Consider the following 57671-nt stretch of genomic DNA (forward strand, 5'->3'; position numbering starts at 1 on the left):
CGGGCCAACATTAAGAATTTCACCCTTCCGCAGCGTTAAACCACCTTCGAAAAGTATGATCCCGATCGCCAGCGAAACAAAGTAGAAAAGGCTTTCCCCCGGAAATAATCCGGATTCACCATTCCAGATTGGTTCTATAATCTTGGAACCATCTTCAGTAAAAAAAGTAGAAATTGGACCTACTGCAAGGCCAACCAGGATCAATGGTAAAATGGCGGGGATCTTAAATCGCCATGCTGCCCACTGTGCCAATATCCCAAGGATCACTATTCCTGCCAATTCAACCATAGATTCTGTATTTGCTTACGATTGCTAAAAATATTAAAAATGTTTTACTATGAAAGCTTATTATTAAAAGCCTAACATTATTGAGCGCCTGTTAAATCATTTAGAAAATAATTCGAATTAGCTATGAGATTTTCTATTTTGCGGAGAAATCTTCAAATTTATTCTGAATGACCCTTTATCCTATACAAGCCGGAAATTTTAAATTAGATGGTGGAGCTATGTTTGGAGTGGTCCCGAAAAGTCTCTGGACCCGCACCAATCCTGCCGACTCGAATAATATGATAGATATCGCTGCCCGTTGTTTGCTCATTGAGGATGGTGATAAACTTATTCTAATTGATACCGGAATGGGTGATAAGCAAAGTGAGAAATTCTTTAGCTATTACTATCCATGGGGAGATCATAGTATAGACAGCTCACTCAAGGAACATGGTTTTCATCGTGATGACATCACAGATATTTTTATGACTCACCTGCATTTTGACCACTGTGGAGGTTGTATACAGTGGAATAAAGAGCGTACGGGATATGAACCGGCTTTCAAAAATGCCAGGTTCTGGAGCAATGAAGATCACTGGGAATGGGCTACGAATCCAAATGCTCGTGAAAAAGCATCTTTTCTGAAAGAAAATATACTTCCTATGGAACAAAGCGGAAAACTTCATTTTGTGGAGCGGGAGGGAAGCAGTGAATTTTGCAAAGCAAATCACATTGGCTTCGAATCACTTCTGGTAGATGGACATACAGATAAGCAAATGATCCCGCATATTGACTATAAGGGTAAGAAACTGGTTTTTATGGCAGATCTTCTTCCTACCGTGGGACATATTCCCTTGCCATATGTTATGGGCTTCGACACCAGACCACTTTTAACTCTTGCTGAAAAAGAGAAATTTCTACAAACCGCAGCAAACGAAAATTATTACCTGTTCATGGAGCATGATGCTCACAATGAAATAATAACTCTAAAAAATACCGAAAAAGGGGTAAGACACGATCAGACTTATACCTTCAAAGAATTATTCAATTAAAATAACTATGAGAATACCTGTTTATAAGCCGTTCCTGACCATACTGGCAGCCGGTGCCTTAACTGCATGTAGCAGTACTGCTCCAAGAGTAGTTTCCACCCCCGTAAGCAATATTGATTCTATTCCTTTAAAGGTAAAGGACCTTACAGATGCCCAGTTAAAAGACTGGACTAATTCAGATCTTTCCAGGGATACTATTCCGGGAATGAGCGTGGACAGAGCTTATGCTGAAATTATCAAAAACAACAAACCTTCTACAGTGATTGTAGGAGTTGTGGACAGCGGTATAGATATTACACATGAAGATCTGCAAGGGGTGATCTGGACTAATGAGGATGAGATCGCTGGTAATGGAAAAGATGATGATAATAACGGTTTTATAGATGATGTGCATGGCTGGAACTTTCTGGGTGATGCCGTGGAAGAAAACATGGAGTTTACTCGTATCATCAAGCGTTTAAAACCCAAATATGAAGGGAAAACCCAGAGTAGCATAAGCACAGCAGACAGGGAAGAATACAATTTGTACCTGGAAGCTAAAAAAGAATACGACAAAGAATACCAGGAAGCTCAGCAAACTCAGCAGCAGTATACCCAGATCCTACAGCAGGTCAAAAATGCACATGCAGCTATGACAAAAGCCCTGGGAACTGAAGATTATACTAAAAAGCAGGTGTTGGATTTCAAACCTGAAACCCAGGAACTACAACAGGCAAAAATGATCGTTGGGCAAATGCAAAGCAACGTGAACGAGAGTATACCTGAAGTAATCAAGGAGATCAATGAAGGTGTAGAATATTTCAGTGGCCGTCTTGATACCCATTTCAACCTTGACCTGGATGGTAGAGCTGTTGTGGGTGACGATCCTTACGATATCACCGATACCAACTATGGAAACAATAAAGTTTCAGGACCAGATCCAAAAAAAGAAGATGCCAAACATGGAACACATGTTGCCGGGATCATTGCAGCTAACAGAAATAATTCCGTAGGACTTAAAGGAGTTGCCAGCAATGCAAAAATTATGGCGGTAAGAGCTGTGCCAGATGGTGATGAATATGATAAAGATATTGCACTGGGAATTCGTTATGCCGTAGATAATGGTGCGAAAGTGATTAATACCAGTTTTGGAAAATACTTTTCTCAAAATCCGGAATGGGTGATCGATGCTATAAAATATGCAGCAGATAATGATGTTCTAATCGTAAATGCAGCTGGAAATGAAGGAATAGATCTTGACAAAAAAAGAGTTTATCCTAACGATCAAAATCCGCAGGAAACTACAGAGATCAGTGATAACTTTTTAACGGTTGGTGCTTTGAATTATGAATACGGAGCGAATCTTATCGCAACATTTTCTAACTATGGAGCTACCAACGTAGATGTTTTCGCACCTGGAACCAAGATCTGGTCTACAACTCCAAACGATACATACGAGTATCTTCAGGGAACTTCCATGGCGTCACCAGCAGTTGCAGGGATCGCGGCGATCATAAGAGGTTATTACCCAAAATTATCTGCGGGACAGGTAAAACAAATAATCATGGATAGTGGTATCTCTACAAAAGCAACTGTAGTGCTGGGAGGAGATACCAGCAATACTAAAAAATTCCAGACTATTTCAACTTCAGGAAAAATGGCCAACCTATATAACGCCTTAATTTTAGCAGATCAAATTTCAAAAAATAACTAGAATGAAGAATATTTTTTTCAGCTTAATACTACTTACCGCCGGAGTAATTCAGGCACAGAACAACACTTCCTACTGGCAGCAGCATGTAGATTACAAAATGGATGTGGATGTAAATGTGGAAAATTTTAAATTCACCGGAACCCAGGAATTGACCTATACCAACAATTCCCCAGACACTCTTAACCGAGTTTTCTATCACCTATATTTTAATGCCTTTCAACCAGGTTCAGAAATGAATGCAAGACTGGAAAGTATTGCAGATCCTGATGGTAGAATGGTTAGAAATGAAGGTACTGAGGAAGAACCAAAAAGGGTAAGCCGTATTAGTGATCTTTCTGAAGATCAAATTGGTTATTTGAGAGTAAACTCTCTAACTCAGGATGGAACTTCATTAGATTACGAAGAAGTTGGAACCGTTCTGGAGGTAGAACTTGCCCAGCCAATTCTTCCTGGTAAAAAAGTAAAGTTCAACATGGAATTTGAAGGGCAGGTACCGGAACAGATTAGAAGATCTGGTAGAAACAGTTCTGAAGGTGTAGCGCTTTCTATGAGTCAGTGGTATCCTAAACTGGCAGAATATGACTTCCAGGGATGGCATGCAGATCCTTATGTTGCCCGTGAATTTCATGGCGTATGGGGAGATTTTGATGTGAAGATCAGTATCGATAAGGATTATATACTTGGAAGTACAGGATATCTTCAAAATCCTCAGGAAATCGGGTACAACTACGAAGAAGAAGGAACTAAAGTGAAAAGAAAAAAAGGGGATAAGCTAACCTGGCATTTCAAAGCTCCTAAAGTTCATGATTTTACCTGGGCAGCAGATCCTGACTATATCCATGACAAGTTAGTTGCTGAAGATGGTACTGTACTGCATTTCCTTTATAAAGACAATGAAGATATCAAAGAGAACTGGAAGAATCTTCAGCCAAAAACAGCAGAATTACTTCTGTATTTCAACGAACATATTGGACCATATCCATGGGATCAATACTCTGTAGTTCAGGGTGGAGATGGTGGAATGGAGTATGCAATGCTTACTCTAATCACTGGTGAACGTTCTTTTGGAAGTCTTGTTGGCGTTACTGCTCACGAAATGGCGCATGCATGGTTTCAACATTTAATGGCTACTAATGAAAGTAAACACGAGTGGATGGATGAAGGTTTTACTTCCTACATTTCTTCGGAAGCTGAAAATGTAATCCTTGGAGAAAATAAGGAGAATCCGCACACTGGATCTTACAGAGGTTACCAGTACCTGGCGAATTCAGGAAGAGAGCAACCGCAATCTACGCATGCCGATAGGTATGAACTGAATGCCCTTTATGGAACTTCTGCATACTCTAAAGGAGCTGTATTCCTTGCACAGCTTGGATACATCATAGGTGAAGAGAATCTTTCAAAAACCTTGAATAGGTACTATGATGAATGGAAATTCAAGCATCCAACTCCAAACGATTTTATTAGAATTGCTGAAAAGGTTTCTGGAGCAGAGCTGGACTGGTACCTAATGGATTGGACACAAACCACCAATACGATCGATTACGCAATAGATGATGTTGAAATAAAGGATGGCAAGGCAACTGTATCTTTGAAAAGAAACGGATTGATGCCAATGCCTATAGATATTGATGTAACCTATGCCGATGGTTCTAAGAAAACCTACTATATCCCATTGGAAATGATGCGTTGGGAGAAAGAAGCACGTGAAGGTGAAGAGAGAACTATAGCTGAAGACTGGGCATGGGGATTCCCTACCTACGAATTGGAGATCGATGCCACCAAAGACATTGCTACTATAGAAATTGATAGTTCGAAAATGATGGCAGACGTAAATCCTTCAGATAACGTTTGGAACAAAGACGGAGAATCTTCCGAAGAAGAAGGTGAAGAATAAACTCTTTCAGTAAATATTATAAAACCCTTTCTCTACGGAAGGGTTTTTTTATTTGAAAGTATTGGTACTTTTGAAACATGGATCAGAGGTTCGGAAAATTGGAAAAATTAAAAAGCAAAAAGCATATAGATCTGCTCTTTGCTGAAGGTAGAAATCTGAAAAGTTATCCGCTAAAACTTATCTATGCACCAATCCAGACTTCAGATAAACCAGAATTAAAAACAGGAGTTTCGGTGCCTAAAAAACTGGTGAAAACAGCAGTAAAACGTAACCGGATCAAACGATTGATGCGCGAAGCTTTCAGAAAAAATAAGTACCTTGTTACCAGCGATCTTGCAATTTCTCATGCTTTTATGTTCATATATATTTCCAGGGATGAGATCGATCATTCTAAAATGGAAAAGAATATGATCAAATTGTTGAAGAACTTTTCAGAAAAACAGCCGACTCATGAAAAAGAACTTTAAGAAACTTATCCTTTTACCTGTTCTTCTTGCAGGAATTTTCATAGGAACTGTAAGTTTTAAATCAGATTTTTTCGAGATCGCTAAGCAGATAGAGATCTTCACAACGCTTTTCAAGGAGATCAACATGAATTATGTTGACGAAACAAATCCTGCACAATTGATGGATTCTGCGATAAAATCAATGCTTACAGATCTAGATCCATATACTAATTACTGGAATGAGCAGGATGTGGAGGCAGCGAGGATCAATAATTCTGGCGAATATACTGGGATTGGCGCTGCGGTTAAAAATGGAGCTACTGGAATTACTATTGTGGAAGCCTATAAGGATTATCCTGCAGATAAAGCGGGTTTAAAAGCCGGAGATCTCATTACTAAGATTGGTGATATACGAGTTTCAGATTTTAAGGAAGATGCAGGAGAGCTGCTTAATGGCGCTTCTGAAACTGCCGTGGAAATTACTTTTGTAAGACAGGGAAAGGAACAGAAAACTTCATTAAAACGGGAATCTGTAGACCTTAGCGCAGTGCCATTCTACAAATTACTCGAAGATAATACTGGTTATATCGTTCTATCCAGGTTTAATGCCAAAGCTTCAACCGAAGTATCCAGAGCTTTAAAAGAACTAAAAAATCAGGGCGCTGAAAAGATCATTCTTGATCTAAGAGGAAACCCGGGAGGATTACTCAGTGAAGCGATTAATGTGAGTAATATTTTTGTTCCTGCAAATGAATTGATCGTTACCACACGATCTGCAATTGAAAAGTATAATAAGGATTATTATACGCAGAGAGAACCTATAGATACTAAAATACCTTTGGTCGTGCTGGTAAACGGGCGTAGCGCCTCTGCTAGCGAGATAGTAGCCGGAGCAATGCAGGATCTGGATAGAGGAGTGATCGTTGGAGCAAGATCCTTTGGAAAAGGGTTGGTACAAAGACCACGGGAATTAGCCTATGGAACTCAGCTTAAAATTACCATTTCCAGGTATTACACTCCGAGTGGAAGATGTATACAGGCGCTGGATTATCGTCGCCGGGATGAAAATGGCAGAGCAGTTAGAACCAAAGTTGAAGACTATAATGAATTTAATACCCGTAATGGGCGTAAGGTGTATGATGGTGGAGGAATTTTACCAGATGTAAAATTAGAAACTTCCGAATTTAGTGATATCACGCAGGCATTATTACTACAGGATGCGATCTTTAATTATGCTACGGAATATTATTACTCACACAAGGTAGAAGATCTAAAGGATTTTGATTTCAACGATGCAGATTTTCAGGAATTCAAAGTATACCTGAGAGGATCTGATTTTGATTATGTAACTGCTACGGAAAAGGAACTGGAAGAATTAATTGCTACCTCTGAAGAAGAAAATCTGGAATTGAAATTTGAAGCTTCAGGAATAAGGTCACAACTGGAGCAACATGAAAAACAGGAACTGGAACTCAGAAAACCTGAGATAATCAGCCTTCTTAAAGATGAGATCATCAAGAGATATTTCTATAAAGAAGGCCTGTATGAATATTATACGGTAAACAATCCAGAGATCGCTAAGGCCAGAGAGATCCTGAATAGTGAAAATAAATATGCTGAGATCCTGAAGTAATACTAATCTTTGATCATAGCAATATGTGGGATACCATCTTCAAGGTAACCTTCGCCTATACTTTTATAACCATGAGATTCGTAAAATTTGATTAAATATTGCTGCGCAGAAAGTTTAATATTTGAAGTTTTGTAGTTTTCAAGAATAGCAGAGGCAGAAGCTTTCATAATCTGGTGTCCATAGCCATATTTTCTTTCAGATTCCTTTACGATCACACGACCAATAGCAGCTTGAGGAAAGTAATATCCAGGTGCAAAACATCGAGTATAAGCTACGATCTTCCCGTTTTTAAAACCCAGAACATGTAAAGCTTCAGCATCCTTACCATCAATATCCTGGTATACACAATCCTGTTCCACGACAAAAACTTCACAACGTAGTTGTAAAATAGCGTAAAGTTCAGCGAGACTCAGTTCGCTGAACTTTTTAATTTCAATATTCAATTCCATAATTATTTAGTTGCCGGAATCTTGTCTATTCTTCGTTGATGACGGCCACCTTCGAATTTCGTATTAAGGAATGCTTCCACCATCTCTGTTGCAAGCTCTTCAGAAACAAAACGGGAAGGAATACTAAGAATATTCGCATTGTTGTGTTCCCGCGCAAGCTTCGCTATCTCAACGGTCCAGCATAAAGCAGAGCGCACACCCTGATGTTTGTTTGCAGTCATGTTAGCACCATTTCCACTACCACATATTATGATACCAAGATCTGCATTTTCATTTTCCACATCATTTGCTACTGGATGAACAAAATCTGGGTAGTCTACACTATCCTCTTCATTTGTTCCATAATTGGTAAGCTTATGCCCTTTTTTTTCCAGGGCAGTTTGGATCATTTGTTTATAACCAGTACCTGCATGGTCGTTTCCTATCGATATTTTCATAGTTGAGTTGTTTGTGACAAAGTTAAAAAAACAAGCAGTTAAGAAGCTTAAAACCCGTTGTTAATTACTTTCAGGTTTTAACTCATTTTCAGCACTTTAAAATCTACATATAATTGTGTAAAACCTCTGATGATTTAATGATAAAGAAATTTGCTTTTTAAGATTTTTATAACAATAGTCAAACCACTATCAAATATCCAAATTATAAGTAGGTTTTTTCTTTTCAAGTTATGAGCACTTAAAATCCGGTTGTTGACAATTGTTGATAGTAAACTTTTCAATAAACAGACCTTAATAAAAATTAAGAACTTCTGTTAAGTAAATCTTAAAACCACTAGTGTATCAAAGAGTTAGCTATTAACAGTGTTGTTGATAAACTGTTATCAAATAATTACAACTGAAATACCAAGGAAGTTGAAGTAAAATTGTTCTACAAATTAACAAGCCATCATATACCATCATTTAATTTTTTTAAAAAAGAAGAAAAGATAATAATAGTATATACTGTTCATAACTATACGATGCGTAGAGAAGAAGATTTGTCATTGAAGGAGTCAAGGATCTCTTTTGCTTTTGAGACATCTTGTGGATGCACCATAAGTTTGATTCCTCCAAAAGCAGAAGAACTAAACGGAATTAAACCTACGAGTGTTTCATTTTGAAAATAATGCATGATATTTTCATCCTTAAATCTGGATCTTAGAATTAAAGTCTCGTGCGGATATGTAAAAGTTGCCAGGCAAACGTAGTCTTTCATCGGAAAAAATTAGTTCCCTAAGATACGTATTAATCGTTAGAAGCAGATACTAAAGTAGTTACAGTATTTTCTGTAGAAGTAGTATTCAGAAGATCACTTTTTTCGTTTAGGGATTTATTGATTATGGTCACAAAAATTATAAGTCCGATCAAAAAGATAAGAATGAAGACAACTGTATAAGATGAAGACCTATGTAGTTTCATGATGTTAGCAAATTTAGATGATGAACTGATTGCTAATGTTAAAATAAAATTAAGAAAAAATTAAGATTAAATCTTAATAAAACTAAAATTTATTTGAAATATATTATTGACTATTAGTTAGTTGGCTATTTACAAGCTCTTCCGACTTAACAAAACTTTAATCTCAACAGGGTGGAGACTGATTAATATGGTGTAATTTTATCGCATACTATTTGAGAATGAAGAAACAGAACAAGAATAAGCCCAAAGGACAGGGCAACCTTACCCGAAGCATTATAGATATCCTTAGAAAGAATTCGGGAAAAACATATAATTACAAACAAATTGCTTCTATACTAGGTGTTAGCGATGCCAGTAGCAGAAACCAGATCATTAAAAAACTAGCTCAACTCACTGCCAAAAAGGAAATTGAAGAAGTTGAACGAGGTAAATTTAAGATCGAAGGTTCAAAAAATTATCATACTGCCGTACTTGATCTAACCACCAAAGGTTATGGATATGCGATTGTTGATGGATTTGATGATGATATCTTTATTGCAAATAAAGATTTAAAGTCAGCTTTTGATGGTGATACAGTAGAGATCTACATTTACAATCGCCGTCGTAATAAGAAAAGTGAAGGTGAAGTTGTAAATATCACCAAGCGTAAGCGAACAGAATTTGTTGGAACACTTCAGAAAAGGAAAGATTTTGGATTTGTGGTAGTGGATGATAAATCCATGTACACAGATTTCTTTGTTTCGGCTAATAAAATGAATGGTGCTGAAGATGGAGACAAAGTAGTAATCCAGTTCGAAGAGTGGCCAGATAAGGCAGACTCACCTTTTGCTACGATCACTAGAGTACTTGGTACACCTGGAGAACATAATACAGAAATTCATTCCATACTTGCACAGTATGGTCTTCCTCATGATTTTCCTGAAGAGGTGGAGGAATACGCTAATAAGATAGATACTACTATCAACGAAGATGAGATCGCTAAAAGAAGGGATATGCGTGATATCCTAACTTTTACGATAGATCCTAAAGATGCAAAGGATTTTGATGATGCTCTAAGCTTCAGAAAACTTGAAAATGGTAATTACGAGATAGGAATTCATATTGCAGATGTATCGCACTACCTGCAACCTGGAACTATTCTAGACGATGAGGCTTACGAACGTGCAACATCAGTCTACCTGGTGGATCGCGTGGTGCCTATGCTTCCTGAAATTCTTTCGAACAATGCCTGTTCATTAAGACCAAATGAGGAAAAATTTACTTTCTCTGCAGTCTTTGAAATTAACGATAAGCTTGATGTAAAAGATCAGTGGTTTGGAAGAACTGTGACTTATTCAGACGAGCGTTTTGCTTATGAAGAGGCTCAGCATATTATTGAAACGAATGCTGGTAGTATTCCAAAAGATATTTCAATTCGCGAAGATGCTTATTCAGTTAGCGGTGAAGTAGTGGATGCTATTTCCACGCTGGACAGACTTGCTAAAAAGATGAGAAGTCGTCGTATGCGAAATGGTGCAATTTCTTTTGACAAGGTAGAAGTGAAATTCAACCTTAACGAAGAAAATGAACCGGTGGGAGTTTTCTTTAAAACTGCTAAAGATGCGAATAAACTTATCGAGGAATTCATGTTACTCGCTAACCGAAAAGTGGCTGAATTTATTGGTAAACAAAAGCCGAAAAAGACTTTTGTGTATAGATGTCATGATGAACCTAATGAAGAAAAACTTGCTTCTCTACAAAGCATCGTTGGTAGATTTGGACACAAACTGAATCTCACAGACCGTAATTCCACAACCAGTTCTTTAAATAAACTTCTGGAAGATGTGCAGGGTAAAAAAGAACAGAACATGGTGGATACATTGGCAATTCGTACCATGAGTAAGGCCTATTATGGCACAGATAATATTGGACATTATGGTTTAGCCTTTGATCACTATACTCATTTTACTTCTCCTATTCGAAGGTATCCGGATGTTATGGTGCATAGATTGCTTCAACATTACCTGGATGGTCATAAATCTGCCAGCGAAGAAGAGTACGAAGACAAATGTAACCATAGTAGTGATCGTGAGTATCTGGCTACCAGCGCTGAACGGGATTCTATTAAGTTCATGCAGGTGAAATTTATGATGGATCACCAGGATGAAGAATTTCTGGGAGTAATTTCCGGAGTTACAGACTGGGGAATCTTCGTGGAGATCGTCGAAAATAAGTGTGAAGGAATGATCAGGTTACGGGATATGAACGATGATCATTATGAGTATGATGCAGATGAGTTCGCCGTAACTGGTAAGCGTACCGGTAAAACTTTCACTTTAGGTGATGAGGTATACGTCACAGTTAAGAATGCAGATCTAGTGAAACGTCATTTAGATTTCACATTATTGGGTAGCAGAGCAGATGTAGAAGCAAATTAGTAGGAAAAGGTATGCTTTCAGGCATTAATTGATATATTTACTTTAAAAGCCACAAAAAGTTTACATTTGCAAAACAACTTAACTGTATGTTACAGGACGTTTTAGCTGCCTTACCCTTAGGTTTTTTTCTGGCATTTCTATTTGGACCGGTTTTTTTTGTATTACTGGAAACCGCTGCTATAAAAGGGTTTAGAGCTGCTATTGCATTGGATTTTGGGGTTATCTTCGCTGACTGTGTTTTTATAACCATCGCTTATTTTAGTACAACGAAGCTACTGGAAAGTCTTAAAGATGATCCCGCTCTATTCATTTTTGGGGGTATGATCCTCGCTACCTATGGCTTAATGACATTTGTGCAATCTAAGAAATCTCTGCAAACAGATGATAAGACCCCTGAAATTAGAAAGCTAGGTAAAAGTGCCTATTTTAGCTTGTTCGTTAAAGGATTTCTACTGAATTTCATCAATATTGGCGTGCTTGGTTTCTGGCTGGGAGTGATCATTGTTTTTGGTCCCAAACTGGATATGCAAGTGGATAGAATAGGAATATTCATTTCTACAGTTCTTATTACATACCTGATTGTAGATGTGGCCAAGATTTTACTGGCAAAAAAATTAAACCGAAAGTTGACACCTAACCGAATCTATATTATGAAAAAGTTCATTAGTTGCGTACTGGTGATCTTCGGGGTGGTACTGATTTTTCAGGGACTCTTTCCAGACCAGGTAGACGAGATCAAAGACCAGATAGAAGAAATTACACCAAGTGATTCTTTGATCGGTGATCTGGATTTTACGAAAACAAATGATTGAAAATAAAAAAGCTTCCTGAATCAGGAAGCTTTTTTTGAGGCATCGAGCGGATTCGAACCGCTGTACAAGGTTTTGCAGACCTCTGCCTAGCCACTCGGCCACGATGCCCTTTGCGGGATGGCAAATGTAATAAAAAATTTAAGTTTCAAAACTAAAATCTACCTTGATTTCTGCATGCTCACAGTAACCATGGCAACATTACCTCCAATGGGTGGGTTGATCTTGGAAACTTCGACTTCAGCCTGCTGAACCATAATAAGTTCGCTAAGAACACGGGTTAAGATTCTATCAGCAACCGTTTCCAATAATTTAGATCTGATGGCCATTTCCTGCTTAACTATGTGATTTAGATGCACATAATCTATGGTATCTTTAAGTTCATCTGTCTTTGCAGAATGAGATAGATCCCCGGAAACTTTAAGATCTACCTGGTATTCGCTTCCAATTTTACTTTCTTCATCAAGACATCCATGATAGGCGAAAGTTCTTATATTCTTAAGTGTGATTACTCCCAAAACTTTTTTTACAAAGATATGTTTCCTGAAGAATAGAGGAATTATTGAATTAATTTTTCTCCAATCATACCTATCAAAAAACCAAGATTAGCACCTAAAGCAGGTATCCATGCCCGTTTCAGCTTTACATTTGGGGCGATATCCTGAAATATGAGATATAATATTCCACCACCAGCAAATACCATCAGGAAGGCCGTGACTTCAGGTAGGTTCGTTAGAAATTCATAACCGAGCAGCGCACCTATAACTCCGCTAAAGCTCAATGCAAATAGTATTCCTAGTGCTTTTTTCGATTTCATTCCAGATCTAATTAGATCCTGGTAAGAATTGAAAGATTCAGGTAAGTTCTGTAAACCTATGAATGCGGCCAGTAGTGTACCAGTGTTAGGATCTGTCGCGAATATTGCACCTAATGCTATCGCTTCAGGAATAAAATCTAATAGCATCGCCAGTAATTGCGATAAAGTGCTTCCAGATCTTTCTAGTTTCCGGTCTATTAAAAACACAATCAGGGCACCGGCTATAAATCCTAAGAGTAAAACGGGGAGATCCAGATCTTCCATTCCTCTTGGTATCAATACCAATGCAACGGCACCCATAAGAATACCTCCTCCAAAAGCCGTAATGAAATGGGTTATTTCTTTCTTTCGATTGGACTTATCTGGATTGCTTCCGAAGTATTTGGAAAGCAAACCTCCTACTAATACCGTAATTCCCGAAAATGCTGAGTATAATATGATTTTATACAGGTCATCCATATTCTAATCCATGATTTTAATTCAAGTTATCAATTTTAAACATACTATTGTTCGCATGCTGTCTTTATCGATTTAAAATTTGATAAATTTGCAGCTCATTAAAACAGGTTATGGCAGAAGCTAAAAAGTCCCTCAATTTCATTGAGCAGATCATAGAAGAAGATCTTAATTCTAATTATTCAAGAGAAGAACTTAAATTCAGGTTTCCTCCTGAACCTAATGGGTATTTGCATATTGGTCACGCATCCTCGATTTGTTTAAATTTTGGATTGGGTGAAAAATATAATGCACCTGTAAATTTAAGATTTGATGATACGAATCCTGCAAAAGAAGAGCAGGAGTATGTAGATGCTATCAAAAGAGATATCGAGTGGTTAGGTTTCAAATGGGCTGAGGAATGTTATGCTTCAGATTATTTCCAGAAACTTTATGACTGGGCGGTAGAAATGATTAAAAATGGAGATGCTTATGTAGATAGCCAGACTTCAGAAGAAATAGCAGAGCAGAAGGGAACACCTACTGAACCTGGAAAGGAAAGTCCGTATAGAAACCGTTCAGTAGAAGAAAACCTGGAGCTTTTTGAGCAGATGAAGAATGGTGATACTCCTGAAAGAGGGCACGTTCTTCGTGCAAAAATCGATATGACGTCTTCTAACATGCTAATGCGTGACCCGATCATGTACCGTTGTTTGCATAAGGATCACCACCGAACTGCAGATAACTGGAAGATCTATCCAATGTACGATTGGGCGCATGGACAGTCAGATTTTATTGAGCATGTTTCTCATTCGTTTTGTACTCTTGAATTTTTACCACATAGAGAATTATATAACTGGTTTCTTGACAAAGTCAGCAAACAAGGTGAATTTGAGCCAAAACAGCGAGAATTTGCACGTAGAAACCTGAGTCATACCATTGTAAGTAAACGTAAATTATTACAACTTGTAGAAAAAGGTTTTGTAGACAGCTGGGATGACCCCAGAATGCCTACGATCTCGGGATTGCGAAGAAGAGGCTATACCGCTGGTGCTATTCGAAAGTTTGCCGATTCAATTGGTGTTGGGAAGCGTGAGAATATGATCGATGTTTCACACCTTGAATTCTGTGCCAGAGAAGATCTAAATAAAATAGCTCCAAGGGTTATGGGTGTTCTTGATCCTGTTAAACTGGTAATTACGAACTATCCTGAAGGAGAAGAAGAATGGCTGGAAGCTGAAAATAATCCTGAAGATGAAACTGCCGGGAGCAGAGAAATTCCATTTTCACGCGAACTATTCATTGAAAGAGAAGATTTCAAAGAAAGTGCAAACCGTAAGTTTTTCAGGTTGACACTAGGAAAAGAAGTACGCCTTAAAAATGCATATATTATTAAAGGCGAGGAGGTTGTAAAGGATGCTGAAGGTAATATTACTGAAATTCATGTTACTTACGATCCTAAAAGTAAAAGTGGAAGTGGTTCTGAAGAATCCCTTCGGAAGGTGAAAGGCACATTACACTGGGTTTCTGTAAAACATGCTGTTGAGGCTGAAGTTAGACTTTATGACAGATTATTTACTGAAGAAGCACCAGATGGACATAAGGAAAAAGATTATCTTGAGTTTGTAAATCCCGAATCACTAAAAGTAGTGACTGGTTATCTTGAGCCAGGCCTTAAGGAGGCAAAACCTGAAGATAAGGTACAGTTCCAGAGAATAGGATATTTTTGCGTAGATAAAGATTCCACGAGTGAAAAACCTGTTTTCAATCGAACCGTCACTTTGCGCGATTCCTGGGCTAAAATTAAGTCTTAAACTGATTTTCAGGCTATTTAAGAATAATTTAGCATTGAATTTTTAACATATTAACCGGTTATTAACAAGCTAGGGTGAATCCATCTGCTATCTTTGAGTTTTAATAACCTAAAATCAATAACTTATGGCAAGTACAGGAAATACATTATTAGCATTAATTACCGGAGCAGCAATTGGAGCTGGTGTTGGTTTACTTTATGCCCCAGATAGCGGAGATAAAACTCGCAAGAAACTTAGGGATGATGCTCAGAACGCACAGGACAGACTGAATAAGAAATATAACGAAACTTCTTCTAATCTTTCTGAAAAGGCTAAAAAAGCAAGAACAGATTTCGAAGCAAGACTGGAAGAGACTTTGTCGTCAGCAAGTCACAAAGCAGATGATATTCTATCTGCAATGGAGTCTAAATTAGAGGAACTTAGAAAGCAAAATTCTAAATTGCAGAAAGATAAGCCTGGAACCTCCTCTGGATCTGGAAACACTCCAAATAAAGCGGTAGTATAATTTCTGTATGGCATTTGAAAAACTTACTAACAACGTAGACGACTTAAATCATAATATACAGGCATTTTTACATAGTAATGCTGAGTATTATAAACTTAAAGCCTTTAAACAGGGAATGAAAGGAGCAACATCGCTCGTTCGCTTCCTCATAATGGGTTTTTTGCTAAGCATTGCTGGGATCATGTTATCCTTTGCTATTGCGATTATTATAAGTCAGGCAATTGGTGTACCCAGCTCCGGTTATTTTATCGTAGGTGGTTTTTACCTTATCGTTGGGATATTGATTTTTATTTTTGGAAAAGAACCAATAGAAAAATTGATACTTCAGAAGTTTTCAAAGGCAGTTTTTAATGATAAAAATGATTAATGAGAGTTTATTCATCCTTTAAAGATATAGACAAAGATCTTAAGATTCTGAAATTACAAACAGAGATCGATAAAGAGGAGATTCGCCTTAGTATGGATCACACTAAACAACAAATGACACCAATGTCACTGCTGGGAAGTGGTGTGGGTTCGATAGTTCATAAAATTTTATCTATACGTGCGGTTTCCAAGATTATGGGTATTAAAAGAACCGATATGGATCATAATCTTTAATCATCATACATAAAAATTAAAGCCCCAATCGGGGCTTTTTTTATGCTTGATTTTCGTTATTCCTCTTTTGCTCTTCTATTCTTTTTTTGTTCTGTTCTTTCATCGCCTCCCCAATTTGGTTGGAAGCGGTAAAGGACGCAACCATATTGTTCAGCATTTCACTACCTGCCTGTGGAGAATTAGGTAAGAGAATAAGATTTGAATTCGTTTCTTCACCAATGGCCTGTAAGGTATCATAGTGTTGTGTAACCACAATAAGGGCAGACGCTTCCTGAGAATTGATACCTACATTGTTCAAAACATCCACGCTTTCTTCCAGTCCGCGTGCGATTTCTCTTCGCTGATCGGCAATTCCCTGTCCCTGTAAGCGCTTACTTTCAGCTTCTGCCCGGGCTTTTGCAACGATTTTTATACGATCTGCTTCAGCATCATATTCTGCTGCAACCTTTTCTCTTTCTGCAGCATTTATCCTGTTCATGGCAGCTTTCACCTGTACATCAGGATCTATATCTGTAACCAGGGTTTTGATGATATCATATCCATAAGACTGCATCGCTTCGTTCAATTCACGGTTTACAGCAATGGCTATGTCATCTTTACGCTCAAAAACATCGTCCAGCTTCATTTTAGGTACCTCTGCGCGCACAACGTCGAATACATAGGCTGTTATCTGATCATGCGGACTTTCAAGCTTGTAGAAGGCATCATACACGTTATCTTTTCTAACCTGAAATTGTACAGATATCTTCAGCTTTACGAATACATTATCCTTGGTTTTAGTTTCCACCAGAACATCCAGCTGCTGAACTTTTAGGTTAATTCTTCCTGCTACCTGATCAATGAGAGGAACTTTTAATTGTAATCCAGAATTCCGGATACTGGTAAACTTTCCGAAGCGCTCTACTACTGCTGAAGTCTGCTGCCGAACTACAAAGATTCCGGAGAAGATAAGAAGCAACAGGAAAATGGCGAGTATGGGTATTAAGACAAAATTTATCATGCTAATAGAATTTTTTACTGAAATTAAGCATTCTTCAGCATTTAATCAGCATAAAAAAAGCCGGTAAGATCAAGTTTCTTACCGGCTTAAATAATATTCAGAATCAATTATCCCAACGTTTCAATGGCTTTAGTAAGCCTGCTTAAAGTTTGTTGTTTTCCAATATAGCTTGCAATCTCGTAAACGTCTGGACCTTGTAATGCTCCAACCAGCGCGAGACGTAAAGGCATCATTACCTTTCCAAAACCAATCTCCTTGCTTTTTATCCAGTTTTTGACTTCAGCCTGTAGTTGTTCGGTTTCAAAATTATCCTGTCCTTCCAGGAAGATTTTTAATTCGTTCATTAATTCCGCTGAACCTTCTTTCCATGCTTTTTTAGCATCTTTTGGTTCGAAAGAAGTAGGGGAGATGAAGAAGAAATATCCCTGATCCCAGAGATCCTCTACAAATACTGCTCTTTCTTTAATCAAGGAAACTACGTTCTTAACATAGGATTCTTCTACCACGATCTCTTTTTCCTTCAGGATCTTTTGAAATTCCTTTGTAACCTGCGATTCATCTGCTTCCTGCATATAATGCTGCTGGAACCATTTTGTTTTTTCAGGGTCAAATTTTGCACCTCCTTTATGTACTCGTTCCAGTTCAAAAGCGCTCGTTAATTCCTCCAGACTAAAGAATTCCTGCTCTGTTCCAGGATTCCATCCTAAAAATGCCAGCATATTTACTACCGCTTCAGGATAGTAACCCTCTTCCTTGTATCCTGTAGAAACATCCCCAGTTGCTGGATCTTTCCACTCAAGAGGAAATACCGGGAAGCCCATTTTTTCACCATCTCTTTTGCTCAATTTCCCTTTACCCTGAGGTTTCAGAATAAGTGGTAAATGGGCAAATTCTGGAGCGGTCCATCCGAACGCGCGATAAAGCATATAATGCAAAGCGAGAGAAGGCAGCCATTCTTCACCACGAATTACATGAGTGATCTTCATTAAATGGTCATCCACGATATTGGCGAGGTGATAGGTTGGCATTCCATCACTTTTAAATAGAACCTTATCGTCAAGTATATTGGAATCAATTTCCATATCCCCTCGAATCACATCTTTTAAATGCAAGGTTTCATCTTGCGGAGATTTAAACCTAATCACATAAGCATCCCCGTTTTCAATTTTCTCCTTTGTCTCTTCGGAAGAGAGGGTAAGGGAATTATTGAGCTTTTCCCTGTTATGCCAGTTATATATAAAGGTTTTACCTTTTTCTTCGTGATCCTTTCTATGTGCGTCCAGCTCTTCTGAAGTATCAAAAGCATAGTATGCATTTCCAGATACTATCAATTCTTCTGCATAAGCACGATACTTATCTTTTCTCTCGCTTTGCCTGTACGGTCCGAAGCCTTTCTCCTTGCCCGGTCCTTCATCGTAAGGGATTCCGCACCAGTTCAGGGATTCGATAATATAATCTTCGGCTCCATCTACGTACCTGTTTTGATCTGTATCCTCAATACGAAGAACGAAATCACCACCGTGTTTTTTGGCAAATAGATAATTGTATAAAGCGGTTCTTACACCACCAATATGTAACGGTCCCGTAGGGCTCGGAGCAAATCTTACTCTAACTTTAGAAGACATAAAAAGTGAATTTTAGAGCAAAGATACAACCTTATTCAAGCATTCCTAAACTCAGCTAACTACTAATTAAAGTGTCTTAATTATCGTATTTTTAAACAAACTATAGAAGAAGTGACCAGCAATTTTGATCGCGTAATTTCCAGGCTTGATGCTTTCGTTCGAAAATATTATTTCAGCCAGATCCTAAAGGGCTTGATGCTCTTTGCAGGTATTGGGTTGTCGTATTTTCTCCTAATCGGAAGCCTCGAGCACTTCTTCTGGTTTAATGAATCTGTAAGAGCATTCCTGTTCTGGTTGTTTATCGCCATAGAAATTGCCCTTTTCATTTACTTTATTGGGATACCTCTTTCGAAACTTTTTAAACTACGGAAGGGAATAGATAAAGAACAGGCTTCAGAAATTATAGGAACACATTTTCAAGAAATAGGGGATAGGTTACTCAATTTATTGCAACTGGGTCATACTTCTGAAAGATCTGAATTACTTATAGCAAGCATTAATCAAAAAGCTAAGAATTTAAAGATCTTCGATTTTTCTGAAGCAGTTGAGCTAAAGAAGAACCGTAAATATTTACCGGTTGTAATTCTTCCTGTACTGATCATATTTGCTTTGTGGATCTCTAATAACGCTCACGTTTTTACTGAAGGTTTTGACAGAATAAGTAATTATGATCAGGCGTTCGAAAAGCCGGCTCCATTTCAATTTTTAGTACTGAATGAGAAACTGGAAACATTTCAGAATTCAGATTTTGAACTGGTAGTACAGATTAAAGGAGACCAGATGCCTGAAGAGCTGCATTTTATTACAGATGACTACAAACGTGTTCTCACTGCTGCAGGGAATGGACGCTTTGTTTATAAGTTTGAAAATGTAGACAACTCTCTACAATTCAAATTACATGGCGCTGGTATAAGTTCTAGGACTTATATTTTGAAGGTTTTGGCACTACCGTTGATCACAAATATGGAAGTTGAGGTGAATTATCCCAATTATCTAAATTTAGATGAGCAGGTATTCAAAGGTATGGGATCCTTTCAGGTGCCTGAAGGTTCGAAATTAACCTGGTGGTTTTCAACTATAGCTACAGATTTTGTACAGTTCACGATTAATGACTCAGTCCGCAACCTATCAGTAAATGATCATAAAGCTGAAATAGAGCAACAAGTTTTTAGAGATTTTGATTATTCTGTCAGTTCTTCTAACGCTTTTAAAACTGAACATGAAAAGTTAGATTATCAAATTGAAATAGTACCCGATCTTCACCCGGAGATAGATGTTCAAAGCACAAGAGATAGTTTAGACTTACAGCAGACTTACATCAAAGGTCGTGTAAAGGACGATCATGGACTCTCAAGATTGCAGTTAGTTTATTATCCGCAAGATTCGATTAAAAAAAAGGTGACTCAAAATTTAGAAATTAGCTCAGCTCTTGTGGATGAATTCTACTATAGCTTTCCCAATAATTTGCAACTCGAACCTGGTATGTCATATTCCTATTATTTTGAAGTATTTGATAATGATGGTGTAAATGGAGCTAAATCGAGCAGGTCAAAGATCCTTAATTACCGAAAGATCACCAAAACTGAAAAAGAAGATCAAAACCTGCAGAAACAGCAGAATTCTATCGAGACGATTTCCGAAGAACTGGAACAATTCAGAAGGGATTCGAATGAACTGCAAGAGCTTCAAAGGATAGACAGGGAGAACAATAATTTGAATTACAACGAGAAGCAACGGCTGGATCAATTTTTAGAAAGGCAGAAGATCCAGAATGAGTTAATGCAAAAGCATAGCAAGGAACTTCAGCAAACTATAGAAGAACAATCTACTGAGGAACCATCCTCAGATAAAGAAGATTTAAAACAAAGGCTTGAGGAGAATGAGAATAGCCTGAAAGAGAATGAGGAATTATTAAAGGAACTTCAGGAGTATTCTGATAAAATTGAGAAAGAAAATCTTGGAGAAAAGTTGGAGGATCTGAGTAAAAATAATAAGAACAATGAGCGTAATCTTGAGCAGTTTCTGGAACTTACCAAACGATATTATATAGAAGAGAAACAACAAAAGATAGCTCGGGATCTGAATCGTCTAGCCAATGAACAGGAGAAAATATCGAACCTTTCTGAACCAACTTCAGAGGAACAGGAAAATCTAAATAATGATTTCGATAGAATTCAAGAGGAATTAGATGCCTTATCGAGAGACAATCAGGAATTGAAAAAACCAAAATCCTTAGCTCGCGATGAAGCCATAGAAGAGGAAATTTCAGAAGATCAAAAGAAGGCATCAGAACAATTACAACAGCAAAAGAATGCCAGCCAGGAACAAAAGGATGCTGCTAAGAAAATGCGGCAATTGAGTTCTAAAATGCAACAAGCCGGTATGCAGGCAGAGATGCAGAAGTTGGAAGCTGATGCTAAAGTATTACGTGAAATTCTGAATAATCTGGTGAGATTTTCTTTGATACAGGAAGAACTGCTAGAGGACTTTAAAAGTATCAAACAGTCAAGTCCAGCTTATGCGAACAAATTAAATGATCAAAGTGAACTAAGGGAAAACTTTGAACATATTGATGACAGTATTTACAGCCTGGCGCTACAAAACCCAATGTTCTCAAGTAAGATAACTTCCAAACTTACAGATATAGATTTTGATATAGAAAAGTCGCTGGAAAGACTAGTTGAAAATCAAATAGAGCAGGGTACCGCTAGTCAGCAATATGTTGTTACCGGGGCAAATGATCTTGCAGTTATGTTATCTGATGTTCTGGATTCTATGCAGGAGATGATGTCCAATCCTCAATCTGGTTCTGGTGATGGACAGGAATTTCAATTGCAACAGATCATCGATGAGCAAAAAGAACTTCAGCAGGATATGCAGCAAAATATGGAGATTCCTGAAAAGTCTGGAAAGCCTAGTCAACAAAATTCAGGTGAAATATTTGAAATTTATAAACGTCAGCAAAATATCAGAAGGAAACTAGATGAATTAATGGAAAATGGCTCATCGGACGCTCTCGAGAAGAAGATGGAACAAATCGAGCAGGATCTTTTGGAGAAGGGTTTGGATGGGAAAACCTTGGAAAGAATGAAGCAGCTGGATTATGAATTAATGAAAATGAAGAGCGCTGCTCAAAAACAGGGATTTGATAATAAGAGGAAGGCAAACACGAATACTCTGAACTATGAGAATAGGCTTAAGAACCAGATAAATACCGCTAAAGAATATTTCCAATCAACTGAAATTTTAAACAGACAAGTCTTACCTTTGCAGCAAATTTACAGATCTAAGGTCAAGGAATATTTTGGTAAAAGGAACGATTAATTTTTTCAATGAAAACGACTTCAGCCTGAAGGATGAGGAACTATTTCAAAACTGGTTATTCAGGCTTGCTGAATCTGAGCTCAAAAATGTAGGCGAGATCAATTATATTTTTTGTGATGATGAGTACTTACTGGAGATCAACCAGAATTATTTAGATCATGATACCTATACAGACATTATCAGCTTTGATAATACTGTTGGTAATTCTCTAAATGGAGATATTTTCATTAGTACAGAGAGAGTAGAGGAGAATGCTGCAGAATATAATGTGGATTTTCTTCAGGAACTGAAAAGAGTTATAGCTCACGGTATGTTACATCTTTGTGGATATAAGGATAAATTAGAAAGTGAAAGCGAATTAATGCGACGTAAGGAAGACGAGAAAATTGAAATGTTCCACGTGGAACAATCATAATGAAAAGAAGATTTTATGTTCGAGAAGGAATATGATGTTATAGTAATTGGAGCTGGTCACGCAGGAAGTGAAGCTGCCGCCGCTGCCGCTAATATGGGTAGTAGCACGCTCTTAATTACAATGAATTTGCAGAATATCGCTCAAATGAGCTGCAATCCTGCTATGGGTGGCATTGCAAAAGGTCAGATTGTAAGAGAAATAGATGCGATGGGTGGTTATAGTGGTATTGTAAGTGATACTAGTGCTATCCAGTTTAAAATGTTGAATAAATCCAAAGGACCTGCAATGTGGAGTCCGCGCGTACAAAGTGATCGTATGCGCTTCGCTGAAGACTGGCGTCTAAAGCTGGAGCAAACTCCAAATCTTGATTTTTATCAGGAAATGGTCGCAGGATTGATCATCGAAAATGATAAGATTACTGGTGTTCGAACTTCCTTGGGTCTGGAAGTTCGTGCTAAATCTGTTATATGTACTAATGGAACATTTTTAAACGGACTCATCCATATTGGTGATAAGCAATTTGGTGGTGGAAGAGCAGGGGAAAGAGCTGCAACCGGAATCACAAAGGATCTTATTGATGTTGGATTTGAGGCGGGAAGAATGAAGACAGGAACTCCTCCACGTGTGGATGGTAGATCTCTGGATTATTCTAAGATGATCGAACAACCTGGTGATGAAAAACCTTCTAAATTTTCTTATTCAGATGAGACTAAGCCTTTGGAAAAACAACGTAGTTGTTTTATGACTTACACTTCTAATGAAGTGCATGAGATACTAAAGGATGGTTTTGATCGATCTCCCATGTTTAACGGACGTATAAAAAGTCTGGGTCCAAGATACTGTCCTTCCATAGAGGATAAGATCAATAGATTTGCAGACAAGGACAGACATCAGTTATTTGTAGAACCCGAGGGTTGGAATACTGTAGAGGTTTATGTGAACGGATTTTCAACTTCACTTCCAGAGGATGTTCAGTTTAAAGCCTTACGATCTGTTGCGGGGTTTGAGAATGTAAAATTCTTCAGACCAGGTTATGCGATCGAATATGATTATTTTCCGCCAACTCAGTTAAAGCATACTTTGGAGACCAAGCTAATTGATGGGTTATATTTTGCCGGGCAGATAAATGGAACTACAGGTTACGAGGAAGCTGCTTGTCAGGGTATGATGGCTGGTATAAATGCTGCTCTAAAAGTTCAGGAAAAAGAAGAATTTATTCTGAAGCGTAACGAGGCATATATTGGTGTTCTTATAGATGATCTCATTACGAAAGGTACCGAAGAACCCTATCGAATGTTTACCTCAAGAGCTGAGTATAGAACGTTATTGAGACAGGATAATGCCGACTTTAGGTTAACCGAGAAATCCTATAACATTGGTTTAGCTTCCGTAGAACGTATGCGGAAAATGGAAGAGAAGAAAGATAAGTCTTTAAAGTTTGTTCAGCACCTTAAGGATCTTAGTGTGGCCCCGGAAGAAGCGAATCCTGTTCTGGAGAATCGAAATTCTTCTCCCATGAAACAAAGTGATAAGGTCTTTAAAGTTTTTTCAAGACCACAAATCACGATGGAAGATGTACTTGGTTTTTCTGGCGTAAATGAATTTATTGTTGAGAATGATCTTAATAATGAAATGATCGAACAAACGGAAATTCAGGTCAAATATTCAGGATACATTGAGAAGGAGAAAAACAACGCCGACAAATTAAATCGTCTAGAGAACGTAAGAATTCCGTCGAATTTTGATTATTCTAGTATAAAAAGTATGTCATACGAAGCGAGGGAAAAACTCAAAAAAGTTCAACCTGCTACAGTTTCTCAAGCTTCTAGAATTAGCGGAGTAAGTCCTAACGATATTTCAGTATTATTGGTATACATGGGTCGATAATTTACTCATGTTCCACGTGGAACAATTAGAATTTTGATAGAATCAAATCAGATAAAATCAGCTCTGGAATCGCAGGAAGTTATACTTACCTGTAAAGATCATCTGGTATCTCAGGAAACCTTTTCTATATTAAAAAGCGAACCTGGGATCTTGCGTACTTCCCCTATTCCAGAAAATTTACCGGCCTATTACGAGAGTGATAGTTATATTTCTCACACAGACTCAAAAGAAAATCTTCAGGATAAGATCTATCAGTATGTAAAGTCTAAAATGCTTTTGAAAAAAGCAAAGTGGATTGAGCAGGAAACAGCGGGTTGCAAACTTCTGGATTATGGAGCTGGTACCGGAGATTTTCTCGCATATATGCAAAATAGGAACTGGAATGCATTTGGTGTTGAACCAAATAACGATGCCAGATCTTTAGCTTCGAGAAAAGGAATCACAATTGAGGACAATCTGGATAAATTGGATGCAAGAACATTTGACGTAATTACCCTCTGGCACGTCTTGGAACACATTCCAAATTATGAGGATGTCCTGAAAAGACTTATAGCTAAATTAAATAAGGATGGGCTTCTTATTATCGCAGTTCCAAATCATAGATCCTATGATGCTTATTATTATCAAGATTATTGGGCTGCCTGGGACGTTCCAAGACATCTCTGGCATTTTTCTAGAAGTGGTATTGCTCAGCTTTTAAAAAAGAATGACCTTATAGAGGTTTGTGAAAAACCTTTAATATTCGATTCATTTTATGTAAGTCTGTTAAGCGAGGAGAATCAAAAACCGAAGCCTTCTAAAATAAATGCATTTTGGCGCGGTTTAATCTCCAACTTTAAGGCAAGATCTACAGGAGAGTACTCTTCCATTGCATATTTCTATAGAAAATCATAAATGAGCTTATTTTAGCCATTTTAAGAGTAGTTAATATATTTATATAGTGTTCATCCTATAAAATTGCCTAGAGTTTCTTAAAACGACTCTAAACACTTCATTTTTTATAGATTAATTTTATAATGAATATATTTTAGATTAATCTTATCGATAACAACTATTCAATCTCCTATTTTACTCTAAGATTAGTTTATTACCTTTGCCAATCAAATTTTTTAACTATGATCAAAAAAGTTTTCGGAATTGCTGCAATTGCAATTTTAATGGTATCCTGTAATGAGCAAAAAACAGCTTATGTAGATACTAAAGTATTGGTTCAGGAATATAAAGAAATGAAAGAAGTGGAAGCTGAGTTCACTTCAAAATCAGATTCTGTTCGTCAACAATTGGATTCTGTAGCAAAATCATTCCAGGAAGAAGTTCAGGCTTATCAGTCTGAAATGAATTCTATGACTGATGCGCAAAGGCAGGAAAAAGAACGTACTTTAATGCAGAAACAACAAATGCTGCAACAACAGCAGCAAATGCAAAGTAATCGTCTTAGAGAGGAAAGTACCGCTGCTATGGATTCTTTAGTTGAAAAGGTTAAGGGATACGTTAAGGACTATGGAAAGGATAATGGTTATACATATATTTTTGGTTCCAATGAATCTGCGAATATTATGTATGCTGAAGAAGGTCTTGATATCACTCAGGATATTCTTGCTGAATTAAACGAACAATACGGTGGATCTGATGTTACTACTGAAGAAAACGAAGAAGTAGAAGACTAAACTCTAAGAATAGCTTATACAGAAAAAGGCTCCTAATTAGGAGCCTTTTTTTATTTAAATTTTTTTTTCTAGTTCATCATCCATACACCCAAAATACATACGATAAAGTATCCAGTGAGCGTAAATGCTCCTGCATAATCTTTAGCAACTCTTTGTCCAAATAACAACATAAGCAAGGTAACACAGGCGAGAATGGAGGCTAGTAGTCCCAAATCAGGATCACCGCTGGCTATTAAAGTATAGATACCAGCGATTGCGAGAAGTCCGACAATGACTTCGATCACCAGTATAATTCCAACCATGAGGGGAACCATTCCTGCCAGAAAGGTTTTTGAGAAATGTTCCTTCAACCAACCTGTATTACCATTCCAGTCCATCATTTTATCCACTCCAGATTGTAAGAATGTGATAAGAATGAATAGCAGTATTAGAATCTCAGTAATATGGGTATTCAGATTTTCCATAATTCGTTAATTTTTGTGTAGGTATCGGGTTAGTTTAATTGAAAGATCGGTCAGTATGATTTTAGCATTTCCATTTCTACCAATATGATAAATGGCAGTTTCTATTGCTTCGGAAATTTCTCCAATATTCTTACCATTAATAAAGGTGGCGAATTTATCGAATTTAAAGACTTTTGGTTCAATATCAATGTATACTAAGTCTTTAGCCTTATAATTCTGAAGCATGGCCTGCCTAAAGAAGTCTAGACAATAGCGAAGGTAGCTTTTTTGAGTTTCACGGTTGAGGGATGCAATCTCATCACTCCAGGCTACCAGCTCCAATACTGTAGCTTTGTTTCCTTTAGCCTGAAATGCACTCCGCACCCATTGAATGAACCAGGCTTGGAATTGCTCATCACCCGCATCTTTTCTTAGAATGTGTATTGCCTTGGTGTAGTCTCCATTAGCCTGATGCGCAATCTTCTTTGCAATTTTAGGCTCGCAATCCTCTTTGCGTATCAGAAAATCTTCTATATCAGATTCCCCAAGGGGTGGAAAATGTAATCGTTGGCATCTGGATCTAATGGTTTGAATTATTTGCTCTTCAGCTTCGGTAACAAGTAAAAAGATAGTTTTGCTTGGCGGCTCTTCAATCAACTTCAGCAACTTATTAGAAGCTTCATTATTCATCTTTTCAGGCATCCAGATGATCATCACTTTAAAACCACCTTCATAACTTTTTAAGGAAAGTGATTTTACGATCTCATGAGCTTCATCTACCCCAATCTTACCTTGCTTGTTTTCAATTCCAAGACTTTGATACCAGTCATATAAACTTCCGTAGGGATTCGTTCGAACAAATTGTCGCCACTCCTCGAGAAAATGTGAAGAAACCGGATGTTTTTTGATCTTTTCATTGGTAGCAACCGGAAATGCGAAGTGCAGATCTGGATGAGAAAGATTATTGAATTTCAGATTGCAGGAAGCTGAACTTTCTGAATCATTTTCTCCACTGGAATTGCCACATAATATATACTGAGCGTAGGCGATCGCCATGGGTAAAGTACCACTACCAGCCTTTCCGGAAAAAAGTTGAGCATGCGGAATTCTTCTCCGGTCTGCCGTGGTCACGAGGTGATTTTTTATATGCGGAAGGCCTATTATTTCTCTAAAAAGCATAGGCAAATATAAAATTATATAAGCTTTATTATCTTCGGAAAAATTTATATTTGTAACAAAGCAAACCTATGAAAACTATAGACGATTATAACTTTAATGGTAAACAGGCCTTGATTCGAGTAGATTTTAATGTGCCATTGAATGATGAAATGGAGGTAACTGATGCCAATAGAATAGAAGCTGCTAAACCTACAATTATTAAAATTCTTGAAGATGGTGGCAGTGTAGTTCTAATGTCACACCTGGGTCGTCCAAAAGGAAAGGAAAGTAAATACTCGTTACAACACATTCAGGACAAAGTTTCCGAAGTTATTGGCGTGAACGTTAAGTTTGTTGAAGACAGTACTGGTGAGGAAGTTGAAAAGGCTGCTAATGATCTTAAGTCTGGAGAAATTCTTTTAATGGAAAATCTTAGGTTTCATGATGAAGAGACTGCTGGAAATGAAGCTTTCGCTGAAAAGCTTGCGAAACTTGGTGATATTTACGTAAACGATGCGTTTGGAACTGCACACAGAGCTCATGCTTCCACAACTATCGTAGCTAAATACTTCGAGGATAAGTGCTTTGGTTATTTGTTAGCTAAAGAAATCAAAAGTCTTGATAAGGTTTTGAACAGTAGTGAAAAGCCGGTGACAGCTGTACTTGGTGGTGCGAAAGTGTCTTCTAAGATCACCGTAATAGAAAATATCCTTGATAAGGTCGATCACCTCATCATTGGTGGTGGAATGACTTATACTTTTATTAAAGCTCAGGGTGGGCATATTGGAACTTCACTAGTGGAAGATGATAAACAAGAACTTGCTCTTGAAATCCTTAAAAAAGCTAAGGAAAAAGGAGTGGAAGTTCATTTACCGGTAGACTCAGTGATCGCAGATAGTTTTTCTGAACAGGCGAGCACACAGGTTGAGAGTGTGGATAATATTCCTGATGGTTGGATGGGACTTGACGTAGGTCCAAAAACGGTTAAGAATTTCGCAAATGTAATCAAGGATTCTAAGATCATTCTTTGGAACGGTCCACTGGGAGTTTTTGAAATGGAGACATTTGCTCAGGGAACCATAGAGCTTGGAAAAGCGATCGTAGAAGCTACAGAAAATGGTGCTTTCTCTTTAGTTGGAGGAGGAGATTCAGTTGCCGCGGTGAAACAATTTGGATTTGCAGATAAGGTGAGTTATGTTTCTACCGGTGGTGGAGCGATGCTGGAGATGCTTGAAGGAAAATCACTTCCGGGTATCGAGGCAATTAAGAATTAATCGGGTACGAAATTTGATTAATTCCCGTTTGTTATTCAAAACATTTTTATGCTGAAACGAAGATTTTTTGCAGTGCTGCTATTGGCAGGAATTTCTGGTTTTGCTCAGGAGAAAGATAAGAAGGTTCGTGAGGAAAAAGCGAATTTCAGAGTTCAGATCTTTCAGAAAAGTGATGATACTGAAATCAAACTGACTGAACCAGATCCGGAATTTCAGAATAAACTGCCTATTTCCGCAGTGATCAGAGATTCATCGAAAGTGGCGCTTTCAGATCTTCCTAAAGCAAAGACTATAGATTCTCTCTGGAGGCTGGAGCTTACAAATTCAGATCTTTTTGAGACCATGCAGAAGTCTATAGAAGATCAGGACTACGAAAAAGTGGTCTATGATGAACTTCCTACAGATACTCTTAAGGCAAGGTTAGCCAGGCTGAATGCAAGAACGCCTTTTAACGTTGAGTACAATCCAATACTGGAATCGGTCATAAAATCATATCTGAAAAGGAATAAAAAAGGAATGGAGCGACTTATGGCTCTAAGTACCTACTACTTTCCGCTCTACGAGCAGGAATTGGATAAATATGATGTTCCTTTAGAGATCAAATATCTATCTATTGTAGAGTCGGCTTTAAATCCCAGAGCTAAGTCGAGAGTTGGTGCTACAGGTTTATGGCAATTTATGTTTCCAACCGGTAAAATGCATGGACTTGATGTAAGTTCTTACGTAGATGAGCGTATGGATCCATCAAGATCTACGGAAGCTGCAGCGCAATATCTTTCAAGTTTATATAAGGTCTTTGGTGACTGGAACCTTGTTCTTGCCTCTTATAATTCGGGCCCCGGGAATGTGTCTAAAGCAATACGAAGAAGCGGTGGATCTACAGATTACTGGCACTTGAGAAGATTCCTTCCACGTGAAACAGCAGGTTATGTTCCAGCATTTCTGGCTACCTTATATCTTTTTGAGTATGCCGATGAGCATAAGTTTCAGCCAGCAAATCCAGATGTTGTATTTTTTGAAACTGATACACTACAGGTGAAGCAGTTGATTACTTTCGATCAGATATCCAAAGTAACGGGAGTAGAAAAAGAAATGCTTCAGTTTTTAAATCCAAGCTATAAGCTAGATATCATTCCATTTGTAGAAGACGAAAAATATACATTAAGATTGCCTAAACCTGCTATTGGGAAATTCGTTTCTAATGAAAACGCGATCTATGATTTTGTAGATACTCAGGCTAAAGAAAAGGAAAAAGAACTACCTCAACTAGTGAAAACCGAGGATAAGGTTCGTTACAGAGTGAGAAAAGGCGATTACCTCGGTAAGATCGCAGAAAAATACGGTGTTGGAGTTAGTAGTATTAGGCGCTGGAATAACATGCGTAGTAATAATTTAAGAATAGGACAGTATCTAACAATCTATCCTAGAAAGCCCGTAGCATCCTCTTCAAATACTTCCACAGCCTCTAATTCATCGAACCCAAAGATCTATACGGTTAAGAGTGGAGATAGTCTCTGGAGCATCTCAAAAAAATTCCCGGGAGTTACGGTACAGAATTTGAGGAGTTGGAATGATATGAATACCAACAGCCTTAAACCTGGAATGAAGATCAAAATTTCCAAAGGTTAAGGTTCTAAAAAAACCTAATCCGAAAAAATGAAACGTAGTTTATTATTATTAGCCAGTATTTTCCTGTTTTTTGCCTGCGAGGAAAGTAAAGATCAAAAGAAAGACACCAGAATCCTATCAGATTCTTCCGGAAACATAAATCAGCTCACAGTAGTGATCGATAATCAAATGTGGGAAGGTGAAGTAGGTGAGGCCATAAGGACTAAATTCGCAGCGCCGGTAGATGGACTGCCACAGGAAGAACCACTTTTCAGCTTAAGCCAGATACCACCAGAAACTTTTACCGGGTTTGTACGTAACAGCAGGATCTTTTTAAAAATCGAAAATGGCAAACAAGGAATGGCCGTGGTAAGTGATGAGTTTTCCCGTCCTCAAAAAGGAATTGTACTACAAGGGGCAAATTCGCAGGATATCATTGATGTGATTGAGAAAAAGTCTGATACTATTATAGACATTCTTAAACAAACCGAACTTACAGAGAAACAACGCCGAATTAGAAAATCACTTTCAGATGATGTAGCACTGAAAGAGAAATTTGGAATAGATCTAAAATTTCCTTCAGCTTACAGATATGCTAAGGATGAAGATAAATTCAGCTGGATAAGAAAAGAGATCCCAAAGGGAAGCATGGAAATTCTTATTTACGAGGTTCCTATGAGTTCTATAGATAATGACTCCAGCGTAGTTGCAAACATCATTAAAATGCGTGATTCTATTGGAGAAGCGATGATCCCAGGTCGTCTGGAAAATTCCTATATGATCACTGAAAAAGCATATGCTCCATACTTGTTCGAATCTACAGTTGATGGCAAATTTGCTTATGAAACAAGAGGTACGTGGGAGGTACAAAATGATTTTATGGCTGGACCCTTTGTGAACTATGCTGTAAAGGATGAAGCGAATAACAGGTATTTGATCCTGGAAGGATTTGTATTCTCACCATCGAGGGCAAAACGGGATAATATCTTCGAGCTGGATGCTATACTGCGATCGGCAAAACTGAACTAAACTAAAAAAAGCCCAACTGAAAAGTTGGGCTTTTATATATTCTAAAATACCGGTTTACTTGTTCTCTTCCGGTACTTTTTTACTATCATCTGTAGTTGCAGGATTCTCATCATCCTTAGAAGCGTCTTTAAATTCTTTAATTCCGCTACCAAGGCCTCTCATTAATTCCGGGATTTTTCGTCCTCCAAAAAGCAACAATATTACCACTACAATCAGGATAATTTGTGGTGCTCCTATAGCCAAAGGCAAGATAAATGCGTTCATGTGTTATAATTTTGTTCTACAAACTTAACAAGAATAACCTAATATAAACGTTAAGAAGACAATAAATTGATGGATACCTCCTCACTAATAATAACGGTCATGGTCATTCAGGAATTCGAATTATTTTAATTTATCTTTGTAATACTCAATTACGGCTATGGCTGAAAACACAAAATCTAAAAAGAAGTTCGCTAAGAAACTGCTGCATAAGTACCGCATGGTGGTTCTTAACGAAGATACTTTTGAAGAAAGGTTCTCTTTTCGCTTAACAAGATTGAACGTTTTCGTAGCTGTTGGAATCTCAGCAATTCTTTTGATCGCTATGACTACCTTCCTGATTGCGTTTACACCATTGAGGGAGTATATTCCTGGTTATTCTTCCGCAGCATTAAAGGAAAAAGCTACAAATCTGGCATATACTTCAGATTCTCTACAAAACAGAATGCGTATGAACGACCAGTATTTGCAATCTATCCAGGATGCGCTACGAGGTGAATTTGATGTACAGCAACTGGACAGGGACTCTATTCTCAGCCAGCCAATCACAGACCTGGAATATCAGGAGATCAATCGCATCAAGGCCGATAGTTTGTTGCGTGAAGAAGTCGCTCAGGAAGATAAATATAATATCCTGCCAACAGCAACAGATAATATCAACTTTTCTTTGTTTCCGCCAGTAATAGGTACTATTTCTGAAAGTTATAATATCGAAAATAAGCATTATGCTATTGATATCGTAACCACGAGGAATTCACCAATAAAGTCGGTCGCAGATGGTCGCGTGATCTTTGCCGAGTGGACTGCTGAAACCGGGTATGTGATCATCATCGAACACAGTTATGGTTTGCTTTCGGTATACAAACACAATGCTTCACTAAGTAAAAGTCAGGGCGATATAGTACGATCTGGTGAGGTGATCGCTACTGCGGGTAATACCGGTGAATTTACTACAGGACCGCATTTACACTTTGAACTTTGGAACGAAGGAAACCCTGTGGATCCTTCAGAATATATTGATTTCAATTAATCTATGTCTATAAAATCTTTTGCTGCCGGGATCTTTGCTTCCTATGTTAGAAAAAAAATGAATAAATGGGCTGAGAATCCTCATGATACCCAAGAGAAAGTATTTCAGCAATTATTGAAAAAGGGCGCAAATACAAAATTCGGTAAGGATCACGATTTTCAAAATATCAACAATCATCAGGATTTTTCAAAGCAGGTTCCGGTAAGAGATTATGAAGAGTTAAAGAATTATATGGACCTGATGGTTTCCGGAGAAGAGAATGTATTATGGCCTGGAAAACCTTTGTATTATGCGAAAACTTCAGGGACCACGAGTGGAGCCAAATATATTCCACTAACCAAAGACAGTATGCCCACGCATATAGAAGCTGCCAGAAATGCCATTTTATGCTATATCCATGATACCGGGAATAGTAAGTTTGTGGATGGTAAAATGATATTCCTGCAGGGAAGTCCGGAGTTGCAGGAGAAAAACGGAGTGAAATTAGGCAGGTTATCGGGAATCGTGGCGCATTATGTTCCAGGCTATCTTCAAAAGAACAGAATGCCTTCGTGGGAAACTAATTGTATCGACGATTGGGAAACGAAAGTGGATGCGATCGTGGAGGAAACTGTACAGGAGGACATGTCGGTAATAAGCGGGATTCCGTCCTGGGTGCAGATGTATTTTGAAAGATTGATCGATAAGACAGGGAAAAAGGTAGGAGAGATTTTTCCAAATTTTGATCTGTTCATTTATGGCGGAGTTAATTACGAACCATATCGAGCCAAATTCGAAAAATTAATTGGCAGAAGGGTGGATAGTATTGAATTATACCCTGCTTCGGAAGGTTTTTTTGCTTTTCAGGATAAGCAGAATGTTCATGGTATGCTGCTTCAGCTAAACTCAGGGATTTTTTACGAATTTATTGAAGCAGATAAATTCTTTGAAGAAAACCCAGCACGTTTACTTCTGAAGGATGTACAGATTGGGGTGAACTATGTCATGATCATAAGTTCTACCGCTGGTCTATGGGCATATAATATTGGCGATACGATACAGTTCACTTCAGTAAAACCATATAGAGTCATAGTTTCCGGAAGGATCAAGCACTTTATTTCAGCTTTTGGCGAACATGTGATCGCTAAAGAAGTAGAAGAGGCCTTGCAGGAAGCAGTCAAAGATACGCAGGCTGCTATTAGCGAGTTTACGGTAGCACCGCAAATTAGTCCGAATAATGATGAACTACCGTACCATGAATGGTTTATAGAATTTGAAAAAGAACCTCAGGATATTAATCATTTTGCGGGAGTTATCGATAGAGCAATGCAACAGCAGAATTCATATTATAAGGATCTTATAGATGGAAGCATCCTTCAAAGGCTCAAGATCACTAAATTGCCCCCAAACACATTTCAGCAATACATGAAATCTATTGGAAAGCTTGGAGGACAGAATAAACTGCCAAGATTATCCAACGACAGGAAGATTGCTGATAAATTAAACGAGATCATATAAAACAAAACTATGTCAATATTAAAGTTACAGGGAAGAACAAGAGCTCAGGAAAGTTCAGGAGCAATTGAACGAATGTATATCACTATGAGACACCTTTTTAACCGTGGTTTTTATAAACCTATGGGTGTTTCCGGAGAAACTTTAAGGGAATCCTTACTTACATTACGTCCTGAAATTTACGGATCTATCGCGAATGAAAAAGCAGAACTGGAAGGTTTGCTATACGTTATAGATCGATTACCACACGGTATCGAAGAATGCAGGTTTATAAACCTAACCAGCGATGAAGGCTATGGGAATTCGCATTTCAAGCCTATTATACCGCCTAAAAGACGTAGAAACTGCTATAGGATCGATGATGAGCAAATGAACATTGAGATCACTCGTGGTCGCTCAGAGATCTATGATATCCTTACGCATCTTACTTTTCTATTTATAGAATCGCATAAGATCATGAAAAGAGTGATTATTGATGAAGACGGGAGCGTGAACCGGGACTGGGAAAAACTGGATTTTGCAGTAACCCAGAAAGATCCGCTTACACAATCACAGCGGGAAATAGCTCTTACCCATACCGCCAGTATCCTGGGAAGAACTTTTTCAGATATCAATAAACTTTATCCTAAATTCAGCACACCAGACAATCCAGACAGATTTCTTAGAGTGATCTGGTCTCTTGGAAAAATGGCGATCAAGGAAGCGGTTCAGAATGAAAAAAGAATTATCACTTTTAGCCCTGTGCTGCGGGAAAGACTGGGACATCACATTCACGGAGAAGTCTGGGCGAATGATATAAAGAGTTTTCTAACCAAAGAAGAACTTATTAAAAGACCAATTCATATCATCTCTGCGAATATGCACAGTGTCATGAACACTTTGTATACTCCGTGCGCTTTCAAAGCAGAATTAAAAAAGAAAAAACCCCTTGATATTTACGAAGAACTAAGTGATAGTGGCAATGGCAACCTTAGAACAAAGATCACCAAGTTTGCTCTGGACAACGGGATGACCTTTCTTGAAGATAAAAGCGGAACCAATATCGATGTGCAGATCTTTGATACTGCGCAACTGAAGGATGGTTTTCAAACCGATAAATTCGCTGATATAGATCTTTCAGAAAAACCGGTACTAGTGGTCATGGACTACGCCTTTGGTGAGCAGGCTTATGAAACTATGGATGAACTGCTTAAACCTTTTGATAACGACGGAAAAGAGATCAAACTCAATGTGAAGTCGGTTTCCATTATGGGGAAAGCGGGGATTCTTGAAGGTGGCAAGGGTGATATTATGATTCCTGATGCCCATTTATTTGAAGGAACAGCAGATAATTATCCTTTTGAAAACCAGTTAAAGAAATCTGATCTCGAAGGCCAGGGAATTAGCGTGGTAGATGGAGCAATGATCACTGTACTGGGAACATCACTGCAGAATAAGGATATTCTAAGATTCTTCCATGATTCTACATGGAATGTTTGTGGTCTGGAAATGGAAGGTGCACATTACCAAAAAGCGATACAGGCAGCTTCCAGATTACGAGGAAGTATTGATGAAGATGTTCAGGTAAGATATGCTTATTACGCATCAGATAATCCATTGGAAACAGGAAGTACACTTGCTTCTGGAGGACTTGGAACATCTGGAGTGAAACCAACCTATCTTATTACTGAAAAGATCCTGGAACAGATCTTCAATTCCTAAAAACCGTTTATGCAAATTGAAAAAACTCCGCTAAAAGATTGCCTGCTCATCAAACCTACCATGTTTGAAGATCATCGTGGTTTATTTCTGGAGACTTATCATCGCAAGAGGCTGGCAGAATTTAGTGGTATAGATGCTGAATTCGTTCAGGATAATCAATCTATGTCGCATTATGGTGTGTTAAGGGGACTGCATTATCAACAGGGAGAATTCGCGCAAACCAAGATCGTAAGAGTGATCCACGGGAAGGTTTTGGATGTGGTGGTGGATTTACGGCCAGATTCTCCAAGTTTTAAAAAGACTTTTTCTGTAATACTGGACGACGAGAATTTGTTTCAGCTTTATGTTCCGAAAGGTTTTGGACATGGTTTTGTAACGCTTTCCAAACGTTCTGTTTTTGCTTATAAATGTGATCACTATTATACTCCAGGCTCTGAAGCCGGAATTAGATACAATGATCCCGATCTCAATATCGACTGGAATTTTCCTGAAGATCAAATGATCTTATCAGATAAAGACAAAGAGCTTCCATTTCTAAAAGATGTATTTTGAAGAATATACTGGTAACCGGTGCAAATGGTCAGTTAGGTTCATGTTTTAGAAAGCATAGAAAAAAATATCCCGATCTCAACTTTGATTTCAAGAGCTCGCGCGAGTTGGATATTAGCGATTTTGCTGAAGTAGAAAAGTTATTCTCTTCGCGATCTTACGATTTCTGTATTAATGCAGCGGCTTATACCAATGTAGAAAAAGCAGAATCTGAGAAAGAGAAGGCATTCCAGATCAATGCTGAAGCGGCAGGTAAACTTGCAGAAGTTTGTGCTGCAAAGCAGGTTAAAATGATCCATTTCTCAACCGACTATGTTTTCGACGGAAGCAAAACAGAACCTTACCTGGAAACCGATGATGTAAATCCCATCAATGTTTACGGAGCCTCCAAATTAGCGGGAGAGCAACGGATCACTGAAGTTCTTGACGATCATTTGATCTTCAGAACGAGTTGGTTGTATTCAGAATTCGGACATAATTTTTTCTGCACGATCTTAAAAAAAGCTGCTGAAAAAGCAACCTTAAATATAACGACCACTCAGCTTGGTACTCCAACCAATGCCAACGATCTGGCCATATATGTTCTGGATGGTATTCAGAAAGAATCTTCAGCAACGGGCATTTACCATTATAGTAATCTGGGACAGGCGACCTGGTATGATTTTGCTAAAGAAATATTAAATTATTCAGGAAAAATTGATCAGGTTGTTCTAAATAAAACGGGATTTTTTAAGACCTTGGCACGAAGGCCCGAATATAGTGTGCTTTCCAAGGAAAAAGTACTAAAGGAGATCGGTGATATCAAGGATTGGAGGAAAAGTCTTTGGGACTTGATAGATGAGGTTGTTTAAAAACAGGATATGTCAAAAAGAATACTAATTACAGGAGCAGCAGGATTTTTAGGATCTCATTTATGTGACCGTTTTATCAAAGAAGGTTATGCTGTTATTGGAATGGATAATCTTATTACTGGTGATCTTAAGAATATTGAACATCTCATCAAGGAAAAGAATTTCGAATTTCATCATCATGACATTACCAAGTTCGTTCATGTAGCTGGTGATCTTGATTACATATTACACTTTGCCTCTCCGGCGAGTCCTATAGATTATTTAAAAATTCCTATACAAACCTTGAAGGTTGGTTCCTTTGGAACCCATCATTGTCTTGGTCTGGCAAAAGAAAAAAATGCCAGGATTCTAATTGCTTCCACTTCCGAAGTTTACGGAGATCCTTTGGTACATCCGCAGAATGAAGATTATTATGGCAATGTGAATACTATAGGACCTCGAGGAGTTTATGATGAAGCAAAACGTTTTCAGGAATCCATTACCATGGCCTATCATAGATTTCATGGTCTGGAAACAAGGATCGCAAGAATATTTAATACATATGGTCCGCGAATGCGACTAAATGATGGTAGAGTGATTCCGGCCTTTATAGGTCAGGCATTAAGAGGCGAGGACCTTACCGTTTTTGGAGATGGTTCTCAAACACGTTCTTTTTGTTATGTTGATGACCAGGTAGAAGGCATTTACCGACTTTTACTTAGCGATTATTCCGACCCCGTAAATATTGGAAATCCCGATGAGATCACCATACTTGATTTCGCCAAAGAGATCATTAAGCTAACCGGAACAGAACAGAAGATCATCTTTCAGGAGTTGCCGCAGGATGATCCATTGCAACGCCAGCCCGATATCACGAGAGCGAAGGAAATTCTGGGGTGGGAACCTCAAGTTTCAAGGAGCGAGGGTATGAAGATCACTTATGACCACTTCCGAAGTATGAGTAAAGAGGAACTGGATAAAAGAGAGCACAAGGATTTTTCAGCACATATTAGACGATAGAATGAAGGAGGGACTGGTGTCTGTCATAATGCCCGCTTACAATAGCGAAGCTTATATTGCTGATGCGATTCGTTCTGTAATTTCCCAGACTTACCACGACTGGGAACTGCTTATTGTAAATGATGCTTCCAAAGATTCCACTGTACAGATCCTGCAGAAATTCGATTCCGAAGAAAATAGGATCAGGGTTTTTACCAATTCGACGAATAAAGGTACCGCATATTCCCGAAATAAGGCGATTGAGGCTGCAGAGGGACAGTATATTTCATTTCTTGACGCAGATGACCTCTGGAAGGAGAATAAGCTTGAGAGGCAGCTAAAGGTTCTTTCCAAGGCTAATGTCGCGGCTTGTTTCTCCAGTTACCAGTTAATGCATGAATCGGGCAACGAAAGTAATATCATCATTCAGGCCTTGCCAGTGTTAAGTCATCGAAGATTGCTTAAAGCAAATTATGTTGGGAACTTAACAGGTATTTATAATGCTGGGCTGTTGGGAAAGATCTATGCTCCAGACCTTCGGAAGCGCCAGGACTGGGCAATGTGGCTAAGAGTTATTGAAGAAGGTGGACCCATGGAAGGAATCTGGGAATCACTGGCCTATTATAGACTTCGGAAGAATTCAATTTCAGGAAATAAACTGGAAATGCTGAAATATAATTACAAGGTTTACCGGCTTGTTGGTTTTGGCAGAAGAGCATCGCTTAAGAAAATGCTTATTTTTCTGAATGAGCAATTCTTCGTAAAATCGAAACAGAAATTAACTATTGAATAAGCGAGGTAAATTGTTTTAGTTTCCCGCTTTTTGTACGTTTTAGCACCTCATTTTTCTGAAAACTAATCTTCAGATCTTTTCCCACATACATTTCGATCGCCTTCATAATACCTTTTTTCTGATGCTCAGAAAGTTCGATATCGCTCACATAATCTATATGAAATGTATCCAGTCTGGTTTGGGTAATAATAAATTCCCTAATGTTCCCGCTGTCTTCTATAATGGTTTTAGTGACATAATAAAAGGTTAGTCCTGGAACTACTTTACCATCTGGTAAGCGGGCAATGTCATTCGTACGACCTACTAATTGTTCCAGAACTGGCTTTTTTCGCGTACTTCTGGTAGATAAAGACCCGGTATCTCCAATATCGTAACGTATCATTGGGTGAGCATAATTATATAGTGCTGTGATAACGATCCGGCCTTCCTCACCATAGGGCAATATCCTGTCATTTTCATCAAGAATTTCTACGTAAAGATCTTCAGAATTTACGATCCAGTGATGGTTAGGATCCTCGAAAGCAATAAGTCCAACTTCGCTGGCACCGTATTCATTGATCACTGGAACTCCCAGAACATTTTCTATTAGTTCCTTGTCTTTTTCGAAGAGTCTTTCAGAAGTAACAATACATATTTTTAGACTTGGACAAAGATCCTTCAGTAGGATTTCGCGATCCTTCAAAAATTTTGCGAATAGCAGGATGGCACTGGTGTAACCATTAAGATAATTGAAATCTGCTTTTTTAAAACGTTCCAGAAAAGATTCCATTTTTTGATCACTAAGATCAAAAATATTGAACCTCCGCCTCAGGCTTATTCTGTCTTTTAATCGTTCCTGCACATTTCCGAAGAAATCAAGAGGAATTCCGTAGAAACGAGCCTGTAATGAGGTGTTAAGATCGATGCCATACCAGGAGTAGCGATCCTGAAAACCAGCCCAACTCAAGGCATGAGCAAACCTGTTCTTGGCAAAAATAAAGGGATGCCCACTGCTTCCTGAAGTTTTCCCCACATAAGCCGACTTCGTTGTATACGTAGAACTCAACCTGTCCTTGAGCGGTTGTTGCAGATCTGATTTTTTCATGATCGGGACTTTGCTCCAATCGTCAAAACCTTCCCATTTAAAAAAGTCGCGGTAAAAATCGTTATGCTGAATATGATAGTCCAGCAATAGATTTCTCTGCCGGTATTGATACTTCTCATATTCGGCTTCGGGGATGTTCTTAACCTCCTTTAGTTTTTTCTGAGCCCGCTGAATAGGGAATTTATTGAGTTGTAAAGATAATCTGAACCAATCCAAGTGTAGAAGCGCTTTTTTAACGAATTTATTGGTGCTTCAATGTACAAACATTTATTTTTGATGCAACAATTAAAATTTGAAGCTATGAATATTCTCATTCTTGGTTCCGGTGGTCGCGAGCATACTTTTGCCTGGAAGATTGCCCAAAGTGATCTATGCGATAAACTTTATGTAGGACCCGGGAATGCCGGTACAGCAGCTATTGCCGAAAACCTGGATATCAATCCGATTGATTTTGCACAGGTAGGAAAAGTGGCCCTGGACAAGAATATCGACATGATTGTGGTGGGTCCTGAAGATCCTCTGGTAAAAGGAATTGTGGATTTCTTTAAGAATGATGATCAATTAAAGCATATTCAAATGATCGGGCCTTCACAGCGAGGAGCTTTACTGGAAGGTAGTAAGGAACGTGCCAAGGAATTTATGGCTCTTTACAATATTCCTACTGCTGCTTATGAGAGTTTCAGTTTTGAGAGTCTACAGGCAGGGAAACGTTTTCTGGAAACTTTAAAACCTCCGTACGTGTTGAAAGCCGATGGTTTAGCCGCAGGCAAAGGGGTGCTTGTTATTAAAGATCTGGACGAAGCTAAAAAGGAACTGGAAAACATGCTTTCAGGGAAATTTGGTGCGGCTAGTGAGAAGGTAGTGATAGAAGAATTCCTTGATGGGATCGAATTAAGCGTATTTGTATTAACCGATGGTGAGAATTATAAGATTCTTCCAACGGCAAAAGATTATAAAAGAATAGGCGAGGGGGACACCGGGCTTAATACTGGCGGTATGGGAGCAATTTCACCTGTACCATTTGCAGATGAAACGCTAATGAAAAAAATTGAGGACCGGATCGTAAAACCAACGGTGAATGGTCTTAAAGCTGAAGATATCGATTACAAAGGCTTTGTTTTTATAGGTTTGATCAAGGTTGGAGATGAACCTTATGTGATCGAGTATAATGTTAGAATGGGTGATCCTGAAACTGAAGTCGTATTACCAAGAATAAAATCTGATCTGGTTTCATTACTGGAATCTACTTGGAAAGGTGAACTAAATACTGCAAGTCTTGAAATTGACAAGCGGTCTGCGACAACGGTGATGCTGGTATCTGGAGGTTATCCAGAATCTTACGAGAAAGGAAAGCCTATCACAGGACTGGAAAAAGTTACAGAATCTCTCGTATTCCATGCAGGAACGAGTAGAACTGCAGAAGGAGTTGTAACTAGTGGTGGCCGCGTAATTGCGGTAAGTTCCTTTGGGGATGATTACAAACAGGCACTAAAAAAATCTTACCAAAGTGCAGAATTGTTGCAATTTGATAAGATGTATTTTAGAAAGGATTTAGGTTTTGACCTATCCTAAGAATGAATGTGAAGTAGATTCTCTGTTTTCTTCGTTATTATCGTTAAAGGTTTTTAGCTGCTTCATCCAGTAAAGAAAAGCAAGAAAACCAATAGCCATAAAGATCCAGTTCAATCCATTGGCAAGAAACCAGGAATCAAGTTCCAAAGCTCTCAATTCGTCTAATGGAGCAAGGAGTAACTCAAACAAATCTTCTATTCCTTCAAAAAAATCTTTCATGATCGTATCATTAATTGTGACTACAAAAATATAAAAACTACCAATGCTAACAAGCTTTTTTAGCAAATCCAAACCTATTAACCTTACAGTGATCGTTCTGCTATTGGTGATCTTTTATACCGGCGTGAACTTTTTTCACTGGGAAAATGGTTTTGAGATAGTGGATTTACTGCAAAAGATTGGCGTTTTGGGCTTACTCGTTCTAAGTTTATTCGTGCTAAATTTTATAGCAAAGAAAAATGAACTCACTAAGCGGAGTGCGTATAAAACCCTGCTTTTTGCAATTTTCGCGATTAGTTTTAGTGAACTTCTGGCCAATACGCCGGTAATCATTTCCAATCTTTGCATCCTGCTGGCCTTACGGAGAATCATTAGTCTCAAATCACATAAATTTGTACAGCAAAAGATCTTTGATGCAACTTTCTGGATCGCCATTGCCACACTTTATAATTTCTGGTCGGTATTGTTCTTTTTGCTTATATTTTTCGCGATTCTCAATTTTGCTTCTGCTTTTAAGAACTGGCTGGTTCCCTTTGTATCTTTTTTGGCGGTAGCCATCCTTACGGTAACTTTCCATCTACTCGCTTATGACGATTTCTACACCTTAATCGACTGGTTTCAGACCAGTAATTTTGACTTTAGTCGTTATAACGTAGCGTCGATATTAGTTCCATTAAGTATTATTCTGGGTTTGCTTTTCTGGACACTTATTCAATATTTCAGTGCGATACAGAAGGCAAGCATTACCAGAAGACCGGTCTTAAGCATGATCCTGTTCTGCCTGGTTATTTCTATTGCTGTTGCGATCTTTGCGCCGACTAAAAATGGAAGTGAACTTATATTCTTCTTCGTACCTCTTAGTATCATTGCTTCTAACTATTTTGATAGTAAGAAGGATCGCATATTCAAGGAAATACTACTGGCAGTGCTAATTCTTATGCCATTTATCCTGGTTTTCCTGGGTTAAACCATTTCCTTCAGATTCACCGGAATCTCTTTATAAAAATAATATCTTTGCAAAACCTGAGCATTTCAGGCCAGTTTGCATTCAATTTATATTAAAAACAACTTTATGTTTTCAGATAAAGCCAATACTATTTTTAGAGAAGTGATCGAACTCTATCATGAGAAAGATAGCGTAGAACAGGATTTCAAAAATCCTTATGATGCTGAAAAAAACCTTCTGGAACATTTACTTTTCAGAAAATGCTGGATAGATACCGTTCAATGGCATTATGAAGATATTATTCGCGACCAGAATATTGACCCGGTTGCAGCATTAACTTTAAAGCGTAAGATCGATGCTTCCAACCAGGACAGAACCGATACAGTAGAGTATATTGATAGTTATTTTCTTGAGAAATATAAGGATGTAAAAGCAAACACAGATGCCACGATCAATTCTGAAAGTCCGGCATGGGCGATCGATCGTTTATCTATTCTGGCGCTGAAGATCTATCATATGAACGAAGAAGCACAGCGTACAGATGCTTCAGAAAAGCACCAGATGGCCTGTAAAGCCAAGTTGGATATACTTCTGGAACAATGTGTAGACCTTTCTACGGCGATCAATCAGCTTCTGGAAGACATCGAAAAAGGTGAAAAGTACATGAAAGTGTATAAGCAAATGAAGATGTATAATGACGATGAGCTTAATCCTGTTCTAAGAGGTAATAAGTAGAAATGAAAGATCAGTATAGCAATCAGCATCCATCAACTTCAGAAAATAAACATCTGTTGGTGATTCGTCTTTCTGCCATGGGAGATGTGGCGATGGTGGTTCCTGTTTTGAGCATTCTGGTTAGAACCTATCCACAGCTTACAATTACGGTACTTACACGTTCTTTCTTTTTTCCGCTATTCAGTCATTTGCCAAATGTGCGGCTCTATGAGGCAGATGTTGATGGCGTTCATGAAGGTGTTCTGGGGCTTGGTACCCTGGCCCGGGAACTTCGTGATGAGGAGATCGATATGGTCGCAGATCTTCATGATGTACTTAGAACCAATGTTTTACGTTCGGTTTTTTATTTCTACGGAATTCCTTTCGAACAAATAGATAAGGGCAGAGCTGAAAAGAAAGCTCTTACACGGGAGACCAACAAGATTTTCAAGCAGCTTAAAACAACCCATCAGCGTTATGCAGATGTTTTTGAAAAACTAGGATACCCGATAGATCTTTCCAATTACACAGCAGCTGCAAGGAGGGAAATACTTCCCAGAATTTCTGATGTTACCGGTAAACGGAAAAAAGTAAAATGGCTTGGAATCGCACCATTTGCCCAGCATATTTCAAAATTTTATCCGGTGGATCTTATGGAACAGGTGATTTCCAGCCTTTCTTCGGAGGCAAATACAAAAATCTTCCTGTTTGGAGGGGGGGAAAAGGAAAAGAAACAGCTGGAAGAATGGGAATCCAGATTTGAGAATTGTGTGAGTGTGGTTGGTAAGCTGAGGTTTGCGGAAGAACTAAGCCTTATCTCTAACCTGGATATGATGTTATCCATGGATAGTGGAAATGCTCATATCGCAGCGATATTCGGGATTCCGGTTCTAAGTATCTGGGGCGTTACCCATCCTTATGTGGGATTCGCTGCATTTAATCAGCCTATGGAGAATTGTATCTTACCGGATCTTGAGAAATATCCAAAGATCCCAACTTCGGCTTATGGCAATAAAGTTCCGGAGGGCTACGAAGATGTTATGCGAAGCATTCCTCCGGAAGTGGTAGTATCTAAAATTCAGCAGCAGCTGAATAATTCTTAAACATCATCAAAATCTACTTTTAGCGTAGAAGTGGTTGGATGCGCCTGGCAGGTAAGAATAAAACCTTCCTCGATCTCTGCATCTGTTAAGATCTGGTTTTTACTCATTTCAGCTTTACCTTCAGTAATTCGAGCCATACAGCTACTACAAATTCCGCCCTGGCAGGAATAAGGCACATCGATATCTTCTTCCAGAGCAACATCAAGAACCACATCTTTACGATCCATAGAAAAGCTATACTCTTCATCATCCACTACAATCGTTACTGAAGTTTTTCCATCAGTATCTCCCTCGATCACTTTTTCTTCTGAAGTGCTTGTAAACAATTCGAATTTGATCTGCTCATCACGAACATCGTTCTTCTTCAATACTTCAGTAACGTGATCGATCATTTTTTTGGGTCCGCATAGATAGAAGGTTTCGAAATTGCGATCCTTGAATTTATTCTTCAGGATATAGTTTACAGTACTTGTTTCGATTCTTCCGAATTGTGCATTTTCTTCACGTGTACGGCTGTAAATAAACTCTACGAAAAGCCTTTCCGGAAACTTAGATTGCAATTCCAGCAACTCCTTAAAAAAGATCGTATCGTCTACAGATTTATTTCCATAGGTTAGCACAAACCGACTTTCGGGTTCCTGTTCTAATACAGATTTGATGATGGAAAGCACCGGCGTGATCCCGCTACCTGCTGCAAAAGCAGCATAATCCTTAGCGGAATTACCAGGTTCAAAAACAAATTTTCCTTCCGGCGGATGCACCTCCAGAATATCTCCGGCTGTAAGTTTATTGTTTGCGATCACTGAAAAGCTACCGCCTTCTACTTCTTTTACGGTTACCTTGAAATCTTCAGAAGCAGGAGCAGAACAAAGAGAATAGGCTCTTCTTATTTCCCCATTTTCAGCATCATATTTGATAGTGATATACTGCCCGGCCTTGAATTGGAACTCTTCTTTCAAGTTTTCAGGAATATCGAAAGATAAACTCACCGCCTGGGAAGTTTCACGAATTATTTCCTTTATTTTTAGCGGGTAAAAATTACTCATTTTTTAATATTTGGGCGTAAAAATACAAAGTATGAAGCTTTTAAAAATGTAACAAAAGTTTAAATTTCTCTACCTATCTAAATAAACAGCAGATTTTATGTTTAGTAAATTTCTCTGGCTGGAATGGAAATCATTCACAAGGTCGGCCAGTTTTGGAAAAAGTCTGGGATTAAAGATCCTGATGATATTCCTGGCGCTCTATTTTTCGGCCATGTTTTTATTTCTGGGCGTAGCATTACTTCCGCTGCTTAAGGAATCTTTTCCAGAACAGGATCCATTGGCGATCGTGAATAGATTTGCTTTGACTTATCTAGGCTTTGAGTTCATTTTCCGGTTTATGTTGCAAAGCCTACCGGTGATGAATATCAAACCGCTTATGGTAATTCCTGTATCGAAGAAAAAAGCGGTCAATTACATACTTCTTAAATCTCTATACTCATTTTATAACATTTTGCCATTGCTCTGGATCATTCCCTTCGGGCTGGTGAGTATCCTGAAGTATGATTACCCTGCCTGGAATGTTATAGGCTGGATGCTTGGGTTTTACGCACTTGTTTTATGTGTGAACTATTTCAATTTTATTGTCAAGAAGAAGTTCAACGAAAGTCTTAAGCAATTAATTCCGGTTATTATAGGGGTGGCAATTCTGGGTGCTTTGGACTACTATGGTATTTTCGATATTGGAAGTTACTTTGGTTCGACCCTCGATTATTTATATGACCAACCGTACTTAGCAGTCATTCCTTTCATTTTACTGGTTATTCTTTATCAGTGGAATCTTTCAGACTTAAGGAAAAAATTCTATCTGGACCGTGACTTAAAAGCCAAATCTAAGGAAGTGAACACCCAGGATCTTGGTTGGACCCGTAAATTTGGAAGTATTGCACCTTTCCTTCAATTAGATATTAAACTTATTCTTCGGAATAAAAGAGCGAAAACAACCATTTTCATGTCTCTTCTGCTGTTGTGCTATGGGCTCATCTTCTACCCGAACGACGCCTATCAGGACATGCCAGCATTCTTTCTGTTTGTGGGTATTTTTATGACCGGTGTATTTATGATGAATTTTGGTCAATTCGTACCATCCTGGGATTCGTCCTATTACTCCATGATCATGTCTCAAAACATACCTATGAGACAATACCTGGCTTCTAAAATGGGATTAATAACCGTAAGTGTGGTGGTATTGTTGATTCTTACAACTCCCTATATCTATTTTGGATGGGAAGTGGTTTTGCTGAATATTACCGCCGCGATCTATAATATTGGAGTGAACGTTCCTATGCTAATTTTTGCCGGAAGTTTCAACATAAAGAGCATCGATCTTGACAAAAGTCCGGTGATGAATTACCAGGGAATGGGTGTTTCACAATGGCTCGTTGGAATTCCAGTTATGGCATTTCCCGTCTTCATTTTCTGGCTGGTAAATAAATTCATAAGTTATGAAGTTGCCGTGGGAACCATTGCTGGATTGGGTATTATCGGGATCCTTATGCGTCCGGTACTATTAACTTACCTTACACAGCGCTACCGAAGACGTAAATATGTAACGATCCAGGGATTTAAACAAAAAGGAGAATAAATTTATAGGAATATGATCACAGCAACCAATCTTTCAAAAGTATATAACGGAAACAAAGTGCTTGATATCGAGCATCTGGAAATTCCTTCAGGACAAAATTTCGGACTCGTAGGTAACAACGGTGCGGGTAAAACCACATTTTTTAGCTTGCTGCTGGATCTTATTCAGCCCACTTCCGGAAATATCTTTAATCAGGATATAACGGTGAGCGAAAGCGAGGACTGGAAAACTTTTACTTCTTCCTTTATCGATGAAAGTTTCCTTATTGGTTACCTGACTCCAGAAGAATATTTTTACTTTATTGGAGATCTCCGGAATAGAAATCGGGCAGATGTAGACTCATTCTTAACGCAGTTTCAGGATTTTTTCAATGAAGAGATCATTGGTCGCAAGAAATATCTTCGGGATCTTTCAAAAGGAAACCAGAAAAAGGTAGGAATCGTAGCCGCATTGATCGGTGATCCTGAAGTGGTTATTCTCGACGAACCATTTGCAAACCTGGATCCAACCACACAGATCAGATTAAAAAAAATACTGAAAGAACTTTCAAATACCTCTGGAACCACTGTCCTCATTTCCAGTCATGATCTTATTCATGTTACTGAAGTTTGCGAAAGAATCGTTGTCCTGGATAGGGGAGTGCCGGTTCGTGATATAACTACTTCCGAAGCTACCCTGAAGGAACTGGAGGATTATTTTTCCAGTGAGATCGTTGAGGCCTAGTAATTGCAGCTATTGGACTTTGCAAAAAGAAGTTTACTTTTACATACTAAACCAGCTGTATCAAAGTTATTCATGATACCATAAAAGGTTCATATTGAATACGTTTACCCGAATTTCACTGTTTTTACTAACTGCCGCGGCAATTCTTAGCTGCTCCAGGAAAAAGAACTCTTTTGTAAACCGAAATTATCACGCGATCACTTCGGAATATAATACGCTGTACAATGGTGGTCTGGCCTTTGAAAAGGGAAAAGAAGAGATCAACCAGAATTACGCAGATAATTACTGGGATATTCTACCTGTTGAAAGACTTGCTCTTGATGAAAATATCGTCCTACCAGATAGCATTAGAAATCAGAATTTTGGTATAGCTGAAGAAAAAGCGGTCAAAGCTATTCAGAAGCATTCCATGCAAATTGGAGGCAAAGAGCGAAATCCTCAAATCGATGAAGCTTATTTGCTCCTTGGGAAATCCCGGTATTTCGATCAACGTTTCGTCCCTGCGCTCGATGCATTCAACTACATTCTTTACCGTTATCCTGCCAGTGATAATATAACTCACGCAAGGATCTGGCGAGAGAAAACAAACATCAGGTTGGGAAATGAAAAACTGGCGATCAAAAACCTGAAAAAGATCCTGGATTCAGATAAACTAAATGATGAAGATGTAGCCGATGCCAGTTCAAGTCTTGCGCAGGCTTATATCAATTTACAATATATTGACAGTGCTGTAGTCCCATTACAGAACGCTAGTGAATTCACCAGTAATAATGCTGAAAAAGGTCGTTATTACTATATTCTTGGTCAGCTCTATGATCGAATGGATCAATCGGCAGCCGCAAATGCTTCTTTTGATAAAGTAATAGACCTGAAACGCAAGTCTCCCCGAATTTACCTGGTGAATGCTCATATTCAAAAAGCAAGGAATTTTAATTTTCAGAATGGTGACCGTACCCAACTACTGGCGCTTTTAAGAGATCTGGAAGAAGATCGCGAAAACCGACCATTTCTCGACAAGATCTATTTTCAGATTGGAGAGTATTACAATCGTTTAGATTCCGTAGAAACCGCTGTGGATTATTATAATCGCTCTTTAAGATCACCATCAAGCGATATTTTCCTGAAATCGATCAATTATGAGATTCTGGCGAATATCAATTTTGATGAAGCAAACTACCAGCAAGCCGGTAAATATTTTGATAGTACCTTGACCTATATGTCTCCAGATCTACTGGAGTTCAGGACCATCAGCAAAAAACGAGAAAACCTTGCCGATGTGATTCTTTACGAAGAGATCGCTGAGGAAACAGATAGTATTTTGAGGCTCGCGAACATGAGCGAGGAGGATAGATTGCAGTATTTTACGACTTATACAGATACATTAAGAGCACGCGCTGTCAAAACCATGGAGTCTGGAGAATTACCTGCTTACACAGCAGGGATAGGACCAAGAACTAATTTTCCACAAACGAATAATATACCAGCTTCAGCTTCGGTGCCGCCAGCAGGTGACTTTAATAGTGGAAATACTGGTAACATTTTTTACTTCTATAATCCAATACGGGTTTCCCGGGGCGCGCAGGATTTTCTCCGCACATGGGGAAGCAGGGAACTCGCCGATAACTGGCGCTACGGCAGCCGTGCTATGAATCAAAGTACGGTAAATGCTGAAGAGCGATTGATGGATATCAACCTGGACAATGATCCAATCTACGATCCCCAAACCTATCTTGCACAAATCCCTACAGACGCTTTAGTTCTGGATAGTTTGTCTTCTCAACGAAATCGTGCAAATTATCAACTGGGAGTGATCTATAATGAGAAGTACCGTGAGTATGCACTTGCAGCGAACAGGTTGGAGTTTATGCTGAATAGTAATCCACAACAGAGCCTGATCCTTCCGGCGAAATATAATTTGTATTCGGTTTACAAAGCTCAGAATCGTGTAGATGATTTACGAAGACTGGAACAGGATATACTGCAGAATTATCCAGATTCGCGATATGCCGCTTTTATCAGAAATCCCCAGAGCGTTCAAATGGATGAAAGCAGTCCTCAAAAAATCTACGAACAATTATATAGAAAATTTGAAGAACAGAATTTTGCTGAGGTTATAGAGCAATCAGACGCTTATAGATCTCAGTATAACGGTAATAGTATCTTGCCTAAGATAGAATTACTGAAAACACAGGCGATCGCAAGATTATATGGAATCGATGCTTATGAAAATTCCCTGCAATATGTGGCTGCAAACTATCCGCAATCTCCGGAAGGTCAAAAAGCACAGCTATTATTGAATACTGCTATTCCATCCCTTAAAAACCTGGAGTTTGTAGCCGATAGTACTCAGACTAATTTTAAACTGGTGATTGCTTTTTCTGAAAGTGAAAATGTTTCTGCAGATTCTTTAAAAATTCAGATTGAAGAAAAATTAGAAGAATTAGACTACAGGAAAATACAAACTTCACGGGATGTTTATAATGCTGAGCAGACGTTTGTTGTTATACATGGATTAAGCTCAAGATCTGCAGCACAAGGATTTCTGGAGCTACTTCAGAAGGATAAGAAGATTAAAATTGAATCGGAAGCTTTTGTCATGTCGGCAGAAAATTATAGAATTGTACAAATTAAGAAAAATTTAAGAAATTTGTCAGATCTTAATTAAAGCACTACTATTATGTTTTCAGATACCAAAAAGTCCAGAAGCTCTGCAGATCAGCGTGAGCAAAATCGTATTGCAGCAGGAACAATTATAACCGGTGAGGTCTCTGGAAAAGGATGCTTCAGAATAGAAGGCAAGCTAGAAGGTAGTCTTAAGACTACCGGAAAGGTTGTAATAAGTAAAGGCGGAGTGATAAATGGTACTCTGGAATGTGATAGCGCAGATATTGAAGGAAACTTTAATGGCAAATTGCTGGTAAAAGACGTACTTAGTCTCCGCGGTACGGCTCATATTGAAGGAGAAGTGATCGCCGGTAAACTTGCGGTAGAAACGGGAGCAGTATTTAATGCGACCTGTGAAATGAATGGAGGTATAAAACCTCTTAAAGCGAAAAATGAAAAACGATCAGCGTAACAAGTATCTGGGTTTTATAAATATAGCCTTTCAAATGGGGCTTCTCATAGCTGCCGGAGTTTTCGCGGGCATCTGGCTTGACAACAAGTTTCCGAACAAATTTTCTGTATATACAATTTCTCTATCTCTTGCCGGGGTGTTTATCTCACTTTACCTTGTTTACAGAGAGGTCAAAAATCTGAACGAAGACGAATAATGCAACAAAAGATCTTAGGTTTCCTCAAAGTATTTATTCCTTTTTTTATCATTTGCCTGCTAATACAGTTTGCACTGGTTAACCATCTATTCCAGCCCGTACTTTATTATTCTACATTTGCAATCTATGCTTTCCAGTTCATAGCAACACTCATTGTATACATTTTACTGGTTCTTGTACAGCAAAACTTTAGCGATAAAACTGGTTTTGCCTTTATGGGTTGCGGTCTTTTTAAGATGCTCGCTGCAGTTTTGTTTTTGCTTCCTATGATGCTGAATGGGACGCTTAATCCATTTCAGAGCTTAATCGCATTTTTTATACCTTATTTTATCTTTCTTGTTTTTGAAACTATTTACGCTGTAAAGCTTATAAACCTGAAATAAACTGCTGACTTTCAGTAAAATCATAAAATCGCAGGACAGGCAAAAAAAATATAACTGCTTCTTTCAGATAAAAATTAAAAGTATACCTTTGCACGGAAATTTAGAGCCCACAATTTTAAGTAGATCAGGTAGTATGATAGCACAGAAATCTTTAGTGATTAGCTTGTACTTTACATTGGCCTTAGCCATTTTCCCAGCCTTTACCTTTGCTCAGGAGCACGGAGAGGAGCATTCCGATCTTCAGGAAGCTGAAGAAGAGTTTAACGCAACAGAGATGATTTTGCATCATATCGGTGATTCTCACGGTTGGCATTTCTTTGGTTCCGGAGACAACTCGTATACATTGCCTTTACCGGTTATTCTTTATACGGAAAACGGTCTGGTAACTTTTATGTCTAGTGAATTTCACCATGATACTGAAGGTCATCATGTAGTTGAAAAAGACGGAATGCGTTTTGTAAATCTTCATGAGGATATTTACAGGCTTAATGATGGTGCAACCGCTGTGGAGCTTGACGCTGAGGAGCATCCGGTAAACGCTTCTAAACCATGGGATTTTTCTATTACAAAGAACGTTGCGGCTATGCTGCTTACAGTGATCTTAATGCTGTTGTTTTTCACAAGCCTGGCCAGACATCATAAAAAGAATGCACATGCGCCAAAAGGTTTTAATAATATTCTTGAGACACTTGTGATTTTTGTTAGAGATGATATCGCGATTCCACAATTAGGAGAAAAGAGATACATGAAATTCATGCCTTTCTTATTATCGGTATTCTTTTTTATCTGGATCACTAACTTACTTGGTCTGTTACCAGGAGCTGCAAACGTTACCGGTAATATTGCTGTAACCGTTTCACTTGGTTTATTTACACTTGCCTTAATATTAATCAATGGTAATAAGGATTTCTGGAAGCACACATTATGGATGCCGGGAGTTCCTACTTTTGTAAAACCAATTCTTGCAGTCGTGGAACTTGCAGGGGTATTTATTAAGCCTATCGCGCTTATGATTCGTTTATTCGCGAATATCACGGCAGGGCACATTATTATCCTGAGTTTGATCGGGTTGATCTTTATCTTAGAAAATGCAGGTATCGCCGGAGTTTCGGTTCCGTTTGCCTTATTTATAACAGTACTGGAATTGTTAGTAGCATTCCTACAAGCGTTTATTTTTACAATGCTGTCTGCCCTGTTTATCGGGATGGCAGTTGAGGAACATGAACATCATTAATTTTAATTATTTAATTCTATTATTATGGAGTATTTACACATTGGACTTGCAGCTTTAGGAGCTGGTCTTGCAGTTGTTGGAGCCGCTATCGGTGTTGGTAAAATTGGTGGTTCTGCCATGGATGCTATCGCACGTCAGCCAGAGGCTGCTGGGAAAATCCAGACTGCTATGATTATTGCTGCTGCACTTGTAGAAGGTGTTGCACTTTTTGGAGTGGTAGCTGCTTTGCTAGGGGTACTTACTGTACCGGCATAGTCCTGAATTTAAAAAGATCTGTTCGTAACGGTTGGTTACGAACAGATCTTAATTAATGATTACTTAAGAACATTTTATTTAGTTATATATGGATTTAATCACTCCCGATTTTGGCTTGTTTTTCTGGCAAACGATCGTCTTTCTGGTGCTTTTGTTTCTTATGGCAAAATTCGCCTGGAGACCTATCCTTAATTCTGTAAGAGATAGGGAACAGTCTATCAACGACGCGTTGGCTTCAGCTGAAAATGCTCGTAAGGAAATGCAGAATCTTAAATCTGATAATGAGCAATTGATGAAAGAAGCTCGTGCAGAAAGAGATGCTATCCTTAAAGAAGCACGTGAGTTGAAAGAAAAAACGATCGCTTCAGCAGCTGAAGAAGCGAAGCTTAAAGCAGACAGAATTGTTGCAGATGCTCAAAAGAGTATCGAACTTGAAAAACAATCTGCTCTTGCTGAACTTAAAAATCAGGTTGCAGAGCTTTCAGTAGAAATTGCTGAGAAAGTTGTGCGTAAAGAACTATCAAGTAAGAACGAACAACGCCAGATGATCGAGAAGATGCTGAGCGATGCTAAGTTAAACTAAAATATGAAAGGGAACAGAGCCGCACAACGTTACGCAAAAGCGATCCTTTCACTGGCAAAGGATAAGAATTCGGCGGAAGCTGTAAACAGTGATATGCAAACCATATCTGCTACTGTAAAGAACAGTGGTGATCTGGAGAACATGCTCACGAGTCCGGTGGTTAGAAAAGGCATTAAAAAGAGCGCGCTGCTTGAGATCTTTAAGGGTCTTAATGGTGTTACTGTTGGTGCTATGGATATGCTACTTGACAATGATCGTATTAATATTTTGCACATCGTTGCAAAGCAGTATACGATGATGTTCAACGCTATGAACAATATTCAGCACGCTAAAGTAACCACGGCAATTCCGTTGGATGCTGAGCTGGAAACAATTATCATGGCGAAGGTTAAGGAACTTACAGGTAATGATGCGATCCTTGAGAATGTGATCGACGAGAGCATTATTGGTGGTTTTGTTCTTAGAGTTGGTGACTTGCAGTATGATGCAAGCGTAGCCAGAAACCTGGACAGACTAAAGAGACAATTAAAAGACAACACATACGTTTCAAAAATTTAATTAAAACAGGTGCGCCTGGTGCGTACCATTTTATCTTGAATAATTATGGCAGAAGTAAATCCTGCTGAAGTATCAGCAATATTAAAACGACAATTATCAGGTTTTGAATCCAAGGCCTCTCTTGATGAAGTAGGTACCGTTCTAACCGTTGGTGACGGTATTGCGAACATCTACGGACTTGCAAACGCTCAATATGGAGAACTTGTTCAGTTCGAGAGTGGATTGGAAGGAATCGTTCTAAACCTTGAGGAAGATAATGTTGGGGTAGTACTTTTAGGTCCTGCAAAAGAGATCAAAGAAGGTTCTACAGTAAAAAGAACTCAGCGAATTGCTTCTATCAATGTAGGTGAAGGTATTGTTGGCCGTGTGGTTGATACTCTTGGAGCTCCAATTGATGGTAAAGGTCCAATTGAAGGTGAGACATTTGAAATGCCTCTTGAGCGTAAAGCTCCGGGAGTAATTTATCGTCAGCCTGTAACTGAGCCATTGCAAACTGGTATTAAATCTATCGATGCTATGGTACCGGTAGGAAGAGGACAGCGTGAGCTTATAATTGGTGACCGTCAAACAGGTAAGACTGTGGTTGCAATTGATACCATTCTTAACCAGAAAGAATTTTACGATGCCGGTGAGCCGGTATTCTGTATATATGTAGCGATCGGGCAGAAAGCCTCTACCGTTGCTGCTATTGCCAAGACACTTGAAGATAAAGGTGCGCTTGCATATACTACCATTGTTGCTGCAAATGCATCAGATCCTGCTCCAATGCAGGTGTATGCTCCATTTGCCGGTGCGGCGATTGGTGAATACTTTAGAGATACAGGTCGTCCTGCATTGATCGTTTATGATGATCTTTCCAAGCAGGCAGTTGCTTACCGTGAGGTTTCTCTTTTACTTCGTCGTCCACCAGGACGTGAAGCATATCCTGGGGATGTATTCTTCCTTCACTCAAGACTTCTTGAGCGTGCAGCGAAGGTAATTGCCGATGATGATATCGCGAAGCAAATGAATGATCTTCCAGATAGCTTGAAAGACAAGGTAAAAGGAGGTGGATCTTTAACTGCACTTCCAATTATCGAAACTCAGGCGGGTGACGTTTCAGCATATATTCCAACCAACGTAATTTCGATTACAGATGGTCAGATCTTCTTAACATCAGATCTATTTAACTCGGGTGTACGTCCTGCGATTGACGTGGGTATTTCAGTATCTCGTGTGGGTGGTAACGCTCAGATCAAGTCGATGAAAAAGGTTGCAGGTACATTAAAACTTGACCAGGCTCAGTATCGTGAACTTGAAGCATTTGCCAAGTTTGGATCCGACCTTGATGCATCAACGATGAGTGTGATCTCTAAAGGTAAGCGTAACGTGGAAATCCTAAAGCAGGGACAAAACGATCCTTACCCGGTAGAAAACCAGATCGCGATCATCTACGCTGGTTCTAAGAACTTACTTAGAGATGTACCGGTAGAGAAAGTAAAAGAATTTGAATTAGAATATCTGGATTACTTGAATTCTAAGCATAGAGATACTTTGGATACTCTTAAAGCAGGAAAACTTACAGATGAAGTAACAGATACTTTGACTAAGGCTGCTAAAGAGCTTTCAGGGAAATACAAGAAATAGTATTGAGTACATAGATTGAAGATTTTAGATCTTTAATTGAAGTATTTACAATTGAAAATTATATAGGTATTGAGTAGTTTCTAACATCTAACTACTCAATACTCAATACTAAAACAAAATGGCAAACTTAAAAGAATTACGTAGCAGGATTACTTCGGTTTCCTCAACGATGCAGATCACCAGCGCCATGAAAATGGTATCGGCTGCTAAGTTGAGCAAGGCTCAGGATGCAATTACATCCATGAGACCTTATGCTGAAAAGTTAACACAATTGCTGCAGGATTTAAGTGCTACTCTGGATGATGATGCGAACAGCAAATTTGCTGAAGAGCGCGAAGTAAAAAGAGTACTCATCGTAGCTATATCTTCTAATAAAGGTCTGGCCGGTGCTTTTAATACCAATATCATCAAAAAGGTAAAAAGTAAGGTTGCTGCAGATTATCAAAATACAGAAGTAGAACTTCTAACTCTTGGAAAAAAGGGTAATGATATTCTGAAGAAAACCTTTGAGGTTTACAAGAACGATAACGCTATTTTCGATGATCTTTCTTTCGAGAATGTTTCTGCAATTGCTGAAGAACTTATGCAGGTTTTCGTTGATGGGAAATTCGATAAGATCGAACTTGTTTATAACCAGTTTAAAAATGCCGGAACTCAGATCGTGATAGATGAGCAGTTCCTTCCAATCGAAAGATTTGAAACGGAATCTGAAAAGCAACTGGATTATATTTTCGAACCATCGAAAATTGAGATTGTTAAAGATCTTATACCAAAGTCATTGAAGATGCAACTTTTTAAGGCTCTTAGAGACTCTTTTGCTTCTGAACATGGCGCACGTATGACTGCGATGCATAAAGCGACAGACAACGCCAAGGAACTTAGAGATGATCTTAAATTATCTTATAACAAAGCAAGACAGGCATCTATTACCAATGAGATCCTTGAGATCGTTGGTGGAGCTGAAGCTTTGAACGGATAAGCTTATTAAATATAATTTGAAATGCCCTCCAAATGGAGGGCATTTTTTGTTTGGTACAGCTTTTGTTTTTATATCTTCAACTTTAAAAATCAACATTATGAAAAAATCACTACTAATTATGACCGGTATTCTGGTATTAAGCATTTTTGCTTCCTGTGGCAGTAATAAAGATCTTCAGGAAAGAGCACCTGCTCAATTCGCTGACGTTTATTATACATACACTTCAGAAGGTATCCAGCTAAATATTCCAGTTTCAGTAATTCAGGAGGAGCGTGTAGATCTGCAAGCTGTTTATTTCCACGGTATGAAGTCGCCTCTTGTTAAGAGCGAAGAGAATTCCAATACCTACATAGCCAACTTTAGAGTAGGAGGAGGAGATTTGGTGATGGATGTAGACCCTAAAAAGGAATACGGTAATAAAATGCCTCAGATGCCAGAAGAGAGTCCGTTTAAAATAGATCAGGATGAAGCCAT

Annotated in this window: 58 protein-coding genes and 1 tRNA gene (2 of these 59 running past the window's edge); 43 read left to right on the top strand and 16 right to left on the bottom strand. The window is 38.5% G+C overall.

Translation table 11 applies throughout. The annotated features are described in order from the left end of the window. On the bottom strand, positions 1 to 288 hold the start of the coding sequence (locus T8I65_RS00545; protein ID WP_322301579.1) for a sodium:proton antiporter. Its footprint begins 1584 nt before the window's first position; the window shows 288 of its 1872 coding nt (coding positions 1–288); the start codon lies at positions 286 to 288; the stop codon falls past the left edge of the window. A gap of 167 nt (positions 289 to 455) precedes the next feature. On the opposite strand from T8I65_RS00545, the gene T8I65_RS00550 reads away from it, so the two are divergent. From T8I65_RS00550 to T8I65_RS00570, 5 genes are all read left to right on the top strand, one after another. Further along, positions 456 to 1319, top strand: a complete 864-nt coding sequence (locus T8I65_RS00550; RefSeq protein ID WP_322301580.1) for an MBL fold metallo-hydrolase — start codon at positions 456 to 458, stop codon at positions 1317 to 1319. Positions 1320 to 1326: 7 nt separating this feature from the next. After that, positions 1327 to 3012, top strand: a complete 1686-nt coding sequence (locus T8I65_RS00555; RefSeq protein WP_322301581.1) for a S8 family peptidase — start codon at positions 1327 to 1329, stop codon at positions 3010 to 3012. 1 nt (position 3013) lies between these two features. Beyond that, the gene (locus T8I65_RS00560; RefSeq protein ID WP_322301582.1) at positions 3014 to 4909 is read left to right on the top strand and encodes a M1 family metallopeptidase; all 1896 of its coding nucleotides are present in this window, start codon (positions 3014 to 3016) and stop codon (positions 4907 to 4909) included. Positions 4910 to 4986: 77 nt separating this feature from the next. Then, positions 4987 to 5376: a ribonuclease P protein component gene (gene rnpA / locus T8I65_RS00565; protein ID WP_322301583.1), complete on the top strand. Its 390-nt coding sequence runs from the start codon at positions 4987 to 4989 to the stop codon at positions 5374 to 5376. Next, positions 5360 to 6988 carry a S41 family peptidase gene (locus T8I65_RS00570; protein WP_322301584.1) on the top strand — a complete coding sequence of 543 codons (1629 nt, stop codon included), beginning with the start codon at positions 5360 to 5362 and terminating at the stop codon, positions 6986 to 6988. The genes rnpA and T8I65_RS00570 overlap by 17 nt, the downstream gene beginning before the upstream one ends. 2 nt (positions 6989 to 6990) lie before the next feature. Here the strand turns inward: T8I65_RS00570 and T8I65_RS00575 are convergent, their stop codons facing one another. From T8I65_RS00575 to T8I65_RS00590, 4 genes are all read right to left on the bottom strand, one after another. Beyond that, positions 6991 to 7437, bottom strand: a complete 447-nt coding sequence (locus T8I65_RS00575) for a GNAT family N-acetyltransferase (protein WP_322301585.1) — start codon at positions 7435 to 7437, stop codon at positions 6991 to 6993. Positions 7438 to 7439: 2 nt separating this feature from the next. Next, positions 7440 to 7874: a ribose 5-phosphate isomerase B gene (rpiB, locus tag T8I65_RS00580; protein ID WP_322301586.1), complete on the bottom strand. Its 435-nt coding sequence runs from the start codon at positions 7872 to 7874 to the stop codon at positions 7440 to 7442. Positions 7875 to 8388: 514 nt separating this feature from the next. Further along, positions 8389 to 8631 (bottom strand): putative signal transducing protein, encoded by a 243-nt coding sequence (locus T8I65_RS00585; protein ID WP_322301587.1) that lies wholly within the window; start codon positions 8629 to 8631, stop codon positions 8389 to 8391. A gap of 29 nt (positions 8632 to 8660) precedes the next feature. After that, a complete protein-coding gene (locus T8I65_RS00590) occupies positions 8661 to 8834 on the bottom strand; it encodes a hypothetical protein (RefSeq protein WP_322301588.1) in 174 nt (57 codons plus the stop codon). Between the two features lie 218 nt (positions 8835 to 9052). Between T8I65_RS00590 and rnr the strand changes: the two genes are divergently transcribed. Both rnr and T8I65_RS00600 read left to right on the top strand, forming a co-directional pair. Next, positions 9053 to 11251 (top strand): ribonuclease R, encoded by a 2199-nt coding sequence (gene rnr / locus T8I65_RS00595; RefSeq protein ID WP_322301589.1) that lies wholly within the window; start codon positions 9053 to 9055, stop codon positions 11249 to 11251. 86 nt (positions 11252 to 11337) lie between these two features. After that, positions 11338 to 12063, top strand: coding sequence for a LysE family translocator (locus T8I65_RS00600; protein ID WP_322301590.1), 726 nt, complete (start codon positions 11338 to 11340; stop codon positions 12061 to 12063). Between the two features lie 37 nt (positions 12064 to 12100). Here the strand turns inward: T8I65_RS00600 and T8I65_RS00605 are convergent. The 3 genes from T8I65_RS00605 to T8I65_RS00615 form a co-directional block, all read right to left on the bottom strand. Next, a tRNA-Cys gene (locus T8I65_RS00605) sits at positions 12101 to 12171 on the bottom strand. Positions 12172 to 12221: 50 nt separating this feature from the next. Next, positions 12222 to 12578 carry a dihydroneopterin aldolase gene (gene folB, locus T8I65_RS00610; RefSeq protein WP_298246905.1) on the bottom strand — a complete coding sequence of 119 codons (357 nt, stop codon included), beginning with the start codon at positions 12576 to 12578 and terminating at the stop codon, positions 12222 to 12224. Positions 12579 to 12619: 41 nt separating this feature from the next. Beyond that, positions 12620 to 13336, bottom strand: a complete 717-nt coding sequence (locus tag T8I65_RS00615) for a ZIP family metal transporter (RefSeq protein ID WP_322301591.1) — start codon at positions 13334 to 13336, stop codon at positions 12620 to 12622. A gap of 110 nt (positions 13337 to 13446) precedes the next feature. Between T8I65_RS00615 and T8I65_RS00620 the strand changes: the two genes are divergently transcribed. The 4 genes from T8I65_RS00620 to T8I65_RS00635 all read left to right on the top strand — a co-directional run bounded on the left by T8I65_RS00620 (position 13447) and on the right by T8I65_RS00635 (position 16231). Continuing rightward, complete coding sequence (locus T8I65_RS00620; protein WP_322301592.1) at positions 13447 to 15126, top strand: glutamine--tRNA ligase/YqeY domain fusion protein; 1680 nt, start codon at positions 13447 to 13449, stop codon at positions 15124 to 15126. Positions 15127 to 15250: 124 nt separating this feature from the next. After that, positions 15251 to 15631: a YtxH domain-containing protein gene (locus T8I65_RS00625; protein WP_322301593.1), complete on the top strand. Its 381-nt coding sequence runs from the start codon at positions 15251 to 15253 to the stop codon at positions 15629 to 15631. Positions 15632 to 15638: 7 nt separating this feature from the next. Beyond that, positions 15639 to 15998 carry a phage holin family protein gene (locus T8I65_RS00630; RefSeq protein WP_322301594.1) on the top strand — a complete coding sequence of 120 codons (360 nt, stop codon included), beginning with the start codon at positions 15639 to 15641 and terminating at the stop codon, positions 15996 to 15998. Then, positions 15998 to 16231 carry a DUF6327 family protein gene (locus T8I65_RS00635; protein WP_322301595.1) on the top strand — a complete coding sequence of 78 codons (234 nt, stop codon included), beginning with the start codon at positions 15998 to 16000 and terminating at the stop codon, positions 16229 to 16231. Before T8I65_RS00630 ends, T8I65_RS00635 begins: the two co-directional genes overlap by 1 nt. A gap of 40 nt (positions 16232 to 16271) precedes the next feature. Here T8I65_RS00635 and T8I65_RS00640 read toward each other — a convergent pair whose 3' ends face one another. Then, a complete protein-coding gene (locus T8I65_RS00640) occupies positions 16272 to 17231 on the bottom strand; it encodes an SPFH domain-containing protein (protein WP_322301596.1) in 960 nt (319 codons plus the stop codon). A gap of 107 nt (positions 17232 to 17338) precedes the next feature. Further along, positions 17339 to 18856 (bottom strand): glutamate--tRNA ligase, encoded by a 1518-nt coding sequence (gene gltX, locus T8I65_RS00645; protein WP_322301597.1) that lies wholly within the window; start codon positions 18854 to 18856, stop codon positions 17339 to 17341. 111 nt (positions 18857 to 18967) lie between these two features. Between gltX and T8I65_RS00650 the strand changes: the two genes are divergently transcribed. The 5 genes from T8I65_RS00650 (at position 18968) to T8I65_RS00670 (ending at position 26149) form a co-directional block, all read left to right on the top strand. Next, complete coding sequence (locus T8I65_RS00650; protein ID WP_322301598.1) at positions 18968 to 22180, top strand: hypothetical protein; 3213 nt, start codon at positions 18968 to 18970, stop codon at positions 22178 to 22180. Next, positions 22161 to 22595 carry an rRNA maturation RNase YbeY gene (ybeY, locus tag T8I65_RS00655; protein WP_322301599.1) on the top strand — a complete coding sequence of 145 codons (435 nt, stop codon included), beginning with the start codon at positions 22161 to 22163 and terminating at the stop codon, positions 22593 to 22595. Before T8I65_RS00650 ends, ybeY begins: the two co-directional genes overlap by 20 nt. Positions 22596 to 22610: 15 nt before the next feature. Beyond that, on the top strand, positions 22611 to 24482 hold the full coding sequence (mnmG, locus tag T8I65_RS00660; protein WP_322301600.1) for a tRNA uridine-5-carboxymethylaminomethyl(34) synthesis enzyme MnmG: 1872 nt from the start codon (positions 22611 to 22613) through the stop codon (positions 24480 to 24482). A gap of 33 nt (positions 24483 to 24515) precedes the next feature. Further along, a complete protein-coding gene (locus T8I65_RS00665; protein WP_322301601.1) occupies positions 24516 to 25376 on the top strand; it encodes a class I SAM-dependent methyltransferase in 861 nt (286 codons plus the stop codon). Positions 25377 to 25597: 221 nt separating this feature from the next. Then, positions 25598 to 26149: an OmpH family outer membrane protein gene (locus T8I65_RS00670; protein WP_322301602.1), complete on the top strand. Its 552-nt coding sequence runs from the start codon at positions 25598 to 25600 to the stop codon at positions 26147 to 26149. Positions 26150 to 26217: 68 nt separating this feature from the next. Here T8I65_RS00670 and T8I65_RS00675 read toward each other — a convergent pair whose 3' ends face one another. Further along, positions 26218 to 26613: a DoxX family protein gene (locus T8I65_RS00675; protein ID WP_322301603.1), complete on the bottom strand. Its 396-nt coding sequence runs from the start codon at positions 26611 to 26613 to the stop codon at positions 26218 to 26220. Between the two features lie 6 nt (positions 26614 to 26619). Continuing rightward, positions 26620 to 27771 carry a DNA polymerase III subunit delta' gene (locus tag T8I65_RS00680; protein ID WP_322301604.1) on the bottom strand — a complete coding sequence of 384 codons (1152 nt, stop codon included), beginning with the start codon at positions 27769 to 27771 and terminating at the stop codon, positions 26620 to 26622. Between the two features lie 68 nt (positions 27772 to 27839). Here T8I65_RS00680 and T8I65_RS00685 point away from each other — a divergent pair, with 68 nt between their 5' ends. Genes T8I65_RS00685 through T8I65_RS00695 form a run of 3 tightly spaced genes read left to right on the top strand, consistent with a single transcriptional unit; the run spans position 27840 to position 31661 of the window. Further along, positions 27840 to 29024, top strand: coding sequence for a phosphoglycerate kinase (locus T8I65_RS00685; RefSeq protein ID WP_322301605.1), 1185 nt, complete (start codon positions 27840 to 27842; stop codon positions 29022 to 29024). 48 nt (positions 29025 to 29072) lie between these two features. Next, complete coding sequence (locus tag T8I65_RS00690) at positions 29073 to 30653, top strand: lytic transglycosylase domain-containing protein (RefSeq protein WP_141876433.1); 1581 nt, start codon at positions 29073 to 29075, stop codon at positions 30651 to 30653. Positions 30654 to 30680: 27 nt separating this feature from the next. Then, positions 30681 to 31661 (top strand): DUF4837 family protein, encoded by a 981-nt coding sequence (locus tag T8I65_RS00695; RefSeq protein WP_322301606.1) that lies wholly within the window; start codon positions 30681 to 30683, stop codon positions 31659 to 31661. Positions 31662 to 31715: 54 nt separating this feature from the next. On the opposite strand, the gene T8I65_RS00700 is transcribed toward T8I65_RS00695, so the two are convergent. After that, positions 31716 to 31925, bottom strand: a complete 210-nt coding sequence (locus T8I65_RS00700) for a twin-arginine translocase TatA/TatE family subunit (RefSeq protein WP_026913640.1) — start codon at positions 31923 to 31925, stop codon at positions 31716 to 31718. 157 nt (positions 31926 to 32082) lie between these two features. Between T8I65_RS00700 and T8I65_RS00705 the strand changes: the two genes are divergently transcribed. Genes T8I65_RS00705 through T8I65_RS00735 form a run of 7 tightly spaced genes read left to right on the top strand, consistent with a single transcriptional unit; the run spans position 32083 to position 39318 of the window. Further along, complete coding sequence (locus T8I65_RS00705; RefSeq protein WP_322301607.1) at positions 32083 to 32952, top strand: M23 family metallopeptidase; 870 nt, start codon at positions 32083 to 32085, stop codon at positions 32950 to 32952. A 3-nt stretch (positions 32953 to 32955) separates the two neighbouring features. After that, the gene (locus tag T8I65_RS00710) at positions 32956 to 34449 is read left to right on the top strand and encodes a GH3 auxin-responsive promoter family protein (protein ID WP_322301608.1); all 1494 of its coding nucleotides are present in this window, start codon (positions 32956 to 32958) and stop codon (positions 34447 to 34449) included. A 9-nt stretch (positions 34450 to 34458) separates the two neighbouring features. Beyond that, positions 34459 to 36147, top strand: a complete 1689-nt coding sequence (locus tag T8I65_RS00715) for a DUF6909 family protein (RefSeq protein WP_322301609.1) — start codon at positions 34459 to 34461, stop codon at positions 36145 to 36147. Positions 36148 to 36156: 9 nt separating this feature from the next. Next, positions 36157 to 36699: a dTDP-4-dehydrorhamnose 3,5-epimerase gene (rfbC, locus tag T8I65_RS00720; protein ID WP_141876438.1), complete on the top strand. Its 543-nt coding sequence runs from the start codon at positions 36157 to 36159 to the stop codon at positions 36697 to 36699. Further along, positions 36696 to 37547: a dTDP-4-dehydrorhamnose reductase gene (gene rfbD / locus T8I65_RS00725; protein ID WP_322301610.1), complete on the top strand. Its 852-nt coding sequence runs from the start codon at positions 36696 to 36698 to the stop codon at positions 37545 to 37547. The genes rfbC and rfbD overlap by 4 nt, the downstream gene beginning before the upstream one ends. Positions 37548 to 37556: 9 nt before the next feature. After that, a complete protein-coding gene (locus T8I65_RS00730; protein ID WP_322301611.1) occupies positions 37557 to 38546 on the top strand; it encodes a UDP-glucuronic acid decarboxylase family protein in 990 nt (329 codons plus the stop codon). 1 nt (position 38547) lies between these two features. Then, positions 38548 to 39318, top strand: a complete 771-nt coding sequence (locus tag T8I65_RS00735) for a glycosyltransferase family 2 protein (protein WP_322301612.1) — start codon at positions 38548 to 38550, stop codon at positions 39316 to 39318. Here T8I65_RS00735 and T8I65_RS00740 read toward each other — a convergent pair. After that, complete coding sequence (locus T8I65_RS00740; RefSeq protein WP_322301613.1) at positions 39308 to 40618, bottom strand: phenylacetate--CoA ligase family protein; 1311 nt, start codon at positions 40616 to 40618, stop codon at positions 39308 to 39310. The two genes, T8I65_RS00735 and T8I65_RS00740, sit on opposite strands and share 11 nt — an antisense overlap. An 84-nt stretch (positions 40619 to 40702) precedes the next feature. Here T8I65_RS00740 and purD point away from each other — a divergent pair, with 84 nt between their 5' ends. Beyond that, a complete protein-coding gene (purD, locus tag T8I65_RS00745; protein WP_322301614.1) occupies positions 40703 to 41974 on the top strand; it encodes a phosphoribosylamine--glycine ligase in 1272 nt (423 codons plus the stop codon). On the opposite strand, the gene T8I65_RS00750 is transcribed toward purD, so the two are convergent. Beyond that, positions 41966 to 42193, bottom strand: a complete 228-nt coding sequence (locus T8I65_RS00750) for a DUF6341 family protein (RefSeq protein ID WP_295180392.1) — start codon at positions 42191 to 42193, stop codon at positions 41966 to 41968. The genes purD and T8I65_RS00750 overlap by 9 nt on opposite strands. A 43-nt stretch (positions 42194 to 42236) precedes the next feature. Between T8I65_RS00750 and T8I65_RS00755 the strand changes: the two genes are divergently transcribed. The 3 genes from T8I65_RS00755 (at position 42237) to T8I65_RS00765 (ending at position 44956) form a co-directional block, all read left to right on the top strand. Next, positions 42237 to 43160: a DUF6427 family protein gene (locus T8I65_RS00755; protein WP_322301615.1), complete on the top strand. Its 924-nt coding sequence runs from the start codon at positions 42237 to 42239 to the stop codon at positions 43158 to 43160. A gap of 105 nt (positions 43161 to 43265) precedes the next feature. Further along, the gene (locus T8I65_RS00760) at positions 43266 to 43874 is read left to right on the top strand and encodes a DUF4254 domain-containing protein (protein WP_322301616.1); all 609 of its coding nucleotides are present in this window, start codon (positions 43266 to 43268) and stop codon (positions 43872 to 43874) included. 2 nt (positions 43875 to 43876) lie between these two features. Continuing rightward, positions 43877 to 44956 (top strand): glycosyltransferase family 9 protein, encoded by a 1080-nt coding sequence (locus tag T8I65_RS00765; protein WP_322301617.1) that lies wholly within the window; start codon positions 43877 to 43879, stop codon positions 44954 to 44956. On the opposite strand, the gene T8I65_RS00770 is transcribed toward T8I65_RS00765, so the two are convergent. Further along, entirely contained in the window at positions 44953 to 46002 is a 1050-nt protein-coding gene (locus T8I65_RS00770) for a ferredoxin--NADP reductase (protein ID WP_322301618.1), read from the bottom strand. The genes T8I65_RS00765 and T8I65_RS00770 overlap by 4 nt on opposite strands. 97 nt (positions 46003 to 46099) lie before the next feature. Here T8I65_RS00770 and T8I65_RS00775 point away from each other — a divergent pair, with 97 nt between their 5' ends. The 13 genes from T8I65_RS00775 to T8I65_RS00835 form a co-directional block, all read left to right on the top strand. Beyond that, positions 46100 to 47584: a DUF5687 family protein gene (locus T8I65_RS00775; protein ID WP_322301619.1), complete on the top strand. Its 1485-nt coding sequence runs from the start codon at positions 46100 to 46102 to the stop codon at positions 47582 to 47584. 12 nt (positions 47585 to 47596) lie between these two features. Continuing rightward, on the top strand, positions 47597 to 48307 hold the full coding sequence (locus T8I65_RS00780) for an ATP-binding cassette domain-containing protein (RefSeq protein WP_322301620.1): 711 nt from the start codon (positions 47597 to 47599) through the stop codon (positions 48305 to 48307). Between the two features lie 94 nt (positions 48308 to 48401). Then, entirely contained in the window at positions 48402 to 50972 is a 2571-nt protein-coding gene (locus T8I65_RS00785) for a hypothetical protein (protein WP_322301621.1), read from the top strand. 12 nt (positions 50973 to 50984) lie between these two features. Further along, a complete protein-coding gene (locus tag T8I65_RS00790; RefSeq protein WP_322301622.1) occupies positions 50985 to 51383 on the top strand; it encodes a polymer-forming cytoskeletal protein in 399 nt (132 codons plus the stop codon). Continuing rightward, the gene (locus T8I65_RS00795) at positions 51364 to 51579 is read left to right on the top strand and encodes an AtpZ/AtpI family protein (RefSeq protein ID WP_322301623.1); all 216 of its coding nucleotides are present in this window, start codon (positions 51364 to 51366) and stop codon (positions 51577 to 51579) included. The genes T8I65_RS00790 and T8I65_RS00795 overlap by 20 nt, the downstream gene beginning before the upstream one ends. Beyond that, positions 51579 to 51962, top strand: a complete 384-nt coding sequence (locus T8I65_RS00800) for a hypothetical protein (protein ID WP_322301624.1) — start codon at positions 51579 to 51581, stop codon at positions 51960 to 51962. Before T8I65_RS00795 ends, T8I65_RS00800 begins: the two co-directional genes overlap by 1 nt. A 133-nt stretch (positions 51963 to 52095) precedes the next feature. Beyond that, positions 52096 to 53196, top strand: a complete 1101-nt coding sequence (atpB, locus tag T8I65_RS00805; protein ID WP_322301625.1) for a F0F1 ATP synthase subunit A — start codon at positions 52096 to 52098, stop codon at positions 53194 to 53196. Positions 53197 to 53220: 24 nt separating this feature from the next. After that, positions 53221 to 53451: an ATP synthase F0 subunit C gene (gene atpE, locus T8I65_RS00810; RefSeq protein ID WP_026913619.1), complete on the top strand. Its 231-nt coding sequence runs from the start codon at positions 53221 to 53223 to the stop codon at positions 53449 to 53451. Positions 53452 to 53539: 88 nt separating this feature from the next. Further along, the gene (locus T8I65_RS00815; RefSeq protein ID WP_026913618.1) at positions 53540 to 54034 is read left to right on the top strand and encodes a F0F1 ATP synthase subunit B; all 495 of its coding nucleotides are present in this window, start codon (positions 53540 to 53542) and stop codon (positions 54032 to 54034) included. A gap of 3 nt (positions 54035 to 54037) precedes the next feature. Next, positions 54038 to 54592, top strand: a complete 555-nt coding sequence (gene atpH / locus T8I65_RS00820) for an ATP synthase F1 subunit delta (RefSeq protein WP_322301626.1) — start codon at positions 54038 to 54040, stop codon at positions 54590 to 54592. Between the two features lie 45 nt (positions 54593 to 54637). Next, positions 54638 to 56218, top strand: coding sequence for a F0F1 ATP synthase subunit alpha (gene atpA / locus T8I65_RS00825; protein WP_322301627.1), 1581 nt, complete (start codon positions 54638 to 54640; stop codon positions 56216 to 56218). Between the two features lie 118 nt (positions 56219 to 56336). Continuing rightward, on the top strand, positions 56337 to 57197 hold the full coding sequence (atpG, locus tag T8I65_RS00830; protein WP_322301628.1) for an ATP synthase F1 subunit gamma: 861 nt from the start codon (positions 56337 to 56339) through the stop codon (positions 57195 to 57197). A 97-nt stretch (positions 57198 to 57294) separates the two neighbouring features. Further along, positions 57295 to 57671, top strand: partial view of a hypothetical protein gene (locus T8I65_RS00835; protein WP_322301629.1) — the 5' portion only. It continues 70 nt past the right edge of the window; the window shows 377 of its 447 coding nt (coding positions 1–377); the start codon lies at positions 57295 to 57297; its stop codon lies off the right edge, out of view.

The sequence above is a fragment of the Christiangramia sp. OXR-203 genome (assembly GCF_034372165.1).
GTDB lineage: Bacteria > Bacteroidota > Bacteroidia > Flavobacteriales > Flavobacteriaceae > Christiangramia.

What these genes read in the sequence shown, in the direction of transcription:
- T8I65_RS00550 (WP_322301580.1), top strand. Translation starts at nt 456, where the DNA reads ATGACCCTTTATCCTATACAAGCCGGAAATTTTAAATTAGATGGTGGA.
- T8I65_RS00555 (WP_322301581.1), top strand. Translation starts at nt 1,327, where the DNA reads ATGAGAATACCTGTTTATAAGCCGTTCCTGACCATACTGGCAGCCGGT.
- T8I65_RS00560 (WP_322301582.1), top strand. Translation starts at nt 3,014, where the DNA reads ATGAAGAATATTTTTTTCAGCTTAATACTACTTACCGCCGGAGTAATT.
- rnpA (WP_322301583.1), top strand. Translation starts at nt 4,987, where the DNA reads ATGGATCAGAGGTTCGGAAAATTGGAAAAATTAAAAAGCAAAAAGCAT.
- T8I65_RS00570 (WP_322301584.1), top strand. Translation starts at nt 5,360, where the DNA reads ATGAAAAAGAACTTTAAGAAACTTATCCTTTTACCTGTTCTTCTTGCA.
- T8I65_RS00575 (WP_322301585.1), bottom strand. Translation starts at nt 7,437, where the DNA reads ATGGAATTGAATATTGAAATTAAAAAGTTCAGCGAACTGAGTCTCGCT.
- rpiB (WP_322301586.1), bottom strand. Translation starts at nt 7,874, where the DNA reads ATGAAAATATCGATAGGAAACGACCATGCAGGTACTGGTTATAAACAA.
- T8I65_RS00585 (WP_322301587.1), bottom strand. Translation starts at nt 8,631, where the DNA reads ATGAAAGACTACGTTTGCCTGGCAACTTTTACATATCCGCACGAGACT.
- T8I65_RS00590 (WP_322301588.1), bottom strand. Translation starts at nt 8,834, where the DNA reads ATGAAACTACATAGGTCTTCATCTTATACAGTTGTCTTCATTCTTATC.
- rnr (WP_322301589.1), top strand. Translation starts at nt 9,053, where the DNA reads ATGAAGAAACAGAACAAGAATAAGCCCAAAGGACAGGGCAACCTTACC.
- T8I65_RS00600 (WP_322301590.1), top strand. Translation starts at nt 11,338, where the DNA reads ATGTTACAGGACGTTTTAGCTGCCTTACCCTTAGGTTTTTTTCTGGCA.
- T8I65_RS00615 (WP_322301591.1), bottom strand. Translation starts at nt 13,336, where the DNA reads ATGGATGACCTGTATAAAATCATATTATACTCAGCATTTTCGGGAATT.
- T8I65_RS00620 (WP_322301592.1), top strand. Translation starts at nt 13,447, where the DNA reads ATGGCAGAAGCTAAAAAGTCCCTCAATTTCATTGAGCAGATCATAGAA.
- T8I65_RS00625 (WP_322301593.1), top strand. Translation starts at nt 15,251, where the DNA reads ATGGCAAGTACAGGAAATACATTATTAGCATTAATTACCGGAGCAGCA.
- T8I65_RS00630 (WP_322301594.1), top strand. Translation starts at nt 15,639, where the DNA reads ATGGCATTTGAAAAACTTACTAACAACGTAGACGACTTAAATCATAAT.
- T8I65_RS00635 (WP_322301595.1), top strand. Translation starts at nt 15,998, where the DNA reads ATGAGAGTTTATTCATCCTTTAAAGATATAGACAAAGATCTTAAGATT.
- T8I65_RS00640 (WP_322301596.1), bottom strand. Translation starts at nt 17,231, where the DNA reads ATGATAAATTTTGTCTTAATACCCATACTCGCCATTTTCCTGTTGCTT.
- gltX (WP_322301597.1), bottom strand. Translation starts at nt 18,856, where the DNA reads ATGTCTTCTAAAGTTAGAGTAAGATTTGCTCCGAGCCCTACGGGACCG.
- mnmG (WP_322301600.1), top strand. Translation starts at nt 22,611, where the DNA reads ATGTTCGAGAAGGAATATGATGTTATAGTAATTGGAGCTGGTCACGCA.
- T8I65_RS00670 (WP_322301602.1), top strand. Translation starts at nt 25,598, where the DNA reads ATGATCAAAAAAGTTTTCGGAATTGCTGCAATTGCAATTTTAATGGTA.
- T8I65_RS00675 (WP_322301603.1), bottom strand. Translation starts at nt 26,613, where the DNA reads ATGGAAAATCTGAATACCCATATTACTGAGATTCTAATACTGCTATTC.
- T8I65_RS00680 (WP_322301604.1), bottom strand. Translation starts at nt 27,771, where the DNA reads ATGCTTTTTAGAGAAATAATAGGCCTTCCGCATATAAAAAATCACCTC.
- T8I65_RS00685 (WP_322301605.1), top strand. Translation starts at nt 27,840, where the DNA reads ATGAAAACTATAGACGATTATAACTTTAATGGTAAACAGGCCTTGATT.
- T8I65_RS00690 (WP_141876433.1), top strand. Translation starts at nt 29,073, where the DNA reads ATGCTGAAACGAAGATTTTTTGCAGTGCTGCTATTGGCAGGAATTTCT.
- T8I65_RS00695 (WP_322301606.1), top strand. Translation starts at nt 30,681, where the DNA reads ATGAAACGTAGTTTATTATTATTAGCCAGTATTTTCCTGTTTTTTGCC.
- T8I65_RS00700 (WP_026913640.1), bottom strand. Translation starts at nt 31,925, where the DNA reads ATGAACGCATTTATCTTGCCTTTGGCTATAGGAGCACCACAAATTATC.
- T8I65_RS00705 (WP_322301607.1), top strand. Translation starts at nt 32,083, where the DNA reads ATGGCTGAAAACACAAAATCTAAAAAGAAGTTCGCTAAGAAACTGCTG.
- T8I65_RS00710 (WP_322301608.1), top strand. Translation starts at nt 32,956, where the DNA reads ATGTCTATAAAATCTTTTGCTGCCGGGATCTTTGCTTCCTATGTTAGA.
- T8I65_RS00715 (WP_322301609.1), top strand. Translation starts at nt 34,459, where the DNA reads ATGTCAATATTAAAGTTACAGGGAAGAACAAGAGCTCAGGAAAGTTCA.
- rfbC (WP_141876438.1), top strand. Translation starts at nt 36,157, where the DNA reads ATGCAAATTGAAAAAACTCCGCTAAAAGATTGCCTGCTCATCAAACCT.
- T8I65_RS00730 (WP_322301611.1), top strand. Translation starts at nt 37,557, where the DNA reads ATGTCAAAAAGAATACTAATTACAGGAGCAGCAGGATTTTTAGGATCT.
- T8I65_RS00735 (WP_322301612.1), top strand. Translation starts at nt 38,548, where the DNA reads ATGAAGGAGGGACTGGTGTCTGTCATAATGCCCGCTTACAATAGCGAA.
- purD (WP_322301614.1), top strand. Translation starts at nt 40,703, where the DNA reads ATGAATATTCTCATTCTTGGTTCCGGTGGTCGCGAGCATACTTTTGCC.
- T8I65_RS00750 (WP_295180392.1), bottom strand. Translation starts at nt 42,193, where the DNA reads ATGAAAGATTTTTTTGAAGGAATAGAAGATTTGTTTGAGTTACTCCTT.
- T8I65_RS00755 (WP_322301615.1), top strand. Translation starts at nt 42,237, where the DNA reads ATGCTAACAAGCTTTTTTAGCAAATCCAAACCTATTAACCTTACAGTG.
- T8I65_RS00760 (WP_322301616.1), top strand. Translation starts at nt 43,266, where the DNA reads ATGTTTTCAGATAAAGCCAATACTATTTTTAGAGAAGTGATCGAACTC.
- T8I65_RS00765 (WP_322301617.1), top strand. Translation starts at nt 43,877, where the DNA reads ATGAAAGATCAGTATAGCAATCAGCATCCATCAACTTCAGAAAATAAA.
- T8I65_RS00770 (WP_322301618.1), bottom strand. Translation starts at nt 46,002, where the DNA reads ATGAGTAATTTTTACCCGCTAAAAATAAAGGAAATAATTCGTGAAACT.
- T8I65_RS00775 (WP_322301619.1), top strand. Translation starts at nt 46,100, where the DNA reads ATGTTTAGTAAATTTCTCTGGCTGGAATGGAAATCATTCACAAGGTCG.
- T8I65_RS00780 (WP_322301620.1), top strand. Translation starts at nt 47,597, where the DNA reads ATGATCACAGCAACCAATCTTTCAAAAGTATATAACGGAAACAAAGTG.
- T8I65_RS00790 (WP_322301622.1), top strand. Translation starts at nt 50,985, where the DNA reads ATGTTTTCAGATACCAAAAAGTCCAGAAGCTCTGCAGATCAGCGTGAG.
- T8I65_RS00795 (WP_322301623.1), top strand. Translation starts at nt 51,364, where the DNA reads ATGAAAAACGATCAGCGTAACAAGTATCTGGGTTTTATAAATATAGCC.
- T8I65_RS00800 (WP_322301624.1), top strand. Translation starts at nt 51,579, where the DNA reads ATGCAACAAAAGATCTTAGGTTTCCTCAAAGTATTTATTCCTTTTTTT.
- atpB (WP_322301625.1), top strand. Translation starts at nt 52,096, where the DNA reads ATGATAGCACAGAAATCTTTAGTGATTAGCTTGTACTTTACATTGGCC.
- atpE (WP_026913619.1), top strand. Translation starts at nt 53,221, where the DNA reads ATGGAGTATTTACACATTGGACTTGCAGCTTTAGGAGCTGGTCTTGCA.
- T8I65_RS00815 (WP_026913618.1), top strand. Translation starts at nt 53,540, where the DNA reads ATGGATTTAATCACTCCCGATTTTGGCTTGTTTTTCTGGCAAACGATC.
- atpH (WP_322301626.1), top strand. Translation starts at nt 54,038, where the DNA reads ATGAAAGGGAACAGAGCCGCACAACGTTACGCAAAAGCGATCCTTTCA.
- atpA (WP_322301627.1), top strand. Translation starts at nt 54,638, where the DNA reads ATGGCAGAAGTAAATCCTGCTGAAGTATCAGCAATATTAAAACGACAA.
- atpG (WP_322301628.1), top strand. Translation starts at nt 56,337, where the DNA reads ATGGCAAACTTAAAAGAATTACGTAGCAGGATTACTTCGGTTTCCTCA.